The sequence below is a fragment of the Pseudoclavibacter sp. VKM Ac-2867 genome (assembly GCF_015351275.1).
Classification (GTDB): domain Bacteria; phylum Actinomycetota; class Actinomycetes; order Actinomycetales; family Microbacteriaceae; genus Pseudoclavibacter.
Window position 1 is genome coordinate 1 of record NZ_JADKSL010000023.1, and the last position, 51,888, is coordinate 51,888.

54 protein-coding genes and 3 pseudogenes are annotated in these 51,888 nt (G+C 64.5%); 40 read left to right on the forward strand and 17 right to left on the reverse strand.

Annotated elements, in window-relative coordinates:
• Window positions 1-101 precede the first annotated feature (101 nt).
• Together ITJ67_RS17170 and ITJ67_RS17175 are read left to right on the forward strand one after the other, a co-directional pair.
• A complete protein-coding gene (locus ITJ67_RS17170; protein WP_160071846.1) occupies window positions 102-602 on the forward strand; it encodes a DUF456 domain-containing protein in 501 nt (166 codons plus the stop codon).
• A gap of 112 nt (window positions 603-714) precedes the next feature.
• The gene (locus tag ITJ67_RS17175; protein ID WP_160071845.1) at window positions 715-1,593 is read left to right on the forward strand and encodes a hypothetical protein; all 879 of its coding nucleotides are present in this window, start codon (window positions 715-717) and stop codon (window positions 1,591-1,593) included.
• Between the two features lie 143 nt (window positions 1,594-1,736).
• Here the strand turns inward: ITJ67_RS17175 and ITJ67_RS17180 are convergent, their stop codons facing one another.
• The gene (locus ITJ67_RS17180; RefSeq protein ID WP_194678451.1) at window positions 1,737-2,720 is read right to left on the reverse strand and encodes a Ku protein; all 984 of its coding nucleotides are present in this window, start codon (window positions 2,718-2,720) and stop codon (window positions 1,737-1,739) included.
• A 93-nt stretch (window positions 2,721-2,813) separates the two neighbouring features.
• Between ITJ67_RS17180 and ITJ67_RS17185 the strand changes: the two genes are divergently transcribed.
• Entirely contained in the window at window positions 2,814-5,216 is a 2,403-nt protein-coding gene (locus ITJ67_RS17185; protein ID WP_194678452.1) for an ATP-dependent DNA ligase, read from the forward strand.
• A gap of 87 nt (window positions 5,217-5,303) precedes the next feature.
• Here ITJ67_RS17185 and ITJ67_RS17190 read toward each other — a convergent pair whose 3' ends face one another.
• On the reverse strand, window positions 5,304-5,507 hold the full coding sequence (locus tag ITJ67_RS17190; protein ID WP_160071842.1) for a hypothetical protein: 204 nt from the start codon (window positions 5,505-5,507) through the stop codon (window positions 5,304-5,306).
• 143 nt (window positions 5,508-5,650) lie between these two features.
• On the opposite strand from ITJ67_RS17190, the gene ITJ67_RS17195 reads away from it, so the two are divergent.
• Window positions 5,651-6,214, forward strand: coding sequence for a hypothetical protein (locus ITJ67_RS17195; protein WP_160071841.1), 564 nt, complete (start codon window positions 5,651-5,653; stop codon window positions 6,212-6,214).
• 87 nt (window positions 6,215-6,301) lie between these two features.
• Window positions 6,302-6,520, forward strand: coding sequence for a DUF3263 domain-containing protein (locus ITJ67_RS17200; protein WP_160071840.1), 219 nt, complete (start codon window positions 6,302-6,304; stop codon window positions 6,518-6,520).
• Between the two features lie 43 nt (window positions 6,521-6,563).
• Here ITJ67_RS17200 and ITJ67_RS17205 read toward each other — a convergent pair whose 3' ends face one another.
• On the reverse strand, window positions 6,564-7,454 hold the full coding sequence (locus tag ITJ67_RS17205; RefSeq protein WP_194678453.1) for a DUF5996 family protein: 891 nt from the start codon (window positions 7,452-7,454) through the stop codon (window positions 6,564-6,566).
• 165 nt (window positions 7,455-7,619) lie between these two features.
• Between ITJ67_RS17205 and ITJ67_RS17210 the strand changes: the two genes are divergently transcribed.
• Both ITJ67_RS17210 and ITJ67_RS17215 read left to right on the forward strand, forming a co-directional pair.
• Window positions 7,620-7,862 (forward strand): hypothetical protein, encoded by a 243-nt coding sequence (locus tag ITJ67_RS17210; protein ID WP_160071838.1) that lies wholly within the window; start codon window positions 7,620-7,622, stop codon window positions 7,860-7,862.
• 68 nt (window positions 7,863-7,930) lie between these two features.
• A complete protein-coding gene (locus ITJ67_RS17215; protein ID WP_160071837.1) occupies window positions 7,931-8,257 on the forward strand; it encodes a hypothetical protein in 327 nt (108 codons plus the stop codon).
• 19 nt (window positions 8,258-8,276) lie between these two features.
• Here ITJ67_RS17215 and ITJ67_RS17220 read toward each other — a convergent pair whose 3' ends face one another.
• Window positions 8,277-8,483 (reverse strand): hypothetical protein, encoded by a 207-nt coding sequence (locus ITJ67_RS17220; protein ID WP_160071836.1) that lies wholly within the window; start codon window positions 8,481-8,483, stop codon window positions 8,277-8,279.
• An 87-nt stretch (window positions 8,484-8,570) separates the two neighbouring features.
• On the opposite strand from ITJ67_RS17220, the gene ITJ67_RS17225 reads away from it, so the two are divergent.
• The 6 genes from ITJ67_RS17225 (at window position 8,571) to ITJ67_RS17245 (ending at window position 15,907) form a co-directional block, all read left to right on the forward strand.
• Window positions 8,571-8,984, forward strand: coding sequence for a hypothetical protein (locus ITJ67_RS17225; protein ID WP_194678454.1), 414 nt, complete (start codon window positions 8,571-8,573; stop codon window positions 8,982-8,984).
• A 145-nt stretch (window positions 8,985-9,129) separates the two neighbouring features.
• Window positions 9,130-9,261 (forward strand): hypothetical protein, encoded by a 132-nt coding sequence (locus ITJ67_RS20050; protein ID WP_267238570.1) that lies wholly within the window; start codon window positions 9,130-9,132, stop codon window positions 9,259-9,261.
• A 1,282-nt stretch (window positions 9,262-10,543) separates the two neighbouring features.
• The gene (locus ITJ67_RS17230) at window positions 10,544-11,083 is read left to right on the forward strand and encodes a hypothetical protein (RefSeq protein WP_194678455.1); all 540 of its coding nucleotides are present in this window, start codon (window positions 10,544-10,546) and stop codon (window positions 11,081-11,083) included.
• Window positions 11,084-12,442: 1,359 nt separating this feature from the next.
• Window positions 12,443-13,549: a hypothetical protein gene (locus tag ITJ67_RS17235; RefSeq protein ID WP_194678456.1), complete on the forward strand. Its 1,107-nt coding sequence runs from the start codon at window positions 12,443-12,445 to the stop codon at window positions 13,547-13,549.
• Between the two features lie 95 nt (window positions 13,550-13,644).
• Window positions 13,645-14,706: a hypothetical protein gene (locus ITJ67_RS17240; RefSeq protein ID WP_194678457.1), complete on the forward strand. Its 1,062-nt coding sequence runs from the start codon at window positions 13,645-13,647 to the stop codon at window positions 14,704-14,706.
• A gap of 361 nt (window positions 14,707-15,067) precedes the next feature.
• A complete protein-coding gene (locus ITJ67_RS17245) occupies window positions 15,068-15,907 on the forward strand; it encodes a hypothetical protein (RefSeq protein ID WP_194678458.1) in 840 nt (279 codons plus the stop codon).
• Window positions 15,908-16,413: 506 nt separating this feature from the next.
• Here ITJ67_RS17245 and ITJ67_RS17250 read toward each other — a convergent pair.
• Window positions 16,414-17,463, reverse strand: a complete 1,050-nt coding sequence (locus ITJ67_RS17250; RefSeq protein ID WP_194678459.1) for an HNH endonuclease family protein — start codon at window positions 17,461-17,463, stop codon at window positions 16,414-16,416.
• Here ITJ67_RS17250 and ITJ67_RS17255 point away from each other — a divergent pair.
• A complete protein-coding gene (locus tag ITJ67_RS17255) occupies window positions 17,462-17,641 on the forward strand; it encodes a hypothetical protein (protein ID WP_194678460.1) in 180 nt (59 codons plus the stop codon). The two genes, ITJ67_RS17250 and ITJ67_RS17255, sit on opposite strands and share 2 nt — an antisense overlap.
• Here the strand turns inward: ITJ67_RS17255 and ITJ67_RS17260 are convergent.
• Complete coding sequence (locus ITJ67_RS17260) at window positions 17,632-18,753, reverse strand: MFS transporter (protein WP_194678461.1); 1,122 nt, start codon at window positions 18,751-18,753, stop codon at window positions 17,632-17,634. The genes ITJ67_RS17255 and ITJ67_RS17260 overlap by 10 nt on opposite strands.
• A 244-nt stretch (window positions 18,754-18,997) precedes the next feature.
• Window positions 18,998-19,912, reverse strand: coding sequence for a hypothetical protein (locus tag ITJ67_RS17265; RefSeq protein ID WP_194678462.1), 915 nt, complete (start codon window positions 19,910-19,912; stop codon window positions 18,998-19,000).
• Here ITJ67_RS17265 and ITJ67_RS17270 point away from each other — a divergent pair.
• The 7 genes from ITJ67_RS17270 to ITJ67_RS17300 all read left to right on the forward strand — a co-directional run bounded on the left by ITJ67_RS17270 (window position 19,895) and on the right by ITJ67_RS17300 (window position 26,687).
• Complete coding sequence (locus tag ITJ67_RS17270) at window positions 19,895-21,430, forward strand: hypothetical protein (RefSeq protein ID WP_194678463.1); 1,536 nt, start codon at window positions 19,895-19,897, stop codon at window positions 21,428-21,430. The genes ITJ67_RS17265 and ITJ67_RS17270 overlap by 18 nt on opposite strands.
• A complete protein-coding gene (locus ITJ67_RS17275) occupies window positions 21,427-23,226 on the forward strand; it encodes an HSP90 family protein (protein ID WP_194678464.1) in 1,800 nt (599 codons plus the stop codon). The genes ITJ67_RS17270 and ITJ67_RS17275 overlap by 4 nt, the downstream gene beginning before the upstream one ends.
• Window positions 23,227-23,387: 161 nt before the next feature.
• Complete coding sequence (locus ITJ67_RS17280; protein WP_194678465.1) at window positions 23,388-23,822, forward strand: hypothetical protein; 435 nt, start codon at window positions 23,388-23,390, stop codon at window positions 23,820-23,822.
• Window positions 23,819-24,136 (forward strand): transcriptional regulator, encoded by a 318-nt coding sequence (locus ITJ67_RS17285; RefSeq protein ID WP_194678466.1) that lies wholly within the window; start codon window positions 23,819-23,821, stop codon window positions 24,134-24,136. The genes ITJ67_RS17280 and ITJ67_RS17285 overlap by 4 nt, the downstream gene beginning before the upstream one ends.
• A gap of 461 nt (window positions 24,137-24,597) precedes the next feature.
• On the forward strand, window positions 24,598-24,804 hold the full coding sequence (locus ITJ67_RS17290) for a ferredoxin (protein WP_416362333.1): 207 nt from the start codon (window positions 24,598-24,600) through the stop codon (window positions 24,802-24,804).
• Window positions 24,801-26,159, forward strand: coding sequence for an FAD-dependent oxidoreductase (locus tag ITJ67_RS17295; RefSeq protein ID WP_194678467.1), 1,359 nt, complete (start codon window positions 24,801-24,803; stop codon window positions 26,157-26,159). The genes ITJ67_RS17290 and ITJ67_RS17295 overlap by 4 nt, the downstream gene beginning before the upstream one ends.
• A gap of 333 nt (window positions 26,160-26,492) precedes the next feature.
• On the forward strand, window positions 26,493-26,687 hold the full coding sequence (locus ITJ67_RS17300; RefSeq protein WP_194678468.1) for a hypothetical protein: 195 nt from the start codon (window positions 26,493-26,495) through the stop codon (window positions 26,685-26,687).
• Here ITJ67_RS17300 and ITJ67_RS17305 read toward each other — a convergent pair.
• Entirely contained in the window at window positions 26,684-26,917 is a 234-nt protein-coding gene (locus ITJ67_RS17305) for a hypothetical protein (protein WP_160071819.1), read from the reverse strand. The genes ITJ67_RS17300 and ITJ67_RS17305 overlap by 4 nt on opposite strands.
• Window positions 26,918-26,920: 3 nt before the next feature.
• Window positions 26,921-27,067: pseudogene (locus ITJ67_RS20470) on the reverse strand (HIRAN domain-containing protein); the annotation flags it as partial.
• Between the two features lie 296 nt (window positions 27,068-27,363).
• Here ITJ67_RS20470 and ITJ67_RS17315 point away from each other — a divergent pair.
• A complete protein-coding gene (locus ITJ67_RS17315) occupies window positions 27,364-27,840 on the forward strand; it encodes a hypothetical protein (RefSeq protein WP_194678469.1) in 477 nt (158 codons plus the stop codon).
• 425 nt (window positions 27,841-28,265) lie between these two features.
• On the opposite strand, the gene ITJ67_RS17320 is transcribed toward ITJ67_RS17315, so the two are convergent.
• Window positions 28,266-29,090 carry a hypothetical protein gene (locus tag ITJ67_RS17320; protein WP_194678470.1) on the reverse strand — a complete coding sequence of 275 codons (825 nt, stop codon included), beginning with the start codon at window positions 29,088-29,090 and terminating at the stop codon, window positions 28,266-28,268.
• Between the two features lie 230 nt (window positions 29,091-29,320).
• The gene (locus ITJ67_RS17325; RefSeq protein WP_194678471.1) at window positions 29,321-29,716 is read right to left on the reverse strand and encodes a hypothetical protein; all 396 of its coding nucleotides are present in this window, start codon (window positions 29,714-29,716) and stop codon (window positions 29,321-29,323) included.
• Between the two features lie 42 nt (window positions 29,717-29,758).
• On the opposite strand from ITJ67_RS17325, the gene ITJ67_RS17330 reads away from it, so the two are divergent.
• Window positions 29,759-29,932 carry a hypothetical protein gene (locus ITJ67_RS17330; protein ID WP_194678472.1) on the forward strand — a complete coding sequence of 58 codons (174 nt, stop codon included), beginning with the start codon at window positions 29,759-29,761 and terminating at the stop codon, window positions 29,930-29,932.
• A 289-nt stretch (window positions 29,933-30,221) separates the two neighbouring features.
• Complete coding sequence (locus ITJ67_RS17335; protein ID WP_194678473.1) at window positions 30,222-30,695, forward strand: hypothetical protein; 474 nt, start codon at window positions 30,222-30,224, stop codon at window positions 30,693-30,695.
• 74 nt (window positions 30,696-30,769) lie between these two features.
• Here the strand turns inward: ITJ67_RS17335 and ITJ67_RS17340 are convergent, their stop codons facing one another.
• Window positions 30,770-31,135: a hypothetical protein gene (locus ITJ67_RS17340; RefSeq protein ID WP_194678474.1), complete on the reverse strand. Its 366-nt coding sequence runs from the start codon at window positions 31,133-31,135 to the stop codon at window positions 30,770-30,772.
• Between the two features lie 194 nt (window positions 31,136-31,329).
• Here ITJ67_RS17340 and ITJ67_RS17345 point away from each other — a divergent pair, with 194 nt between their 5' ends.
• Window positions 31,330-31,689 carry a hypothetical protein gene (locus tag ITJ67_RS17345; protein WP_194678475.1) on the forward strand — a complete coding sequence of 120 codons (360 nt, stop codon included), beginning with the start codon at window positions 31,330-31,332 and terminating at the stop codon, window positions 31,687-31,689.
• 81 nt (window positions 31,690-31,770) lie between these two features.
• Entirely contained in the window at window positions 31,771-32,028 is a 258-nt protein-coding gene (locus ITJ67_RS17350; protein WP_194678476.1) for a hypothetical protein, read from the forward strand.
• 1,028 nt (window positions 32,029-33,056) lie between these two features.
• Here the strand turns inward: ITJ67_RS17350 and ITJ67_RS17355 are convergent.
• A complete protein-coding gene (locus ITJ67_RS17355; protein WP_194678477.1) occupies window positions 33,057-33,584 on the reverse strand; it encodes a hypothetical protein in 528 nt (175 codons plus the stop codon).
• A gap of 332 nt (window positions 33,585-33,916) precedes the next feature.
• Between ITJ67_RS17355 and ITJ67_RS17360 the strand changes: the two genes are divergently transcribed.
• Entirely contained in the window at window positions 33,917-34,093 is a 177-nt protein-coding gene (locus ITJ67_RS17360; protein ID WP_194678478.1) for a hypothetical protein, read from the forward strand.
• 2,438 nt (window positions 34,094-36,531) lie between these two features.
• On the opposite strand, the gene ITJ67_RS20360 is transcribed toward ITJ67_RS17360, so the two are convergent.
• Entirely contained in the window at window positions 36,532-37,200 is a 669-nt protein-coding gene (locus tag ITJ67_RS20360; RefSeq protein ID WP_194678479.1) for a helix-turn-helix domain-containing protein, read from the reverse strand.
• Between the two features lie 943 nt (window positions 37,201-38,143).
• Here ITJ67_RS20360 and ITJ67_RS17370 point away from each other — a divergent pair.
• The 4 genes from ITJ67_RS17370 to ITJ67_RS17385 all read left to right on the forward strand — a co-directional run bounded on the left by ITJ67_RS17370 (window position 38,144) and on the right by ITJ67_RS17385 (window position 43,902).
• Window positions 38,144-38,434 (forward strand): hypothetical protein, encoded by a 291-nt coding sequence (locus tag ITJ67_RS17370; protein ID WP_194678480.1) that lies wholly within the window; start codon window positions 38,144-38,146, stop codon window positions 38,432-38,434.
• Between the two features lie 2,158 nt (window positions 38,435-40,592).
• On the forward strand, window positions 40,593-40,949 hold the full coding sequence (locus ITJ67_RS17375) for a hypothetical protein (protein WP_194678481.1): 357 nt from the start codon (window positions 40,593-40,595) through the stop codon (window positions 40,947-40,949).
• A 1,073-nt stretch (window positions 40,950-42,022) separates the two neighbouring features.
• The gene (locus ITJ67_RS17380; protein ID WP_194678482.1) at window positions 42,023-43,252 is read left to right on the forward strand and encodes a sensor histidine kinase; all 1,230 of its coding nucleotides are present in this window, start codon (window positions 42,023-42,025) and stop codon (window positions 43,250-43,252) included.
• Entirely contained in the window at window positions 43,243-43,902 is a 660-nt protein-coding gene (locus ITJ67_RS17385) for a response regulator (protein WP_194678483.1), read from the forward strand. Before ITJ67_RS17380 ends, ITJ67_RS17385 begins: the two co-directional genes overlap by 10 nt.
• A gap of 14 nt (window positions 43,903-43,916) precedes the next feature.
• On the opposite strand, the pseudogene ITJ67_RS20365 reads toward ITJ67_RS17385, so the two are convergent.
• Together ITJ67_RS20365 and ITJ67_RS17390 are read right to left on the reverse strand one after the other, a co-directional pair.
• Window positions 43,917-44,054 (reverse strand): annotated as a pseudogene (locus ITJ67_RS20365) (DNA polymerase V subunit UmuC); the annotation flags it as partial.
• 200 nt (window positions 44,055-44,254) lie between these two features.
• Complete coding sequence (locus ITJ67_RS17390; RefSeq protein WP_194678484.1) at window positions 44,255-44,452, reverse strand: hypothetical protein; 198 nt, start codon at window positions 44,450-44,452, stop codon at window positions 44,255-44,257.
• Between the two features lie 925 nt (window positions 44,453-45,377).
• On the opposite strand from ITJ67_RS17390, the gene ITJ67_RS17395 reads away from it, so the two are divergent.
• From ITJ67_RS17395 to ITJ67_RS17415, 5 genes and pseudogenes are all read left to right on the forward strand, one after another.
• Window positions 45,378-46,070 (forward strand): hypothetical protein, encoded by a 693-nt coding sequence (locus tag ITJ67_RS17395; protein ID WP_228503237.1) that lies wholly within the window; start codon window positions 45,378-45,380, stop codon window positions 46,068-46,070.
• A gap of 98 nt (window positions 46,071-46,168) precedes the next feature.
• Window positions 46,169-47,166 (forward strand): annotated as a pseudogene (locus ITJ67_RS17400) (IS481 family transposase).
• A gap of 25 nt (window positions 47,167-47,191) precedes the next feature.
• A complete protein-coding gene (locus tag ITJ67_RS17405) occupies window positions 47,192-47,329 on the forward strand; it encodes a hypothetical protein (RefSeq protein WP_194678486.1) in 138 nt (45 codons plus the stop codon).
• A gap of 28 nt (window positions 47,330-47,357) precedes the next feature.
• Window positions 47,358-47,909 (forward strand): helicase-related protein, encoded by a 552-nt coding sequence (locus tag ITJ67_RS17410; RefSeq protein WP_194678487.1) that lies wholly within the window; start codon window positions 47,358-47,360, stop codon window positions 47,907-47,909.
• 212 nt (window positions 47,910-48,121) lie between these two features.
• A complete protein-coding gene (locus tag ITJ67_RS17415; protein ID WP_194678488.1) occupies window positions 48,122-48,364 on the forward strand; it encodes a hypothetical protein in 243 nt (80 codons plus the stop codon).
• A 523-nt stretch (window positions 48,365-48,887) separates the two neighbouring features.
• Here ITJ67_RS17415 and ITJ67_RS17420 read toward each other — a convergent pair.
• The gene (locus tag ITJ67_RS17420; protein ID WP_194678489.1) at window positions 48,888-49,178 is read right to left on the reverse strand and encodes a hypothetical protein; all 291 of its coding nucleotides are present in this window, start codon (window positions 49,176-49,178) and stop codon (window positions 48,888-48,890) included.
• A gap of 86 nt (window positions 49,179-49,264) precedes the next feature.
• Here ITJ67_RS17420 and ITJ67_RS17425 point away from each other — a divergent pair, with 86 nt between their 5' ends.
• The 4 genes from ITJ67_RS17425 to ITJ67_RS17440 all read left to right on the forward strand — a co-directional run bounded on the left by ITJ67_RS17425 (window position 49,265) and on the right by ITJ67_RS17440 (window position 51,704).
• Window positions 49,265-49,627, forward strand: coding sequence for a hypothetical protein (locus tag ITJ67_RS17425; protein WP_194678490.1), 363 nt, complete (start codon window positions 49,265-49,267; stop codon window positions 49,625-49,627).
• 2 nt (window positions 49,628-49,629) lie between these two features.
• Window positions 49,630-50,376: a hypothetical protein gene (locus tag ITJ67_RS17430; RefSeq protein ID WP_194678491.1), complete on the forward strand. Its 747-nt coding sequence runs from the start codon at window positions 49,630-49,632 to the stop codon at window positions 50,374-50,376.
• Complete coding sequence (locus ITJ67_RS17435) at window positions 50,373-50,597, forward strand: hypothetical protein (protein ID WP_194678492.1); 225 nt, start codon at window positions 50,373-50,375, stop codon at window positions 50,595-50,597. Before ITJ67_RS17430 ends, ITJ67_RS17435 begins: the two co-directional genes overlap by 4 nt.
• 102 nt (window positions 50,598-50,699) lie before the next feature.
• The gene (locus tag ITJ67_RS17440) at window positions 50,700-51,704 is read left to right on the forward strand and encodes an IS481 family transposase (protein WP_416362334.1); all 1,005 of its coding nucleotides are present in this window, start codon (window positions 50,700-50,702) and stop codon (window positions 51,702-51,704) included.
• The last annotated feature ends 184 nt before the right edge of the window (window positions 51,705-51,888 follow it).

Sequence of the window (51,888 nt, forward strand, 5' to 3'; positions counted from 1 at the left end):
CGTGCATCCACAGCTGTGGATGCACGGCCCCCGTTCTCGTTTCTCGCCCGGGGCTTTACTCTCCCAAGGGAGGGGCTCGGCGACCCGATACGGTTGAGAGCATGAGCGCACCTGTGATCGCAGCAATCGTCGCCGTGATCCTCGCCATCATCGGCATCATCGGCATCATCGTTCCCGTGCTGCCAGGCAGCATCACGATCGTCATCGGCTTCCTCGTCTGGGCGATCTTCGCCGGCTCCTGGCCGGTCTGGGCTGCGTTCGCGGTCGGCGCCGCACTGCTCATAACGGGCATGATCATCGGCTGGGTGCTCACAGGGCGCGGCCTGCGCAAGAAGCAGGTCCCGAATCGCTCCGTGCTCATCGGGCTCGGCGTCGGCATCATCGGGCTGTTCGTGCTGCCGGCGTTCGGGCTTCCGATCGGGTTCGCCGTCGGTCTCGTGGCGTCGGAGTACTGGAGGGTGCGGGAGTTCCGCGCAGCCCTCGACTCGAGTTGGACCGCAGTGAAGGCGCTGGGCCTCGGCATGGTCATCGAGCTCATGTGCGCGCTCGTCGCCACTACGATTCTCGCGATCTCGATCTTCGTCCACTTCGTCTGGCTCTGAGTTTCCTGAACTCGCGGGCAGGTCTGACTTCGCCTTTTGCGCAGATCCCCATACCCTGGGTGAAGCTGTCCGCGTTCTGAGCGCGAGAGCAGATCGTGTTCGGAGGAGCCGTATGTCGAACGGGGAGACCTCGAACGCCGTACTGGCGTTCGTGAAGAAGCGCCCTGGTGAGCTCGCCGCGGCGACCATGAGCGTCATCGCCGTGGGGGCAGTGGTCGCTGCGCTGACGGTCTCGAGCGGTCAGGGTGCCAACGTCGCCGAGCCGATCGACACCGTCGCTGTCCCTGATACGACGAGTATGGCTGCATCGACGGCGAACTCGAGCGATGTCGTGAACCTGCACATGCTCGCGCAGCCGCTTGCCAGCCTGCCCGCTGAGCGCGTGGGATCTGCGCAGAAGACTGCTCTGGAGGACGCCCTCAAGCAGGTCAAGGACGCGCTCAGTGCGACCACTTCGGAAGCAGATTCGCTGCAGACGGCATACACGGCGCTCCAGAACGCAGTGGGCGGGATGGCCACGAGCACGCTCGCGCTGGGTCGTGAGCATCGCCTGCAGGTGACGCTCGCATCGGCGGACATCCTCACGGCCTACGACGCAGCGCTCATCGAACTGGGTGACGCCGCCGACGACCGTGCCCGCACGAGCGGCATCTCAGCGGTCGTGCGCCAGGGCACCGCAGCTCAGAGCTCCCACAGCGCAGCTGTCGACTCCCAGCAGGGGGAGGACACCAACGCACCGGAGCCTCCGCTGGACGATTCTGGAGAAGACGAGCCCACCCAGGCCCCAGCACCGTCCGAGCCAGTACCACCGGCGTTGACGGCCCAGCCCGTCCCGGACGGTCCTGGTGGCAGCACGCCCCCGACGGAGCCCGAAGAGACGCCGGCGCCGACGGATCCTCCCGTTCCGGAGCCGACCGAGGGTCCCAGCGAGCCGCAACCGACGGGGGAGCCGACGCCCACCTCCGAATCGGGGAGCACACCGAGCACCTGACGTTCGGGCGCACGCCCGGATGCCGGAGAGCCAGCGGCACTGCGGTGATGCACTGCCGCCGGCCCTCCGTGCCGAGCACGGCCGAGTTGGTGCGCGTCTGCCAAATCAGGCACGTGCGCCGCTCCGGTTGACGAGGAACCCGCCTACCCGGTCTTCGAGCTCTTCGCGGTGACAGAGCTCTTGGGCTTCGACCTGGTGGTTTTCGACTTCCTGGGAGCAGCCTTCTTGGGAGTCGTCTTGCTGGCACCGCCCTTTCTCGCGGCTGCTTTCTTCGTGCCGCTCTTTCCCACCGAGGCCGCGTTCGACCTCGCCTTCCCCGTGGTGCCCTTCTTCGCAGGTGTCGTCTTGCCCTTGTCGATGCTCCTGCGAAGCGCCTCCATGAGGTCGATCACCTCGCCGCCTGGTTCCGAATCCTCGGACTCGCCGAAGGTCGCCGCCGTGTCGAGGGCGTCCCCCTCCGCGAGCTTCGCGTCGATGAGCTGCTGCAGCTGCTCCTGGTAGTCGTCGGTGAAGCGATCCGGCGCGAAGTCGGCAGCGAACGACTCGACGAGCGACGCCGACATCTTCAGCTCCTTCGCCGAGATCCTCACACGCTCGTCGAGGGCCGGGAACTTCGCCTCGCGCACCTCGTCGTCCCAGAGCAGGGACTGCAGCATGAGCACGTCGCCTCGGGTCCGAAGCGCGCCCAGTCGTGATTTCTGCCGGAGCGAGAAGTGCACGATGGCGGTCCTGTCGGTCTTCTCCAGTGTCTTGCGCAGCAGAACGTACGCTTTCGCCGACTTCGAATCGGGTTCGAGGAAGTAGCTGCGGTCGAACATGATCGGGTCGAGTTGCTCGCTCGGCACGAACTCGACGACGTCGATCTCACGACTGCGCTCTTCCGGCAGTGAGCTCAGGTCCTCCTCCGTGAGCACGACGGTCCTGTCCTCCTCGGCGTAGGCCTTGTCGATGTGCTCGAAGTCCACGACCGTCCCGCAGACCTCGCAACGTCGCTGGTAGCGGATGCGCCCGCCGTCCTTGTCATGGACCTGGTGCAGGTGGACGTCGTGGTCCTCGGTGGCGCTGTACAGCTTCACGGGCACGTTGACGAGGCCGAAGGCGATCGAGCCTTTCCAGATGGATCTCATGCGCCCAGTACAGCCGACGAGTCACGCCGGAAACCGGGTCGAGGCTGTGTATTCGTCGGTCCGCGATTCAGGAGTCGGGTGCATCCTGGGCCGATGGCGACGTCCCAGCAGACGGTGGTGGTCGAGGGGCACCGGGTGACCCTGACGAACCTCGACAAGGTGCTGTACCCCGATTCCGGCACGACAAAAGCCGAGGTGCTCGCGTACTACGCGGAGATCGCGCCCTATATGCTTCCGCACATCCGGCAGAGACCGGTGACTCGGAAGCGGTGGGTGGACGGCGTCGGCACGGCAGAGCATCCCGGGAAGGTCTTCTTCCAGAAGGACCTCGAGGCGAGCGCGCCGGCTTGGGTGCCGCGAGAGGCTATCGATCACCGGGACCACAGGAACGAGTATCCGATCGTCCGTGATGTCGCGACGCTGACCTGGCTCGCCCAGGTCGCGGCGCTCGAGATCCACGTGCCGCAGTGGCGTTTCTCGGCTCACGGCGCAGCTCTGAATCCGGACCGAATGGTGCTCGACCTCGATCCGGGGGAGGGCGCCGGACTCCTGGAGTGCGCCGAGGTCGCGCGTCTCTCGCGCCGCATCCTGAGGGACATGGGGCTCGACCCGGTCCCGGTGACAAGCGGCAGCAAGGGGATCCACCTCTACACGGCCCTTGACGGAACCCACACTTCCGAACAGGTATCGCAGGTCGCGCACGAGCTCGCGAGAGCGCTGGAGGCTGACCACCCCGAGCTTGTCGTGAGCGAGATGAGAACCGCTCTGAGGGCGGGCAAGGTGCTTGTGGACTGGAGCCAGAACAGTGCAGCGAAGACCACGATCGCTCCTTACTCGCTTCGCGGGCGCGCACGCCCCACGGTTGCCGCTCCGCGCACGTGGCGAGAGCTCGCCTCCGGCAGGCTTCGGCAGCTGGAGTTCGCCGAGGTGCTGGAGCGGATGCGCACGAGCCCGGATCCCCTCGCCCCAGTTGCCGAGGCGGGCCAGGAGGACCGGCTGCTGCGCTACCGATCGATGCGCGATGCCGCGAAGACGACCGAGCCTATGCCCAAGGCAGCCCCACCGTCCTCGGACGGGCGGAGCTTCGTCATCCAGGAGCACCACGCGCGGCGGCTCCATTACGACGTCCGCCTCGAGCGCGACGGCGTGCTGGTGTCCTGGGCAGTCCCGAAAGGCATTCCCCCCGAGACCAGGCGGAACCACCTCGCGGTCCAGACCGAGGACCACCCGCTCGAATACGCAACGTTCGAAGGTACGATCCCGAGAGGCGAGTACGGGGCAGGCGAGGTGCATCTCTGGGACTCCGGCACCTACGATCTCGAGAAGTGGCGGGACGGCGAGGAGGTCATCGTCACACTCCACGGCGCGGCCGCGGGCGGGCTCGGCCAGCCGACACGGGTGGCCCTCATCCGCACACGGGGGAGCAACGACGAGAAGGACACCTGGCTGCTGCACCGGATGGAGCGTGAAAGCCCTTCGACGAAGACTCCGAAGACGAAGCGCCACGGCCCCGGTAAGGAAGGTGGCGCCGGGAGCTCGATAGCGCCAATGCTCGCAACGCCTCGCGAGAAGGGCACTTTCGAGGACGAGGAGGAGTGGGCCTTCGAGATGAAGTGGGACGGCATCCGCATCGTCGCCACCGTGCAGCCGGATGGCATCCGTCTGCACACGAGGAACGGCAACGACGTGACGACGGTCTATCCGGAAGTCGTCGATGCGCTGAGGGCGAGCACGGTGGGCCGGTCGGTGGTTGTGGATGGCGAGGTCGTGGCGCTCGACCGTAGGGCACGACCGGACTTCGGTCGACTGCAGGCGAGGATGGGCCTGCGAACGCCGAGGGACATCGAACAGGGTGCGAAAGACGTGCCCGTCGAGTACTTCGCGTTCGACCTGCTCGAAGTCGACTCTCAGAGCCTGCTTCGTCGGCCATACGTCGAGCGCCGTGCACTGCTCGAGGAGGCCGTGCGGGAAGTGCACGGCCTTCGGGTGCCACCGGCGATCACGGGCGACGCCCGACTCGCCCTGTCCAGCAGTGCAGAGCTCGGGCTGGAGGGCATCATGGCGAAGCGTCTCGAGAGCGTCTACCGGCCAGGGCGGCGCTCAGATAGCTGGATCAAGGTCAAGCACCACAGGTCCCAGGAGGTGATCGTCGGCGGGTGGCGACCGGGGCGCGGCCGCCGGTCGGGTGCAATCGGCTCACTGCTCCTGGGCGTTCCCGGGGCCCACGGGCTTCGCTACGTCGGACGGGTCGGCACCGGCTTCAGCGACCAAGACCTGGAGCGAGCGCTCGGCAAGCTCGACCCGGAGGTGAGAGATACGCCGCCGTTCGAGGGAATTCCGGCATCGGACGCGAGGGGTGCCGTCTGGGTAGCTCCGGTGTTCGTCGGCGAGGTCGAGTTCGCTGAGTGGACCACTGGCGGACGGCTCCGGCAGCCGAGCTGGCGAGGATGGCGACCCGACAAATCACCCGCCGACGTGGAGCCTGCGGGGGACTGAGCTCCGCTTGTGAAACGGCACGGTGACAACTGGGCTGAGGACGACGAAGGCCGGGCCCGCCAACGCGGACCCGGCCTTCGTGACCGTTCAGCCGTTGACGCCGGCGGGCGGAATCGTGTCGTCGCGGTGCTGTGCGGCGTCGTCGCGGACCTGCGTCGGCGGCTGGTCGGGTCGTTCCTGGTTCGGTTCGCCGGTGCCGAGGCCCTGGATCGACTCGGCTTCGAGCCGCTCGTTGGTCTCTTCGAGGGCGGCGTCGTTCTCGGACTCTGGGTTCGCGTGCTGATCTGACATGACATCGACCGTACGCATACCAGCCGAGACGAAGATGAGTGCGCGACGGGCCCCTCCAGCGCTGGTCGCGCATCCGTTCACACGGAGACCATAAGGTGCTGGTGGAGAATCGGCATCGCCCGACCTTGAGGAGACCGCTGTCTATGACGAGCACCCGGCCCGCGCCGCCTGCCCACGCACGAGCGGCGTCGCAGCGACGCCGGCGACGCTCACTCGGCAATATCGTGCTCGGCGTGCTCGGCACGGCCCTCATCTTCGCTGGGGCGGCTGTGCTCGCGGCGTCGCTCTTCGCACCGACCACGGTCGAACGCGGATACGGTCAGGTCAAAGCTGCAGTGAACGACGTCGCGGCTGAGGTGCAGCTCCCGGCGGTGCGACTCGGCGTCGAGGGCGGACAAGCCGAACTCGACGTGTGCGACGGCTCCTTCATCGAGATGACCTCGTACCGGAACACCGTCGGAGTCCCAGCCGTCTACGCGGCGCACAACAACTGCGGGGGCGACGTCGTCTTGAACTGGGAGGTCGGCACGCAGTTCGAGGTCGAAGGGCAACCCGGAACGTTCGAGGTCGTCGACGTGCGGCACACGGCAAAGCACTGGGAGACGACTGAGGCCCTCATCGGGCTGCAAGGCGACTTCGCGTTGCAGTCCTGCTTCTACGGCGAAGACCGGATGCAGTTCGTCGGCGTTCGTCCCGTCGCGGGTTAGGACTGCTTGCCGGTTCCCCGCATGCACGAAACGCTGGCGGAAATCAAGAACTGGAGCCTTGATTATGTGGTGACCTATCCTGCGGAGATGATCACCGCACGAGCAAGGGCGCTCCTCGATTTCGAGACCGCGAATCCTGAGCGCAACGTCTCGAAGCTGGAGAAGATCCGAGCGCTCGGCCTGACCCCTGACGGCTACGAGGCCCGACTCGAACAGCTCGTCGCCGACGTCGACGTCATGGCCGAGTATCCCGAGCTCGTCTACCGCTATTGGAACCAGCGGCGCGGGCAGGCATCCCGCCGCTGAGATCCACAGCTGGGCCCGTGCTCCGACGCACTGGTGCCCGAGGCTATGCGTTCTGAGTGATGCTCTCCCACTCGGCGAGCGCAGCCGCAGCGTTGTAGGTAGCGGTCAGGAAGGCGTGCACAAGCGCATCCGGATCAGCGGATGCCCGCACCGCTTCGTAGGGCAGGAGGAACTCGCCGAGCGTGTCGTCCCAGTACGCGCCGTCCGGAACCTGCGCCTCGGCGAAGCCTGCTGGTGAGGGGTACGCGTACGAGTAGTAGGCGCCCTCGCGCCCGCCACCGGGCCAGAAACCCGCGCTCGAGATCTCGTGCGAGTAGCCCTCGATCATGACCTCGTGGGGGCAGTTCGGAGCGCCGCCCGGATGCTCGGGGGCTTCTCGTCCGGAGAAACGCTTGACGGCGAGGTCCATTGCACCCCAGAAGAAGTGCACTGGGCTCACCTTCCCGGTGAACTCGGCCCTGAATCGCGAGAGCGCGCGGTCGGCGTCGACGAGCTGCCGCCAGAACGCGTGCGCCGCGTCTGGGGCGTAGCTGCAGTGCTTCGTATCCTCGGCGAACGGAATCGCGAGCTCGACCTCGTTCGGGGCCCCGTGGATGCGAGGGTGCAGGTTCAGCTCGGCGAGCAGCTCGAAGAGCCCAGCCGAGAACTCAGCCACCGTCATCGGCACGAGCGGCAGCCTGCGTTCGGCGCCGTCGCTGTGACGGATGACGAGCAGGTGCGCAGTGAAGTCGAACTCGATGTCGAAGATCGCGTCACCGTGCACCTGCGAGCCCGTGCCCAGCCCGCGCGGGGTGACGTGCAGTGTCACGTTCCACCAGTGGTTGACATGTGGCGTGCTCACCATTCGGATCTTTCCGACGATCTGCAGCCAACGATGGAGGGTGTCTCGGGTGTCGGTCCAGCTGTCGACGGTGAGCAGAGGTCTGTCGGTCACGCCATGACGATAGCCGAGGCGACCGCGCCGCGGCCAGACGCATGCGACTGACCTCCCTCTCGGGGTGAGCAGAGTCTCATGCAGAGGGGTGAGTGATCTCCCCCTCACAGGCGATGGTGGGCCGGCTGGGAGCGCATAGCTTGGAGAGCAACGAAGGGAGACGACATGGACGACGCAGAACGCGGAAGTGCCAGAAGTGGTGTGAACGGATCGACGCAGATGAGCGTCGGCATATCCCTCGGCCTCCTGATCGGCGTGACTCTCGCACTCATCCTGGACAGCTGGTCCATCGGTCTCGGCATCGGAGCTCTGGCCGGCATCCTCATCGGAATCGTCTGGTCTCTTGCGGTCCGCGGCAAGGCCGGCGCGGACGATGACGGAGATGCTGGTACTGACACCGGCGCATGAGCGAATGCGCGCACGTCTTTTCCTGCGCGCCGTTGCACGCCGGGCATGGACATCTGCATACTGAGGCCATGCCCCGGGCCCAGCGCGTCATCCTCTCGTTCGGCCTGCTTCTCATCGCTGCGCTTTCGCTGGTCGTCGTCGCGAGCCAGATCGGCGTGACGTGGTACTCGGCGCCCGGTGCCACTGGGGTCGCCACGAAGCAGCTCGCGGTGTTCGAGCCGGCGATTGTCGGGACCGTGGTTGCTGCCTTCGCCGCCCTAGCGCTTCTCGCGCAGCTCCTGCTTGTCGCGCGACGCACCGTGCCGCGGTGGACCTGGGCTGCGTCTGGCGCAGTCTCAGTTCTTGCCGTGGTCGCAGCCGTTGTCGTCTCCACGGCTGACCGACCGGTGTTCTGACTCTCTCCGCCCCGAGTCGCTAACCCTGATCGGGCAGCCAATCCGAGCTGAAGACGACGTCGAAGAGCATTGCCGTGACCTCGAGGCCGGCGAGTGCTCCCGCACTCAACAGGACGATCGCGACCGTCACGACAGCTCGGCGCTTTCGTCCGAGCGGCGTGAGGAGCAGAACACCACTCAGAAGCACCACGGCGCCGAGGATGAGGCCGAATAACGGGAAGGTCATCCACGTATCTTTGCTCGGCAGCAAACCTCGTGGCTGTGAGCACTACGGGGACGCTGTCCCGCCGCGTCATCCGCCTAGGATCGCGCCATGGCAAAAGTTGCGAACGCACGAACGGGGAACGGGTACTGGAGCACCCAGATCGCCGTGAGCGCGTTGCTTGGCGCCGGGAGTGTTGGCACCAGCTATGTCCTTCTTGTCGTCAAGCCGGATGAGCCGGGAGGGGCGGTGCTCCTCGCACTCATCGGCATCGCGCTCCTCACGACATTCGGGTGGACCCTCGACACGGCGACACGGTCGACCCCTCTCGAGCGAGCTCTCTTCGCCTGGGCGATCATGCAGCATGAGGCAGCAGGACGCGGGAACGACGCTCTTGCGATGAGCGATGCTGCACGGGCACGTGACGGCACCCTCGACGCCGATCGAGTTCGCGCCCTGCAAGCCCTTCGACCCGGAAACCCCCTACCCTGCTCATCTGCAGCCCTTGAATGCGCCGAGGGGTGAACTCGCGACGGCCAGCCGAGGACTCGGTCCGGACAGAACCCGCCTCGCGCTGGCCGCACTCTTCCTGGCGTTGACCGGCCTCTATTTCAGCTGCATTCCGCCGGTATTCGTCCTCGGTTGGCCGTTCCAATTCGCCGCATCGATCATGGCCGTATTCACGATCGTGCCGCGCGGTCGTGGGCGCCGCCTTGGTATCGCCGCAGCGAGCGTGTCCGTGCTCGGGACTATCGTGACGCTTGTCCTTCTGCTCTTGAGGATCCTCCAGGAGCTCACCTGAAGTTCGTCGTCGACCGAGCCGCTGGCCGGCGTCGCCCGCAGAGTTTCCAGCTGCGTCCCCGTGAACCGCACCGACCGCGACCAGCCAGTCAGCTTCACCGCACTGCGAGCTCCCTCCTTCATCGCCGTCTCGGCAAACGTTGCGCCGACCAGCTGCAGCCTGCTGCGGGTCGAAGCCCAGTCGGCGTCCCGCACGTCCTTCGTGTTCTCGAACAGTGCAACCCGCACTGTGAGTGCGGGCCGAGCACCGCGTCGCTCTCCCGGGACGACATCGCAGCGGTTGCACCCGGGTATCCACGATCGAGCCCGTGGCAGAAGCAGAGCGGGACGACGTCGTCCTCGTGCCCATCGACCTGCCATTCGATACGGCCGGTCCCCAAGACCTGGCGTCCCAGGGCGCACGTTCGTCTTACGCCGCCGATCCGGAGCTGAAGCCGGGACCGTGGCCAAGCGCCTCACGGAGTCGCAACGCAGACTGCAACTGCGCTTCAGCGCTGAAAGTGACACGATCGTGGCCGACATCAGGCGCAGCCGATATCGATTGCGCATGCCCTGCAAGCCCAGAACCCATCCCTGCCGTCAACTGCAGTGACGGCAGGATCGAGGTTCTCCTCCGTGTGTCATGCGACGAGCGTTGGCCGAGTCTGCCGAAGTCGGCGTCGTTTCCGATGTCTGGCCGGTGATCGACGGGGACGGCGGGTGATCTGACGAGGCACCGAGTTTCGAGTCCTGTCGTCCGGTGGCAAGGGCGAACACCGCCGCAGTGTGTGGTTGTGCGTGCGAGGATGCCCAGCTCGATGCGAGGTCCGGGCCGAACCAGGACACGGAACCCGTTGTCACGCCCGGGCTATCAACTGGCGCGAAGTCTGGTCGACCGATTTACGAACGATTGGTGCACTCAAGCGCAGACGTGCCAGTTTCTTGCTCGGATACCTAGCCAAACACCTATCGTCTGGACGACACCTCTTGCTGAGTGCCACTTTTTGACCTGGGCGTGTGCCCTGCCCAGTCGTCCCCCTCTTCGCAACCAGAAGGAACCCATGTCCGAATCATCTTCAAACCAGATCCCCCGCCGCACCGTGGTCGGGAGCGTGGCATGGTCTCTGCCGGTCATTGCGGCCGCAGTCGCAGTGCCTCATGCCTCGGCGAGTCAGCTGTGCAACGCCAGCGTTGACTTCACCACGGTTGCCACGAATGGCACCAGCTCTTCGACTGGCTTCCCGTCGGCGGTCAATAGCGTGACGCTCGCAACCGGAACCCCGGCCTATCGTGTGCGGGTCACGATGGCACAGTCCGAGAACGCCCAGTTCGGAACTGCATCCAGCTTCTACAACTTCTCGCAGAGCGCCCGTACTTGGATCGGCAATGACCAGCTATCCACGGTTCCCGGCCCGGCCGGTCCGCTCATCTTGAACCAGCGACGCCCAGCAGGCAGCACTGCACTTCCGGTGTTCCAACGGATCAGCTTCGAGATCATCAACGCTGCCGGAGTGGCTGTTGACGTCACGAACTTCCGCATCACGCTCGACGACATCAATAAGTCCAATGATCACGATGACGTGATCGCGTTCCTGGATGCGCCCGCAACCGTGGTTGCAAGCTACGGCAACGCGTCGGGCACCGGAACGATCGGGGATCCGTTCCGTCGGGTGAACACGAATGGCGTTCCAGCTGGCAGCCCCACGACGTTCTACCGTGACACCTTCGACCTGGGCGCGGTCCCGGCAACGGGAACGCGCCTGGACTACGTGGGTGGCGACCCGTTCGGATGGCAGTACGTGACGATCAGCGCGCTCTCCTTCACCGCTCCGGGAGCCTGCTAGAGACAGGTCACCTGGCGTGCTCGGCGCGCTGAGCAACGTCCCTTGCGGTACTCCCGGGGGTTGTGGCCCGAGCGAACAGTGAGCGTCTCTCAATCCCGGGAAGCGAGGGCTACATTCGAACCCAAGCGAATGAGGCGTTCTCGAAATACCGGAATCTGCCGCGGTGAACGATGTCTCGGTCAGAGCCGGTTCTGCCGAAGCTGTCTCGGCTCTGCGGAAGTTGATCGCTGCGTTCCCCTGGGCACACCTGGTCTACCGACGTCGTCGTCGACTCGCAGCAGCCGTTCGCAGCGTGCCTGGTGACATCTGATGCAATGGGGCCGCCGCTGGAGTATCCGTTGTCCGCGAGACGGACACGCTCATTCCGCGGACAGCGGACCGGTGCTTCGCGCTTTCCCACAGGGCGCCTGTGCCGTCGAGTTCGACAAGGATTTCTGCCTCTCACCACAGGCCCCAGCAGATCGCGTTCTGCGTTCCTCGCTGGGTCCGTCGGCGCACTCAATGGGGGAGGCGGAAAGCGCGTCTCCGGTCGCGTTGGCGCAGCTCAGCCGTGGGCACCTCTGGGCAGCGCGCCGTGGGCCTTGCACGATGACGTGCTTCGGCCTGAGAGCTCGTGCCCCCATACAGGGTCGAGGCGCTTGAGGGGAGAGACGATGCGTTCATCGAGCGCGCGTTGTCCGTCCAGGTGAATTCCACTGACTCGCGTTCGGACCTCGCTGAGGGTGCTGCGTGTGATCTCTTCCTCGCGGGTGCCGCAGGGCTGGAAGAACTGAGAAAGTCTGCTGCGCGCGTGGAGGGGGGCGCGGTCTCCAGGGGGCGACTCCCATCGAGTGCCGACGCTTCGAAGTCGTCGTGTGGTCGTCGTTCAGGTTGCTGCAGATGGTCGATTGCGGGCAGGTGCACGAGCCAAGACTGCTCTTCCGTGAGCAGTAAGGATTGAACCCGCCGCTTGGCGATCCCGGAGCGAGGCCACTGACCGAGTTCACTCTCTCTGGGCGCGCACCCTCGAGGGCGTCTCTTTCGCGGAAGTCGTCCGCGTGTGTCCGCGCCTGGCATCCCAGGACCACCACCGCGCAGTTGCGACCCACGCAGCTGGCCACTGCGCTGGGCCGCTGACGGGGCCCGCTCGGGCCTGCAACGGCCGTCGAAGAGAACGGAAAACGCACAGTCTGGGCGATAGGACGCAGAAGCGGGCTCGATGTGCGTTCGGATGATGCGCGAGATTCCGCGGCCCCTAGCGTGGGCCCACAGGCGGGGAAAATCCTCGCCGATATCGCCACGACGGACCCGGCTCAACGAGCGGCAACCGGATGCTCTTTCCCGGTCTGTCCACACAGAGCATGAAAGCAAGGAATCCTCATGAATCAACATCAGGGCAGAACACGCAACATCGACCGTCGCACGATGGTGCAGAGCGCAGCGTGGAGCGTGCCGGTCTTTGCCGCCGCAGTCGCAGCCCCGCTTGCTTCTGCGTCGGGCTGCACACCGGGTGCTCTGGACTGGAGCGTACCTGGCACCTACACGCTCAACGTGTCACCGGGAACCGGGTACCTCGACTTCGAGGTGCGCGGTGCGGGCGGCGGCGGACCGAATCCCGGCGCTCGATCGGTGGGCCGAATCAACCTCAGCGGTCTCACCTCGACCCTCTCACTGCGCATCGTGGTCGGGCAGGGTGGGGCCATTACCACCGACGGCACGACTGCGGCCGGCGGAACGGGATACGGGAACGGTGGGAACTCAACACCTGGTCCCCGGAGCATTGAAGTAGATAAGGGCCCCGGTGGAGGTGGCGGTGGCTCGGCGATCCTGTTCTCCACGAACTCCCCGATCGTAGTCGCAGGCGGCGGTGGCGGTGGCGGCGTCAGCCAATTCACGGTGGGGACTACTGACATGAAGCGAGCACTTGGAGCCCCCGAGTTCGGGTTCGCCTACGGACAAGCCAACGGCGTCAACCGCAACGGGCGGGCCATTGGCCTTGGAGGCACCGCCTCAGCGGGGGTCGGTTTCGCCGTCAGTCCAGCTCTGGGCGGGTCGGGCGCGACGGGCGGTGCCGGCGGCGGGGCATCCAATTACGCGGCGAACAGCAACTGGACCGGCGTCGTGCGCAACGCAGGCAGCGCCGGCGGCAACAACGGCACGGGCGCGCAAGGCGGCGGCAACGGCGGCAATGGCTCTGCTCGGTTGAGCAACGGGGACGAGTTCCGTGCAGCGGGCGGCGGAGGTGGCGGTGGGTTCGCAGGCGGCGGCGGAGGCGGCCTCGCTGGTGCGAACTTCCAGGGTTCAACCCTCCTTCAGATTGGCTCTGGCAGCGGCGCAGCAGGCTCCTCCTTCGCGCGCCCCGGCAGCGACCCGACTGGGAATGGCGGAACGCTGAGTGTCACGCAGGCCAGCTTGATCTCCGCCGGACTGGCGCCCGGGACCGGCCGCGGGCACCCCGGGTATGTCCGCGTTGTTTGGTGCGTCTAGTGCACGATGCGGGTCACGGTAGGCGTGAAACGACCGGTCGCGGGCCCCTGCGGACGCACCAGCCGAGCACTCTTACCAGGCGAACGATGGGCGGCGTGGCGATCTGGTCCGTGCCGATCATCGCATCGGCGACCGCTGTCCCTGCGGCGTCGGCGTCGCAGCCCTCTGCAGGGTGGACTCTCCTCGGAGTCCACCCGCAGGCAGCTGCTCAGCCGACGTCGCTCGGACGACGGATCATCGAGCTGGAGATTTTCGAGAATGCCCTCTACGCCGGATTCGGCGACTACAACGCGAATACCGGGCCGATCTCAATCAATCCGTTTGACCTCGACTCGCGAATGTTCCTCGGTGTCCGCCACAACGCCTACACGCACCAGATCGCCGTCTACCGGCCAGCCCCTTGGGGGCTGGTCGCTCCGAACATCGACCCGCTCCAGGACGTTCCGCTGGACCCGTTGGACCCCAACGGAGGGTTCTCTTGGACGGACAATGGCGGGCTCACCTGGAACCAGTCACCGATTGGGCCGTCGTACCACGTCTATGACGTTGCCATGCAATCGTCGTCTGGTCAGTGGGCTGTCGGAGCGGCAGCGGGGGGCGGGAATGGGGCCCCGACCGTCTGGCGTCGCGTTGGCGCGGGCCCTTGGCAGGTCTCATTCCAGGGAGACAACGATCCTGCCCTCGGCAATGATCGCTACTACTGGATCGCCGTGGTGGGCGGTGTGCCCCACATCCAGGCGCGGGGGTCATCCACGGTCAAACCCCTCCGCTTCTTCGACTCCACGTCAGGCGCTTGGCGTTCACTACCCGGGGGCGTGAGCGAGCTGCACGCGTCGGGAAATCCGCAGCACCTGCAGGTGCTCGGGACACAGATTGTCAGCGCGAGCGGTTCGGGGTTGCGAATTCTCGACACCGAGAACGGGGCATTTCGCGCAGTGCAGATGCCAGACGGGTTACCGGTACTGGACCTTGACGTGCGAGGCTCCGAGCTGTTCACGCTCACGCGGGGGGCGGTGTTCCGATCTGAGGACGGCGCAGTGACCTTCCAGCGAGTCGTCACGGTCGACGCGCCAGCACCAACGTCGCTTGCAGTGTCCGCGGACACGATCTACGTCGGAACGGCCGCATCGCAGCTGCTGGCTCACCTGCTGCCGTAGGACACTCTGTGAAGGGTGTCCCTATGATTCTTGCCAAGCGGCAATGACAAGGAATGGTTTGTCGATGCTGCTGTCTCGGAGCATTGCGGAGAGGACGTCGCAGCCTCGTCTCGTGAGCGATGCTTACCATTCCTGAGCCTGGTGATCGTGCCTCGCCCTCGTTGGCTCCGGATAACAACGTCCTGAGCCAGGCCCGAAACTTCGATTCGAAGAACCGGATCTACCTGCCCATCTCGAGTGGGTTCTTGGGCCCCTGTGTCAGGGTCTGCTCGCAATCGACGACATCGGCCTTGTTCCCCGGGAACGGGAGACCCCTCCAGAAATTCTCGGCTATAACATCGACATCGTCCGCGGCAGCGTTGTGGTCACAATCAATGAAACCGCAGATACGAAAGCAGTGACAGCTCGGGCACAGGAGGTCGTCACCGCTGGCACCCGCGAGGCCGGTTACGCAACGCCGCCGGTGGACGCTGTCATCACTGGGCTGATCGGTGAACTCCACTACGACAGGGGCCACGACACTACGCCGTTCAAAGCAGGAGGGGGATTGACAGATTCCGCCGGGCTTCCTTACAGCTTGGGCTCCAAGGTCCACGGAGTCGGAGGCCTGAGCGCTGGACATTGCGCGATGAACGGGAACTACCAGGGCATGAACGGTTTTAGGTTCACGAATTCCGTAATCGCTGCGAAAATCGGCGACACCAGCTCAAATCTGCTGAGCTCTGCTGCTGCCATCGACCTCATGGTTCTGAAGCCGGTCAACATATTCGGCGACTTCGCCACGAAGATGTACCGCGGCCCCCAGGCAGTCGGCAGCAACGTGACGAATACGCGCGGAACCACGGGAGTTTCCACCGGAGCAGATATCGGATTCAGCGGCAACTGGACCGGATCATGGACCGCATACGGTAACAGTCAGGTACCTGGATCCTCGACGATGTGTGTCGGCTGTTTCGTGTTCCAGCCAAAGAAGACGGTTGCGAAGTGGATCACCATCGGCAGTCTGTGGCAGGCCGGCAACAATGGAAACGGCAAGGTCACAGACCAAGGTGACAGCGGAGGACCCGCCTATAGCTGGATCGCCGGTTCACAGGACGTCAAGGCTGTCGGGAGCATCACTGGCGGCAACTACGTCTACGGGGTCAGCTTTTTCACGCCCACCGCGACGGCTCAGTACGTCTACGGTAAGTCAGTCGGGTAACGCCACACGAAGAACGACCGAGGTGTCGGGGATGCCTGATGCCTCGGTCGTTGCCGTTGAAGCGACATCACATCATTCCAGTGTGTACTCGAACTCGAACCCGAACCCCGAGTCCGGAAACTCCAGGTTTACGAATAGCGGGTTCGTGAGAGCCTTCTTCGACTGCTTGCTGGCGTGGAAGCGACCGGGCAAACGCAGATCACGGCGGAGTCCGCAACCGTCAGCGCGTCGCCGTTCAACTTCGATCACCATCGTCCAAAACGCGATAGCCACAACTAGCCCGAACGCCAGCCCCCCGTCCGAATGAGATGGACTCTGCGAACTCGTGATCAACAGTAGGTTCGAACTCGATTGGTATATTGAGAGCTGGGATTCTGCGTGTCGCGGTGGTCATCGGAGGCTCCGAGGGTCTGGTTGGTCGTTGTGGACTACCTATGCGGGGACGACGACGAACCCCGCCAGGCGCATGAAGCGACGGGACGAGACGAACGCATTGTCCAGGATTTTTACGCCCTGCGGCGGTGCTGGAGCACGAGCGCGGTCAGCGCGACGAGCGCTGCGCCGGCCAGCCCCAGCGTCCAGGGCAGTGCCGCATCGCCGGTGGTCGCAAGGACGGGGGACTCAGCCTCGACCTCGGGCGCGGCCTCGGTGGGCGCGACGGCGGCGGGTGTCTCAGCCCCGACCGGAACTGTAGTGCTGGTCGCTTCAGGGGCGGCGGTAACCTGGATCGTCTCGACGGTCGTGGCCGACGGCGCGGTCACGACCGCGCCCGCTGGCAGGGCGCACGAGCTCACCCCGGCGAACGAGACGCCGTTGATGGTGCCGCCGTTGATGATGGCGTCCTGGTCAATGGGGGTGATCCCGAGGTCGTACGCCTTGAGCACGTTCGTCATCTGGGCCAGGTACGTGCAGTGGAAGGCGGTGTTGGTCGGCATCCACTCGGACGCGAGCCGCATGCCCTTGGCTGAGTTGGCCCGGCCCTCGGCGGCCTGCAGGTTCATCGGGTCGTTCGCGAAGGCCTCACGTTGAGTCGCGTCCCACTCGTTCGCACCACCGGTCCAGGCCGCTGCGAGCGGGATGATGTGGTCAATCTGGACGGCACCGGACGTGGCGACGCCGCGGGTGAAGGGGATCGCCTCGCCCGTGTACCGGTCGTTGAGGGTTCCTCGCTCGACGATGCAGTCGCTGCCGTCGCGGAGGACGACGTTCGTGAGGTCGCGCTGGAGCATGTCGTTGCGGGCGTCGCAGCCGTTGCCGTCCGGGTCGGACCAGTGCTTGAACAGGTCGCGGTCGTAGCCCGTCTGTGACGAGTTGACCGTCCGCAGCCCCTCGGCGGCAGCCGCGACCGCAGCACCGTCGACGTACCAGGCGTCGTCCACCTGAGACGCGAATCCCGCGTCGATGAGCGGCGCGACGTTGCTCTTCGCCACGTCGAGCGCGACCGGAACGTGCACGGTGTCCGGTGCGGCCAGAGCGGGGGAGGCGGCGGCGGTGGTGGCGGTTATGGCGAGCAACGCGCTAGCGGCGCCCGAGCGGAGGAGGGAGGAGAAAGGCATGCTTGTCAGCAAGAATATGGGCGGCTCACTGCTCTTCGCGGCGGACGCGCGCGGAGTGGGACAGGAGGCGCCGGGGCAGCTCGCAAGTCTCGCTGCGTGGACCTGCCTGCTCCGCGAGGCGTGCTCGTTCCGTGTGAGGTCCCCGTGGCGTGCGAGCAAGACCTGGGCCTACACGTAGACCCGTCGAGCGAAGAGGGGGAGTGCTGCCGAGACGGCCAGCACCAAAGCAAGAATGAGGAGCACTGCAGGGGCCGTGAGTGCTGCGCTGGTGCCGCCAGCGAACGCGCTTCCTGCGGCTGAAGCCGCGAGCGAGACACTGATCCGAAGACCGGAGGCTCTTCCGATGGAGCCCGCGTCGGCGGCGTTCTCCGTCGCTGACGCCAGGAGCACGGCGATGGGGCCGGCAGCCGCGCCGATGCATAAGAGGAGCAGCCCGAACAGCCACAGGTTCTCGAGCGTCAATGCGGACAACGTGAGCATCACTCCGGTGAACGCAAGAGCCGACATCAGCTGCACGCTCGGAGGTACGGACCATCGGACGGCGCCGTACGCGACCGCACCGACCACCTCACCAATGGCCAACGCGGCGAACAAGAATCCTGATGCGTCGATGGAGCCGTTTGCCTCGGCAACCCGGGGGATGGCAAGAATCAACACTCCTCCGACGACTCCCGTAGCCACAGCGACGGTGAGGATCGACAGCATCGGGCCGTGCTGCCACTTCAGAGGTCCGCGTGATCTATCGCTTGCCGTGATCACGCTGTCACGACGAGCGATGCGCAGGAAGTACCCGGCGCCGAGCACGCCGATACTGCCGATCATCAAGATGATGACGTCCGGGCTGGCGACGAGGACGAACATGCTCACGAGGAGCGGCCCGAAGACCAGGCCCGTCTGGAAGCAGGCCCCCAGCAGCGAGTAGCTCGCGACGCGTTCTCTTGGACCGAGCGAGGATCTTGCGAGCCAGACTCGGACCGCCGTCGTGACCTCCGGGAGTGAGACCCCTGCGACAAGGGCTGCGATGAGCAACGCCGCCGTCGAGGAAGAAGCGGAGCGGCCAGAGAGGACGAGCGCGAGGACCGCGATGAGGAACGTCGCAGCTGCGGCGGTGATGGTCTTGCGTGGTCCGACCCGATCGATGAGGTATCCCTGGCCGACCAGGCCGACTGCGGTACCGCACGTGAACGCGGCGCTCGTCCAACCCGCGATGGCGAAGGACCCGGTCCAGGCGTGAACGGTGATGACCACGGCGACCGGGAACATTCCCAGGGGCACTGTTGAGAACAACACCGAGGCGAGCTGACCGACCACTCGCCGGTCTCGCATCAATCTCCGATAGACCTGCCGATGCTCCGCGTCAGAGAAGTCACTCATCGTCTTGGGGGAGTCGTTCGTGCGCGGGGCAGCCTGCTGCTCAACATGGTTCCGAGAATCGCAGATCGACGTTGGCAATCGCCCGCGAGCAGTCGATCCTTGCGCTCCGCCTGCAGCGTCATCCCAGCGCCCCGCGGTTCTCGCACCACCGCCCTTGCCCTCATGACTCGAGGTCGACATGGCGCCTCGGGGGCCGTCCGTGGTCGGGGCCCCGAAGGTCGCGTGACCACTCGACGATTCGTGAGGAGTGGCCGACTGGTTTCGGATGATGAGTGGCCTCGTCGACAGCGGCTAGGTTGATCCGAGGCATCTCATTCGGCTCAAGGAACGCGTCGAAACGTACTCGTACTCGGAGGACCACATGATCGGTTACGCAGACCTGCAGGATCTTCAGGGGGAGCAGCGCGAGCGCGTTCAGGCGCTTTACGATCGCAGTCATCGCCTCTGGGCGCTCCCGAACGATATGGGCAAGGTTGACGCCCTTGAGGAGTTCATCGGTGACTGTGAACGTGCGCAGTTGCCGCCCCTCATCGCCAGCGCGCTCTTCGACCTGCACGTCACCTACGGTGACGGCGGTCTCACACGCGAAGCGCTGACAGCTTTCGCTCGACTCATGCGTCACCTCGACCGCTACGGCGACCTGGTTCATCCAAGCAACGTCACCCGCATGCTCAACGCAGTGGCCACGAGTACCCTCACCATGCTGAACGATCCGACACTGCCACTCGAGCAGCTCACGCGAGTCATCGATCTGGTCGAGGCTCAAGTTCGCAGGCGAGGCACCGACCCGGTTGGCGTCCTGGTCGCCAGAGCAGCGATTGCCTCGGCCCGCGGCGATGGCCGCGAAACAGCCGACTGGATCGAGCGGTGGCGTTCCGAGGCGAGTGAGGAATGGCGAGCGGACGATCTCGGTGTCATCCAAATCGAGTTGCCGCTTATTGCGAGTTTCGACCTGAAGCGCGCCACCGAGACACTCGAGCAGCGACTTCGGATGGTGGGCATCGACCGTGATCGACTCGACATTCAGCAGCGCATCGAAGCGATTCCTGTGCTCGCCATGCTCGCGTTCTTCCATCTCCGCTCCGGCAACGTCGCTGAGGCCCGCGCCATCGCCGATCAACTGCTCGATGGCGTCGGCATCGAGGTCCTCGTCCGCGAGGCAGTGGCCTGCCAGCTCATCCCCATCCTGGAGCATCGTCCCGACGCAGCCCTCTTCGTTGTCGACGACGTCTTGCGCAATCTGTCGTTGGACGAGAGCGACGCGGAGACCTTGGCCGCGGTGGCGCGAAATCGACTCCTCGCCGACCCTGATGGGGACGAGGGCGGCTTGATCCGACTTCTCGCGCAGCAGGCTGCAGCTGCCCTCGACCGGCGCGGTGCGACCGACATGCACATCCGTGAGCTCGCAGACTTCTGGTGGGCGGGCCTTGAGTCCCGGCCCACGCCGAGTGCGGTCCAGGACGACGAGACCTGGGGAGACCCAAGTGAGCGTGCGCTGCTGATCCTCTCCGCTGGGTGGCTCACAAGGGAAGGCTCGGTGCGCGAAGACCGCATCCCCTTGTCCCTATGGGAGAGATACACGGCTCTGTTCGACAGATTCCGTGAGCTCATGGCAACAGCGAGTATGGAAGAGACGAATGCGCTGGCTGCCGAGCTCGAGGCTGAGGGAGAACGCCTTCACTGCGCAACCACACGCTTCTGTGTCCCGCTGTTTCACTCACTGCAGTCGTCGATGCTCGGCGCCAACGGCCAGGTCGTCGACCTCTACCATCGTGCGCAGCGTTCCCTGGCGACCGACCCGACGGCGGTGAACGCCACGTACCGCGGGTTCGCGCCCTCGGCCTTCCTCCTCGCGCTCCTCGACGGTGTCTCCACGCCCAGCGTGCCATGGGCGCAGGTCGACGCGGTCATCGAAGTCGAGGATCAGCTCCGGACGTGGACAGGCGGCTCCGAGGCTCGAGTCCATTTCGCTCGAGCGGAGATCGCCGCCCACAACGGCGACCTAGTGGAGCTGCGCGAACGCACCGACCGCATGTTCGCCAGCCTCGCTGCCGATGAGGAGCCCTTCGATCGGAACATCCTCGACCTCGTCGCAGTCCGGCAGACGGCACTGACCCTCCCCGACATCGCCCGGAAGGCGGCTATCCGCGTCGCGGAAGCAGGCAACGAGCTGCAGCGCCGCGGTGCGGCAGGCTGGTTGTGCTGGATGCGGGTGCGCGACGGTGACCCTTCCGGCGCGACCGAACTGGCTGCGCTGCTCGAGTCGGTCGGTGGTGCCACCGAGGAGATCGAGCAGTTGCCCGGCTGGGCGATGCTCGAGGCGTTGACAGACGCAGATGTCGATCTCGTCTCGGTCGTGGACGCGCTCCTCACCGAGGCAGTTGAGGGTGACTGCACGGAAATCGAACTCTTCGCGGCCGCGAGCCGAGTGCTCCGAGACCGAGCCCCGAACGACCCGCGGGGAGCGAAACTGAGGAATGACGTCGAGAGAATCGCACGCCGTCTCGACGAGCGCAACGGCCACAACGGGTGGAGCACGCATCTTCACGACCGTTGGCTGAACGAGGACCGGGTCTTCGGGGCGCGAGCATGAGCGACGAGCGCTTCCTCGTCGACCTCCGCGGACTGGTCGACATCCTGTCCCACCACTTGTACTCAAGCCCGAGGGTCTACCTGCGTGAGCTCATACAGAACGCTCGGGATGCGGTGGTTGCACGGCACGAGATTGATCCGGACTCACCAGAGCAGATCAGCATCACCGTCGACGAAGCTTCCGGGGCGGTGATCGTCCGAGACCAGGGCATTGGCCTCACCGAACAGGAAATGCGCGACGTACTCGCGACCATCGGCGCGTCGAGCAAGCGCGAGGACTTCGCTCGGACCCGGCGCAAGTACCTCGGACAGTTCGGCATCGGGCTGCTGTCCTGCTTCCTGATCGCGGACCGCATCGAGGTGCGTTCTCGCAGCGCCCGGACTGCGGATGCGGCCACGATCAGCTGGGTAGGAAGCGCGGACGGCACGTTCACCATCAGCCCCGCCACCGAACCCCTAGCTGAGCCAGGCACGGAGGTGCGCGTAGAGGCCCGACCCGACGAGTGGGAATGGACCCAACCGCATCGAGTGCGACTGCTGGCAGAGCGCTTCGCGGGACTGCTCGAGCTGCCCGTCGCGCTCCATCGCGGCCCCATCTTGCCCGCTGAGATCGTCAGCCAGCGGACGCAGCCCTGGCGGGGCAGCGCACAGGAGATGGAGGACTGGGCGCACCAGGAGCTGGGATTCCGGCCACTCGCAATCCTCCCGGTCGCTGTGCCCGGCGCGGGGGTGCGTGGGCTCGCGTTCATCGCTGATAGCCCCGGTCAGGTTGGCACGCGTCGAGGTGACACTGTCTACTCGAAGGGCATGTTCGTCACCGACAGCAGCGTGCAACTGGTTCCATCCTGGGCGTACTTTGTGCGCCTCGTCGTGGAAGCCGGTGATCTGCCGCTCACGGCATCCCGCGAGGCCCTTCAAGATTCGGTCACCATCGACGCCGTCAAAGAGCAGGTGGGCATACAGATCCGGGAAGGCATCGAGCGTTTCGCCGAGAACGATCCTGCCGGGTTCTCTAGGTTCTTGGATGTTCACGCCAAAGGCTTGATGGCGATGGCGGTCAGCGACGACGACATGCTCGATCTCGTGTCGCAGAGCGTGAAGTGGGAGACCAACGAGGGCTTCCAGACCCTGGCGCAGATGCGGCGCCGCACGGAGGTGGTGCTTTATACGACCTCGATGACCGATTTCACGGCTTTCGCTCCGATTCTCGCCGCGCGCGGGACACCACTCGTGAACGCCTCCTATGTCTACGGACGTGAAATCCTGCGACGTCTGGTCGAGCGTCCGCTTCGAGGGGCACGGCTGCGAGCCTTCGATGCGGGGCGCTTCATCGATGAGCTTCAGCGTCCGCTTGCCGGGGACACTGCGGCCCAGCTACTTGAGGAGCAGGCGCGCCCGGTGCTGCAACAACTCGGGGTCGCACTCGACCTCCGAGAGTTCTCGCCCGTCACGGTGCCGGTGCTGTTCGTCGGCGCCTCCGGGGACGCTGAGTTCGGCGCAGCCGGCGAAGACGAAGCCGACGGCGATGACGCCTGGGGCGACCTCCTCAGCGATCTCGTCACGCCAGCTGAGTCGTCTGCGCCGCACGGCCCACGCCTGGTCGTTAACGTCGGAAGCACTTCTGTGCGCGCGTTCGGGACGATCAAGGATCGCTACGTTCGAGAGGAGGCGATCGCCGGCCTCTACGTCATCGGCAGGCTCACCGCGGGGGAGCGCCTCCAGCCACAAGATGCGGTGCTCCTCAACCGGGCCCTGCAGGCGCTGATGACCGCGGCGGGAGATACCGAGACCGAGTGAACAAACCGTCGCTGCCGCGTGGGACACCCCAGAGTTGGTCGAAGTCGTCATCCTCTTACATCCGTCGTGCGCTGGGAGCTCACGTCACCTCGCACAGGTGGTTGCCCATCGGGAAACTAAATGTTAGTTTCCAGTAAGGAAACAAAACGATGGAGGGAACCATGGATAGCAATGAAGCTGCAGCCCGCCTCGCTGAGGTACATCGAGTCAATCGTCTGTCATCCAAGAAGGGCGCATGGGTCACGTCCCTCCTTGTGTCTGTCGCCGCGTTGCTCATCGGGGCAGTGCTCGATCTTGACATGATCTATCTATCGGGACTCGTTGTGCTGGCCGCGGTGGGATTGTTGTCGATCCGGTCGATTCGGCCGCGGCTGACGTGGACCGACAGGCGCGGTGCGTGGCTGGTCTGGGGCGGCGCCGCCCTGGCTCTCGCGGCATACATCGCCGTGCAGTTTCCGGTACGTGCGGCGGGATGGATTGCCCCGAACACGATCGGTGCTCTCGCTGCCGTGATCGTGATCCTTGTCTTCTGCCGAGCTGGCCTGCAGCGCCTCGCGAGCGCCTCCACGGTGGTGGAATCCAGGAAGAGGCGATGAGCGACGTGCCAGCGGGAGATGCTGCAGCTCTCCGTCTTGACCCGCTGCTGCATGAGCCGGTGCGGTTGGCGATCCTTGCTGCCCTTGCCCCAGCGGATTACATCGATTTTTCCGTGCTCCTCGGCCTCGTCGGGGTAAGCAAATCGGCGTTGTCGAAGCATGTGTCCGCTCTGACTGAAGCCGGGGTCGTCGCCGTCACGAACAGCCCTGCCGATAGGCGAGCCCGGCGCATTGCACTCACCGGTACCGGACGGGAGTCCTTCGACGCCTACCTACGGCGCCTTGAAGAAATCGTCCGATCAGCTCGAGGGTGAAGGACCTTTCTCTGCTTGAGGCTGGACGTCGGCGGCGCCGCGGATGCAGATGCCTACTGCCCTGATCGGCCGAGCGGGGCTGAGCTGAGCTGAGCGCCGATTCGTAGTTGAGCCGCCATGCCAGTCGGCGACCCGATAATCAGTGATGGGCGTGGGTGGCAGGCATGCACCGGGTATAGCGACACTAATTGCCTGACGTGCGGGTAGAGGCGATAAAGCCGCGGGTCCCGGAAAGTGCTGGGCGGATGCGGCAACTCACGCGCTTCGGGGTATCTCGCCGGTCGCCACCGACTCCTCTGGTCTATGACGGTTCATCGGCTGCCTGCCCGTCTCCTGGATTTGACCTCAAGTCCAGTTGAGGTTTTACGGTCGTGGAGTGGCCCCGGCGTGGCCCGTCGAGACGAGCGAGGACATCGTGACCCGAATTATGACCCTGCGATGACGTACGTGATCGCGTCGACGTGAAGGACACGGCGATCATCGATGAATATCCCGTCTGGGGCATCTCCTCCGACAACGTCCTGCCCGATGAATTGCAGGACGGCTACAAGGCCAACGTCGAGTCGTTCGACGAATTCGGTTCAGGAATATGTGCCGCCAAGGCCGAGATGGTCGCTCTAGACCAGCCGGTCATCGCGGCACTCGCACCTCAGGAGGAAGACTCATGACCGCTATCGAACCGCGGATCGCCATCGTCGGGGCTGGGCCGGCTGGTATCTACGCTGCCGACATCCTCCTCCGACTTGCACCGTCAGCCTCGATCGACCTGTTCGAAAAGCTGCCTACGCCTTACGGCCTGGTCCGGTACGGCGTCGCTCCCGATCATCCGCGCATCCGCAAGATCGTCGATGCCCTCCATGATGTGCTCGTGAACCCGCGCATCCGCCTCCGCTGCAACGTCGAGATCGGAGTCGACATGGAGATCGACGAACTCCGTGCGGCGTACAACGGCGTGATCGTGGCAACCGGCGCCGACCTCGATGTCAGCCTCGACATTCCCGGCATCAACCTGCCCGGATCGTTCGGCGCCGCCGACTTCGTGGCCTGGTACGACGGGCATCCCGACGTGTCACGCACCTGGCCGCTCGAAGCGGAGTCGGTTGCCGTGCTCGGCGCGGGTAACGTCGCGCTCGACGTTGCCCGGATTCTCGCCAAGCACGCCTCGGCGCTCACAGACACCGACACACCCGATTCCGTCCTCGAGCCGCTCGCCGCCAGCCCGCTGCGCGACGTGCACCTGTTCGCTCGGCGCGGTCCTGCAGATGTTCGCTTCTCCGCGATGGAACTGCGCGAACTCGCCGAGCAGGACGACGTCGACGTGATCGTGGACCCTGAGGAACTCGCCCTGGACGATCACGCCGAACGGATGATTGCCCAGTTCTCGCAGCGCCGCATTATCGTGCGCACGCTCACTGAGTGGGGTGCGCGCGATCCTTCGGAGCGCACCGCCTCTCGCCGCATCCACCTGCACCTGCGGCAGCGGCCCGTGCGGGTACTCGGCACCGAACGAGTGACCGGCATCGAGATGGAGCGCACCGCATCCGATGAACTTGGCCGCATGGTCGGCACCGGCGAGCTACTGCGGTACGACGTTGGTGCGGTCTATCGTGCGGTGGGATACCGTGCAACTCCCGTGCCAGGCGTGCCGTTCGATACCACCCAGGGCGTGGTCCCGCACGTCGAGGGCCGCGTCGTGGATTCCGAAGGTGTCCCGATCCCGCGGCTGTATGCGACGGGCTGGATCAAGCGCGGACCAGTCGGACTCATCGGCGCGACGAAGTCCGACGCGGGGCAGACCGTCCGCCACCTCATCGACGATCTCGCCATTGTCGAGCATGCCCCGCGCGAAGACGATCCGACCGCGCATCTTGCTCACGCGGTCGACCTCGACGGCTGGCTGCGCATCAATGCTGCCGAGCGTGCGGCCGGTGCTGAACGCGGGCGCGAGCGGACGAAAATCGTCAACCGCGCGGAGATGCTCACGCATGCGCAGCGGGACCAGACGATGGAAGGCCTCCGGTGACCGCATACCCGTGCCGACTGCAGTTCGCGATGGACCCAAGGGGGCGTTCCGCACGCACCCCGCCGGTGTCGGGATCACTACGGCACCATCTCGGACGCCGCGTGGGGCACACAGCGTCGAACGGAGCCTCGGTTGAGGGCGTGCGGGCCGCCGCCATACCAAGCTGCGATCGCCTTCTGCTCCACTCCGAGCAGAATCGACTGGGTCGACTCGTCTGGCTGGTGGGATACGCCCGAAGCATCAGACGGTCGCCGTCGACTGTGTCCGGCGCCGGGACGAGTTCGACGTCGACGTCCCGCAGCGGGGGAGAGCCACCCCCAGAGAAACCAGGTCATGCCGTCGACGGGCCTCGTCGCCACCGGACGCCAGCAGACGATGCGTTTCGTCCACTGCGAGTCGACCCGCTCCCGGACCGTCTCTCAGCGCAACGCCAGCGACTCGAGGGCGACTTCGGCAGTGACCTTGATGGCTGGCTCGTTCATGCCGTGGATGCTCGCACAGGCCACCGACAGACTGACGCCGTTCTAGCCTAAGAACGCGCGCTTGACGCGGGACCAGAAATCTCCCTCAGGTTCCGGCACGTGCTTTTGAGTAGCCATCGAGGTTGTCAGTTGCGCTCGTGGGGGAGTACTTTGCAGCAACTCGAGAGTTTCGCGCTTCGCGGCAATCACGCGTACGCGACCGGCTTCCACTGCTGAACGCGCGCCAGCAATGAAAATCGCATGCAAGACGATGCCCACGTCGAGTTGCTTGGCCACTCGTCACGCCATCATCTTGGGCAGATACCCAACTTTCACGGCGTCAGCGAAGACAGCTACCGCGAAGGAGTCGTGCTCATTGTCTGGCTCGCGCACGAGAGTCGCGATTCGGCCCGGCCGTGTGTCAGCGCGACGCTCTTGGTAGTACTTGAGGCCCCGAAGTTGTGCAGTTCAAAGCTCCAAAGCGAGCAAGTTCCGGCACCCCATGTTGACGAGCTTCCTCGTAGTGACCTCGTAGAGCCACCGCTCGCCTCCGTGCGGCCCGACTCGGAGTGCATCCACGGACTTGAGGAGCTCATCCCAACGTGAAGAGTGCAGGTAGATCGAGTCGCGGTCCGTTCGGTGGACACCTGCCTGATGCGTCGTGGGCTGATCATGCCAGTGCTGGCCTTCTCTGGCACCACACCGGGGCACCATATGTCCGTGGTCGACCGTAAGATTCGCGCATGCGCAGGAGGATCTTCCCCATCGTCGCCGCGGCTGCACTTGCCCTGGCCCTCACCGGCTGCGCCGCCGATACCAGCGACGCGACTGCTCCCTCGGCGTCAGCCCAGCCGACACCGACGCCGACACCGACGGTTGAACCGCTCACGGATGTTGAGATCTACGAGCTGATGATCCCTGCTTCCGGCGAAGTCGCTCTCGAGAGTGACGCCATGGTCGAGTCCATCACCGATGACCCCAGCGGGGGAGGGATCGATCCCCTCAAGCTCGCAGTTTTGGACGAGAAGTTGCTCCGCTTCGAGGGGTGGGCGTCTCCCGAACTCAGGACAGCACTCGTCGCGTATCACGAGCCAATCCACGCGCTGCAGCAGATCTACGACACAGGCGTGAACACGACGATCACGACGTCGGTGGGCCCGGATGCCACTGCACTCCTCGGCGCCTGTGTCGACGTTTACGAAGCGGCCGACGTGTCTTAGTTCAGGCCTCGCGAGCCGGCACCGAAACAGGTTTGCGCCAACTCTGCGCCAACTTCCCGAGCAAGACGAAAGCCCCGATCCGACGTTTACGCGTCAGATCGGGGCTTTCTCTAGTGGGTGATGCGGGACTCGAACCCACGACCTCTTCCGTGTGAAGGACTGAGTTCACCGTGAACGTCCGCAACCAACCGGTCCTGTTCCCAGTCATTTACTGGGGAGACGCGGGCTCGAGGTCCATCCTGTGTTTGCGGATATCCACGGTGTTTCATGGTCTCCAGCATAGGTCCACCGGCATTTCACCGGCACGGTTCGCCTGGTTCCGAGCGGTCCTTTGCGGTCCTTCGGGAATCAGATTCGGGGTGCTGGTGGGGCACAGCAAGACGCCCGCCACGGGTGACCGTGGCGGGCGTCTTGCGAACGTGAACCTAGAGCGCCATCGGCTCCCGTTCCTCCTCGCGGCCATCAGACTCGAACGTCCGCAGGAGCGAGTTAGCGTCAACCATCCGTCGGTCGACGTCGCCCTCCAATTCCGCCGACTTGTCGTCCCAGATCTCGGCGCCGGAGGAGTCCTCGACGCTACGGACGAACCCGTCCTCGTAGAAGTGGATTCGAGCGGCCGTCGGCAGGGCATCCTTGACGAGCCGGCCCGCCATGGCCCGGGTCTCAGCGTCCTCGGCCTCCCGGACTCGCGCAGCTCGCCCCCGGTTCGCGGCAAAGCGCCGGACCTGCTCCCGCGTCGGCAACGTCCTCCGGTCGTCGTATTCGCTGGGCGGCCACGACAGGTCGTACGTGCCCTCGAGCGGGATGCCCTGGTAGCTGGTGGCGTCGGCGATCTTGGCGTTGAACTCGATGCTGTCCTCGACGATGTCGTACTCGGGGCCTTGCGCGCTGATGTCGCCGTTGGCGTCCATGATCCGGTCGAATTGGGAGTAGCTGCCTCCGTCATTGTCGTAGGTGAGCGCGACCCGGTCCGCGGTCGGGTAGTGCACGGCGGCCGCCGCGGCAATCGCCTCGCGCGTTAGCTCAGCATTCCGCGCGGGATCCGCGATCTCGCCGAGGTTGTCGAGCGCGCGCAGCTGATCCATCGCAGCCTCGTACCGATGTTCTGCGGCTCGCGTGGATGCCGGGGGAGCAACGGCGAGCTGTCCCGGGTTGGGGGCTGTGTGCTGCTGGTTTCCGAACTGGCCGCCGGTGGTGCCGTTGCCTCGGGAGGCTTCGCGGCGGGCGGCTGCGTCGTTGCTGATCGTCATGGGTCATCGTCCTTCGGTGGTGGGTGGGGTGCGGAGGTAGCCGTTGGAAGGCCTCCCGGGTGCTTGTGCCGGGACTGTGTGCGGCGTTACCCGGCGACGAGCATCCGCACGGTCGCGCGGGTGTCCCGGCGGGGAGCGTCGGCCAGGGGGCCGCGCCACTCGGCGAGCAGCTCCAGCGCTTCTTCGTCGATGGGGCGGTTGTTGGTGCTGCGGCTGCCGCGTGCGCGAACTCAGAGTGTGTTGAGGGTCTGCCCGGCGCGGCGCTCGGGGTCCTGGTCCACGCCAAAGGTGCGGGGGAGCTTCCCGAACTCTGCCGCGAAGTCGATGACGCACTGGGCCCGTGCGAAGCGTTGCGGACTACCGGTGCCCGCACTGGGCATGCGCCGGTTGGCGGCCAAGTCGGCGACGGCGGTCAGCAGCTCGTCGGAGAGCGAGTCGGGGTCGCTGGTGCGGATGAGATCGAGGACGCCTCGCCACCACTGGCCGACATGGAACTCGTGCGGGCCGACACCGGGCGCGCGACGCTGAACCGGTGGCTTGCCGTGCTCGTCCTGGAACTCACGGAACGCGAGGGCATGCCAGGCGAAATCCTGAGGGCAGTTGATGATGCTGCAGGGAGTGTTCATGCCGGGCTATGCGGGTGTCGGTCGCCGACCGGGAAGCAACTCGTGCACCGGGGAAGACTCCTGACAGGTGAGTTTCGCCAGCTGCACAGCCTCGGCACGGGCAGCTGCGCGGGCGTCTTCGTGCACGTGCAAGTCCTCGAATCAGAGCTACCCGCCGACCTTCGCAAGGTCGCCGAGCACGTCGTCGACGGGGACTACCTGGTCGGCCGCAACTAGGGAGTAGCAGGGAAGTGTCCATGCACTCCACCGCGGGCTCCGCTGGAACTGCGGTTTCGACGACGAGAGGGGCCTAGATGATCTCCGCCTGAGCTCGCTCGACCGCCTCAAGCCGTTGGAGGTGGCTGGATCGTGCGGTGAACTCCGTGGACTGCCTCGATTGCCCGTCGGCAACGATTCCGTCACGCCCGGAGTCGGAATCACGACCTCGTCACGGTTTCGCCGAGTCGAGGCACGAACTGCGCCCGGTGGTGCAGATTGGCATCTTCAGGATTGCGGAGAGGTGCCGATGACTCAGAGCGAAGCCAACCAGCTTGAGAATTGTCGGGCGACACCCCTCTGGCTGCAGTTGCTCGTCACGTGCGGCCTGCTCTTCGGCGTGGCTGTGGCGCTCGCCCTCGTGGTCGGTTGGATCGCTCCGCGAGGGCTGGACTCGGTCGGCATGAGAGGGCAAGTCCTGCTGCTCGCCGCGATGATTCCTGATGCCCAGGAGTTTCGCGTCAGTGGGGAACCACTCGCGGTAATCGTGGACGTCCGACTCGGTGCCCCTGCCTCGCCTGAGCAGATTGAGCGCCTGGAGGAGATCGGGGCGTCGGAGCCGGCCGCGATTGGAGGCTCATCTCTCTGGGTGGTATGCGTCTTCGATGACGAGGACAACCCGGTGGCTGTCTGGGGTGCAGGTCGACACTGCAGCTCCGACGATCGGTTCACGAAGAACCCGTGGATACCGGCCGAAGAGTTCTACGCTGCGCACTCCGACTGACGACCAGCCCAGGGGAAAGCGGACGCCGCATACCGACGTTGAGCCAGACTGTGACCCTCGGCTTCAGCACTAATTCAGGACTGTGCTTGGAAGCCCTCGCGGTTCCAGTAGGCCGCCTGAACTGACGATTGCCGACTGAACGCATCGGGCGCGGCTCCCGCAGGCCACAGTGTCAGCTCGTGGCTGTCCGGAGACGCGGTGCCGAACCCGATGTTGGGGCCCGCAGCCAGGTCGTCCATCGCCTGGCAGTTCCATCGCACGCCATAGCTCGGCGTAGGTAGCTCGAATTCAACGACGGGGTTCTCGCCCCACGGCCAGAGGCCGGCGACACCGTGCGGGGTGAAGGACACCTCCACGATCTCTTCCCAGTTCCCGAAGTCAGGTGCTTCGTCCCAGACGCTGATGCGAACACGGATCGAACCCGTGTGCGTTCCGGTCACGAGGAAGAGCTGGCCAGCGTCCCCGGCCCCACAGAGCCCGTTCGTTTGCCCCCCCCCGGAACGCAAGATCGAGGTCGATCGACTGCGGATTCGTCCGGACGTAGAGCTGGGCATATTGGGTGGACACGAGGTCGTCGAAGAGGAGGCGCACGATCCCCGTATCGATGGCGTGGCGCCGGCCCGCATAGCCAGGCATGAGCGAACTTGACCTCAGCACCACGTCCAACCCCGCCGCCATTCGAGCGGACGAGCGCATGCCGAAACACCTCGGCGGCACCATCCAGTCCCTCCACGAAGGACGCCTGCTGACGGGCCAGTTCCGACAGCTCTACAGCCTCGGAGACCAGGGGCGGAGCGGCATCGTCGTGCACGTCCTCCTGGACGAGTCCGAGCTGCACCGGGACCTCTATGGCCTCTGCGAGCACCTCGCGGACGGGATGCACCTGGCGGAGATCCAGCTGACGCCAGATGTGGAAGTCTCGCTGTCCTTCGCCGACGGATCCGCAGGCGCCGCCCTTGCGCAAACTCCTCGGACGAAGATGCTGACGCTCTGACGGACTGGACCGGGATCGGTGCCCGCATAGGTTCCAGAAGCTCCGCACGACACCCGCGGGCCCGACACCTGGAGGACCACCATGATGGCACCGACCCCGTACGCACTGATGGATAACGAGACGCTCGAGCGCACCGAAGCCGAACTCGTCCAGGAGCTGGAGCTGCGCGAGTCGAAGTCGTCGGAGCTCTCGCCGGTCCCGGCGTTCGCGACGATGCCAAGCGAGCAGCTCGAGGACATGGTCGGCGATGTCCGAGCGAACCTCGCCGCCCGCCGCGGCCCGGAGGTGCAGGCATCAGCTACGAAGCCGGTCGGAAAATGGCCCTCGAAGCGGAGATAGCTAATGACCGCGCCGGTGGCGATGCGGGCTTCGAGGCTCACCTCACGGCAAAACTCGCCGAGGTCCGCATTCCAGCGAAACCGACCTGATCGAGAACTGGGCCAACACTGACGAAGGGCTGGACTTCAAGAGCCAAGCGAGCCGTCGTTGCGAGGACGCACACGAGGGAATCCGGCGCGTCAAGTCAGCAGCCACCGGCGGGTACCTCGCCGTGGCTGGCATCACTACCGCCCTGTAGGCATCCATGGTGCTACTCCAGAGTCCTAGGCGTGGATCACCGCCGATGTGGTGTGCGAGCATGAGGTCGTCCAACGACCTCCGAAGAGCTCGACGCCGTCCGAGTGGCGTCGGAAGGGCACTGGTACTAGCAGGTGCAGGACACCTGCCCGCGCGTCTGCGGGCCGAGCGGCCACCGAGGACCGGGTCGCATCATCCCGTGGCGGCCCGGACGGCACAAACCCGAACGCCACTTCTGTGAAGTCTGCCCACAGCCCTCGAGGAGGTTCATGATCGTCGCCTCGAAGACCTGTCGTGGCGGCAACCGATCGGGCCGATGTGATTGTGCTCGGCACTCTCGTAGGCCCGCGACGCCGCGGCCAGCTGTGTGCTCATCCCGCGCGACCTCCGAGGCGACGCTCAGACAAGTTAGCGACTCAGGACCGGGGTGTTGTGTCGCTGGCCGAAGAACACGACCAGCGACACAAGGGGGCAACCAGAGCTAGTTAGTCCTTAGCGGTTGGCCGTCCTGGGTTAAAATCTTCTGCTCCATTGTGTGAAGCCCGTTTCTCGTGGTTGCGCGCGTCTAGGGGTGTTTGGCCGTTGAAGTTCGCTCTCAATCGTGCGATCAACACGCAGCCGATCGTGAAGTACGGAACTGCGAAGACGAGGAGCCACTGTCCTTCGACTCCAAGCAGGAGGAGAAGGATGGTCAAGAACACTCCGCCTGCGAGATACGCGGCTACGGCGCGTTTTGTAGTGAATGCACCTGACTCCTGTGACGACATGGATCTCCCTTGTAGGTCATAGATTTAGCAGGCAGCGGCGGTTCCCGCAGCGTTTCCGGCGATGCCGCCGGCAATGGCCCCGCCGATAGTCCCAAGGCCAGGAACCACTGAACCCGCGGCTGCGCCAGCCAGAGCGCCGCCAGCGCCGGCACCGACGATTCCGAGCCAGCACTTCGCGTCACTGCCAATCCCTGACCTCAAACTCACTGTTGAATGCCTAATTGTGTCAGTCAAGACGCTGGTGACCAGCACGGAACCGTCCTCCTGGACTTTGTACGCGAGCGATACCGAATTGCCATCGCGGTCTGTTGCGAGCGACGGGAGCTCTTCAATTGCTCTAGAGGGAATTTCAACAGCGGTCATCTCTCCGTTGGAGTTGGCCGCGAACCGGTGGGTGTCAGACGTGAAGCGGACGGTGTCACTGCTTACGGCCTCTGTTTCGACGACTGCGTCCGCAGCGCTGGCAGGGGTGGTCGTCGAGGAATCGGCGAACGCAGGTCCGGCGGTCGCCACTGATCCGATGACGAGGGTCCCTCCAACCAGAACAGACATGCATGTCCTGCGAAAATTCATTCTTCTCCCCCCTTGGTTTTGAATCCGTCCCTCGACGCAAACTAACGGGACAAGGATGCCTTGTGGTTCGCGTCCAGGAAAAGTACACGAACAACCCATATGAAGTGCGCCTCCTCAAAAGCCACGCGTAGCCGAGGCCACGCCGACAGAAATGCAGCAGCAGTGTCAACGCCGTTCCTTGCACTCTGAGAGGTCCTGTAGTCGGGCGTGGTCGTCGCAGTCGCTGCGCTTGGCGGACTCTCGCCAGACCGCGTCATCACAACCTCCGCACGGGGACTGAGGTACGCGGAGTCGCTACGGAGCATGCCACAGTGCAAGGACTCGCTCTGGTCGGCGTCGTCGCGTGCCTCTCCTCGGCGAACGTCGAAGCGGCCGGCCAAGGCATCCCGCCTGTGGTGTACACCGGGCCCAACGACTTCACGCTCCCCGACTGGGCGCTTCGCCGCCACGGGAGGCAGCAAGGACTATGGACGGCGCGAGGGTCATAGCCCTCTCGTCGCTGACAAGCACGTCGACAAGATCCGCCGCAGGAATCGCACGCTCGCGGCCATGGCCCACCACTGCGACTTCGGCCTCTACGACACGCACACCGCGCGGATGGACCTGCAGGTGCGCGTACTCCGAGGAGACGCTGAGCCAGGATGAGTCCAGGCGCAGCCCGGCCCCAGCCTTCGAGACTGTGAAGGACGAGCGGACAGGCCGCTGCCTCGTCGCTGTCATGACAATTAGGTCAGAAAAACCACCATTTCAGGCACCGAAGGCCGACAGGAATACTCCCGTCCCTACAGTGATGACTGGTCGTGTTCTGCAAGGACGGTCATCGGGGGATGCCCGCGGCTTGGTGGGAATGTCGAGCCGACACGATTGCCGAGGGCCGTGCGGATCGGGGAATACCTCTTCGCGCGGCCCTCATCCAACCTGATCGTAGTTGCAGACGTTCCGATCTGTGTCTGGTCAGGTCCGTCATGCCGCTGTCCGAAGGTGCGTTGTCATTGACCTCAGCAATTTGGGATGCGGCCCGCATCGGGGGAGTGATGGGCGGCGGCCGCAGGGCGAACGCGGCCAGGACGTGCCGAAGTGCACGTCAACAGCTCCCTGGTGGACGATCACGAACGTCAGAGACTCCCTGTTGGATGAACTCATCGCCTGGGGTAGCTGGCGACCGACTGCAGGATGACCCTTCATGGCGGGCGGTGTATTCGGTGGCGACAAGATGGCGCGAAAAACCACCAATGCGGCCCGAGAACTGCCCCGATCAACAGGCAGGAAGCACGTTCAAGGACACGCGCGACCGTGTTTTCGGAAGACGCGGACGGTGCGCGCTCAACGGACATCGTGTCATCGAGATAGGGCGGTAGACGAGATTTCCACGCTACCGACCCAGGGAAGCGAATTCATGACCGACAACCATGTACATCGAACCAACGAACCCAGCAAACGCCGTGCACTCTTGGTCGGTGCGGCCTGGGGCGTGCCGGTCATCGCCTACGCCGCAACAGCACCGTTCGCGTCAGCTAGCTGCCTGAGCAGCGGGTCTCGAACGTTCATCCCAGTGGGGACAGGGTCGGTAAACAACGCGGCACTCGAAACGTCCTTCGTCGTCCCCCAAGGAGTACGCACACTGTCCTTCATCGTTGAAGGCGGTGGTGGAGGAGGTTTCCGGGGCCCAAACGTAGTCGTCGGGGCAACCGAGGGTGGCTCATCCACCAGCATGCGGGGAACGCTTCGCGTCTCACCTGGTCAAACGCTCAACCTCATCGTGGGACAGGGCGGTATCGGACCCAGCAACGTGAGCACGGCGACGTACACAGGGGGCCGGGGATACGGAAACGGCGGATCCTCAGCGGCCACCCCCGGCGCAAGTATCGCGCTTCCCGCGGGATCCGGAGGCGGCGGCAGCGCCATCCTCTCCGGCGCTACAGCGCTCGTCGTCTCTGGCGGCGGGGGTGGGGGCGCCTCGACACACACCCACCTCGTCCCCAGCTCGGCTCCCAATCCCACCTCGAGTGGTGGTACGGGTGGAAACGGTGCCAGCAAGGGCGCCACACAGCGAATAACGTTCAGTTCCGGAGATTCGGACAGCGCTGACGGTGGATTCGGGGGATCGACCGTCGGCGGCAGCGGGGGTGCGGCAACACTCAGCGCTAGCGCTACTCCGACTCCGACGTTCCGTCAAGCACTTCCCGGCCTCACCGGTACGGGCCGAGACGGCTCCAACGGTGTTTCGCTCCTCCTTCCCGCAGCAGGCACATTCCCTGCCGTGTCGATAGCAAGCGCAGCCGGAGGCGGCGGCTACTTCGGGGGCGGGAGTGGTGGCGTCACGGGTACGCGGTGGAACGAGCGCTCCGGGCTGACTATCGGAGGGGCGGGCGGAGGTGCATCAAATTACGCGGCCGCAACTGTCACAGTATCCAGCTCGAACTTGGCCAATAACGGCGGCAACTTGTCAGATGTGCGCAGGCCCGGCCGTATCGTCCTGACCTGGACCTGCTAACTCGAGAACGTGAAGCGCTGGAGGTCGATGCGCTTGCTCGCAGGTCGAGTCCCCATTCCTCCGGCCAGCGCTGCGTGACAGTCGAGCTCACAATTCCCGGAGCGCGAAGACAAGGCTCGGCAGATTAGGTGCACATCACTGGGATAGACGCCGTACACGTCAATTGCCTCGACTGTTCTCAACCGGCGTGCGCTCTTCGTCGTCTCCACCCCACCGTCTGTTGACGGATGGAAGACCCCATGTGGAGTAGGGACGGCGGGCGACGAGCGATCCGTTGCGACACCGACTCGTGCTGCAGCGCTCACCCCTGGCAGGGATTCGCTTTCGAAAGCCCTGGGTGCACCTGGTGGGCCCGCCGTGACGCACACGCCTCGACCTCCAGTGGGCCCGGGCGCTTCAGCAGTCCTCGCTCCCGGCGTGGTGAGCAGCAGATCAACCTTCCTGGGGCTCAACCCTCGAAGCAGCCTCTATGGCTCGTCGAAGCTGCAAGGTTCCGGTGAAACCCGAGGCCTCGGCGATACGACGTAAGTCTCGGACGGTCAGGTCCTTCTGCTCACTCATCAAGGCATTAGCTCTTGCAAGCCGAGCGCGCCTCAAAGCGACACTCGGCGTGTCGCCCGCCGCTCGAAAGGCAGCTTGCAGGTGCTTTTTCGAGACGCCGAGTTTCCTGGCGATCGCACTCACATCCAAGCTGGCGTCATAGAAGTGCAGCGCGATGTAGCGTGACGCCGCGTCATGGAGTTGTCGGATACGGGAAGTGGTATCCAGGATCGCCCACCCCGTCTCGGCGATTACACAGGATTCAACTACCGAGTCCACTGCCCTGAAGAGCGGCGGCATGGCCTTGTCCTGCGGACCGACGCCGCTGGAGAGCGTCGAGTTCAGAAGGCCGCTGAACACTCGGGCAAAGCCTTGATCTACCCCGAATGGTCTTCCGACGATGCCGCTGGTTGGTCCAAGGCCCAGAAAGCGGTTCCAGGTACTTCCGAAGTATAGGCCGGCAACCGATTCGGTGGATTCCATCGTCATTGACATCGAAGTGTCACTCATGATCATGGACCCAGGTTCGAACGGCAACGGCGGCCCGTCGTTGACGCTCACGGTTCCGCGGCCTTCCAAAAAGTAGCTCACGCGAACCCGCCCGTCTGGCACCCGACTCCAAGTGTTCGACAGTACGCCTGTAGTGAAAAACACCCGTGCTATGTAATGGTCCTCCGCAACCAGCCAGTCTCCAGCTATGCGCGGACGACCGGCCCGCCGATGAACGTGCCACCCGAGACGAGCCCCGATCTCGATCGCATCGTTCCCGTCCACGTCGATGCCACGCTCGGTCCCCAAGGGGAAAGGAGGGAGTGCCGGGCTGCGATGGCTGGTCACTTGCGAATCACGTTGGCTCCAACTCTCGTTTCTATAGACGAGTAGTCCTATCACGCCAATATGTTATTGGGTCAACGCATAGCGAAAAGGCGGCTCATTGAGTTCATTTTGGCGGAAACGGACACGCTGAAGCTCATTTCGAGTGAGACTCGCCATTGGCCGGATGGATGCACGAGGCCATGCGAGCGATGGTGATGTGGAGGTCGAAGTATGAGCGAACAACCAGGGCGTCGGGATGATCCGTCGACTGGCTGGGATGTGGAACGAGAGGACCTTGGGCCAGCTCTCTTCCCCTCGGAAGGGGATGCGCTCGCGCGGCGGGTTTCAGGTGAAAGATCCGCATGGAACACGCCGACTATTGCCGCGACGATCAGGACACCAGGTGCAGCAGGCTTCGAAGCTCCAGTAACTGAGAAGTCCGCCGATCACCGTGCTGACTGCGCCTGCGCCCCGTCTCGCACACTCCAGCATTCTGCCCAGTAATCGTCCGACTGACTGCCTTCGCTAGTGCCGAACATCACCAGCGCAAATCTGGTCGTGGATCAGATCCAGCCATGGGTTGGAACGAAATCGTTCTGCCCCTGCCCCCGAGGCCCTGTGCCGTCACCGGTCTGTATCGCATCGGGATTCCGACGGAGTCAAAACTCATTACGACCAAGGAGACGACATGAACGAACAGCACGCCGAGCACACTGTGCAGGAGCATACCCATGGCGACGAGTGCGGCCACCAGCAGGTTCAGCACGGGGACCACGTGGACTTCCTTCATGGACAGCACAGACACGCTCTCCACGAGGACCACTACGACGAGCACGAGAGCATCGCCGAACACGGCCCGGCCGACCATGCGCACGGTGAAGAGTGCGGTCACGCGGCACAGGTTCACGGGGACCACGTCGACTACCTCCACGACGGGCACCGGCATGCACTGCATGCGGGGCACTACGACGAGCACTGACCTCGACCCTCAACAGCGCCGATGACAAACCACGATCAAGAACCTTGAGGAAGTAACACGTGCACGTTCCAGAAGAACCCCAACCAAGCCCGAACCTCTCTCGACGTACCCTCGCCGCAGGAGCCGCTTGGAGTATTCCGGTCATCGCAATGACAGCTACAGCACCGATGGCTTCCGCCTCTTGTGCAAGCGCGGGCGACCAGGTGTACGCACCAGGCAACCACACGCTCACGCTCCCCGACTGCGCATCACAGGTGACCTTCGAGGTCATCGGTGGTGGTGCATTTCAGGGCAGGGGCGCTGCGATTACAGGGACCTTCACTCTTCCTGCCAGGGGAGTCACACTTCGCCTGATCGTAGGGGCGGGCGGAACCACCTCGGATGCCGGAGGCGTTGGGGGAGCAGGTTTCGGTAACGGTGGTTCTAGCCCAGCCAGCGCTCGACGCGGAGCTGGCGGGGGCGGCGGGAGCGCAATTCTCATCGGATCGACCCCGTACGTCGTCGCGGGTGGGGCCGGCGCGGGTGGCACGTCCAACTCCACGCGACCGACCGGTTCACTGCCCGGATGGCTGACCGACTCCCTCACGATCGCCACGGCTCCTCAGAATGGGGTTCGCTATGGAACCGGAGACGCAGGCCCTGCCCCCTCCAACGGCAACGGCCGGGTCGCCAACTTCGGCGGCGCCAATCTCACGACCTTTGTGAACGTTGCGGGCGGGCAACCTGGAGTCCGTGGCCAGAGCAGGCTCTTCGGAAACGGAGGGGTGGGGATCGGATACAACTCCTTCCCGGCATCGTTCACTGCTTCGGGTGAAGTTCGGGGCGGAAACGGTGGCGACTTCGGCACCGGCGCGAACGGTGGTGGCGACGGAGGGCGCGGAGTGAAAATCGGTCCCATCAGTTCGCTCGAGGGTATTACCGGTGGCGGCGGTGGCGGATACGCCGGTGGCGGTGGTGGCGGAGGTGGCTACGTCTCCTACAATCCGAACCCGGCACTCGGTCACGTCTTCTCCGCTGGCGGCGGCTCGGGTTCCTCCTTCACCGGAGGTGCCGGAGTGAGTGTGTCCAGCATGACGGTTGGACCAGTATCCAGCGCCACGACTTCGCAGCCGAGCGCCCAGGGTCGCATCCGCATCTCGTGGATTTAGGCGAGACCTGATGCGGCGGCCCAGTCGGCTATAGGGAACGGTTCTGTTCCCTGCTGCGGCGTCCGGAACGCTCGAGGAACCGCGCGGCGGCGCGCTCAGGCCAAAGAGGGCAGCGGAGATCTCCGTGAAGATGCAGTCTCAGGACAGCACATCACGGGGGTCTTTCGCTGTTTTCGGCTCCCGCTTCCACAGGAATCGGGCGTCCTGGCCGACGGAAGTCACGTTGAAGGCTACGTGTCGCGCTTAGTGAGCGAAACCCTCGCGACGGTGATATCTATTCATGAGATTCGCGATGCCTGGCCCACTGAAGCGGACCGCCGAGTCCCCCCCCCCAGACTTCGCTCTTGGTGCGGTTCTGGAGATGCTCAGGGTTCAGCACGGCTGCCGTCGCACCACGGGCCTGGCACCAGGTCTGGCGGGCGGTTCACGCGCGGAGCGTTTGCCACCTGTTGCTTCAGAGAGAGCAGTCGAGCGCCCGCGCTGACGAGAGACACCTCGGGACAATGATCGCGGACCTCAGCGACTCCGTCGGGGTCGGCGAAGGCCAACGCCGAGGGCATTATCGTCTCTTGGAAAAGGCCGTCTAGAAGCAGAACTCGATGCCTGAGAGTGAGATCCACTGCTGGCTGTTAGCCCCAGCGGGGGGATTGGGTACTGCGTTTGAGTATTCCAACGTGAAGGAAGTCACGACGGAAGATGAGCTGCTCAAGGTGACCTCGACAGTGCTCGACTCTTCCGTAGTCCATACCGCGCTGCGAGTCCAAGGGGAGGCTACAGATCCTGCCCCGATGACGGGGGGAGAGGTGGTGTTCAGCCGAGTCACGGTCATTGCTTCGAATCCAGTGGTTCCGAGCGCGTCCGAGTAGGTTGGCGTCCGCGAAAAATCGTAGACCAGGAATTTGACCTGTTTCAACGGTCGCGTCGATGCGAACGAGAGACGCTGGCGGGCTTGCGCACCAGCGACCGTGGACTGCTGCCAGAGGCGAAGTGCCCCAACGGGGCCCGCACCGGTGTTTGACACATTCAGCGGGGCGAAATTTCCGTTGATCGCGACGGGATTTTGCGGCGCTCCGCTGATCGTCGAACGCGACACAGTGATCGTCGCTGAGCTGGCGCTCGACGTCGCTGCTGAGCCAGTCCTGATGTCACCGGACCTCGTCGTGCTTGTCCACGGCATCGTGGTGCATCGTCCCGGTGAGGCGGCCGCGAAGGGAGCGTTAACGGCCATCAAAATCACCGGACTCGACCAGGCTGAAGCCTTCAGTACCTGGCGTCGTGTCGATTGTGGGTGGTTGTCGGGCATCCTGGTCTCACATTCACGGCGCTCGTCGCGGGCCGACGGTTACCTTCCTCGTTACGCTAGCTAGCGGAGAACTTGTCCAGTTCAGTGAGGCCAGATTGTCGACTTTCACGCGCCGTTGTGTCGCAGAGTTGGTCGATGGGTGCCTCGCCGCGCGCCGGGCCAACAAGAAACGGGCGTCAGGCGGGCAGCGTGACGAGTCGAAGCCAGAGACGCCGAGTGCAGGTTTGTCAGAGCTCCGCGCTGTGCTCACGATTGCGATGGGCAAACGGAGCTCAGCGAGCGATGGCGGCCGTAGGAATTCCGATCGTCACCAACTCAGCTTTTCTGCTCGCCGCAGACTCGAAAACGGTGGCGACACGGCCTTCTATGGGGCACGCTCCACGTCGTCCGGGTGGGGCAGTGTCTCCTCGATCGCGCTGAGTGAGGGAGGACGATTCCCATACGAGGGCGAACGCCTGGGTGAGGGAATCCCACGTTCGCTGGAGTCCAGTTCAAGGCACCTCCTGGCTGCATGGAGGTTGGTCGGTGACATTTTGGGCGAAAAGTCGACAAAATGCGCTCCAGAAGACTCAATGCCGGCGGTGCGCTCTAGGGTTGGACCTGTTCGTGCAGGATTGGGTCGAGTCATGGGGATAGCTCGCCCAAGTTCAGTAGGCAGCTACTGCGCATGAGTGGCGAAGGCCGCGCAAACGTTAATCCATGAGTTTGCGCGGCCTTCGTGTACCCAATCCGCGTGTCCGGTGGCGCCTGCACAAGCTCGAACGGTCAGCCACCGGTCGTTCCGTTGCCGCGGTTCGACTCGCGGCACGATCGACCGGCGCGTGCCGGTTGCGGGCGGGTACGGACTCGTCCGTCAGCCAGTCAATGTGCCGGATCCAGCATGGAAATCTTGCCTGCGTCCTCGCCCCGCGAATCCAGTGACACTCCCATTCGGTGCCCTGAATGAAATATCCCGGAGAACGCGGCCGCAGGGAGTCACTTTCGAGGCGTTCCACGCGGTGATCGCGCGTCCTGAATAATGGCGACAGGCCGTGGCTCGACGCATCGTATTTCGGGCCATTTTGGGTCATCCTTTCGGTCCGATACGCTGGCCATAAGGGTCATGGAGAGATAGCTGCACGTCAGTACGATTGAAGCATGAACGATTCTTCACATTCCTTACGTGCTTCGTCCTCGAGTCCGCTCCGTGCGATGTGGCTGTACGCTGTTGTGATCCCGACCGGAGCGCTGCTCTGGCTCTTCGTGTGGGGTTTGCACATTCAAGCGATGCCTGACAGCGCAAGTGAGGACACGATCGGCCTCACCGGCGTGTTGATGATCCTCGATGTCGTTCTTGGTGTCATGGCCGTCGCATCGCTGCCTTTTCGACACCGTGCCCCGCTCGCCGTCGCGCTCGTCGTATCGTCAACGCTAGTAGTGTCGGCCTCGGCGATTGGAGCCGCAGTCGTCGCAGTCGTGTACCTCGCGATCGTCGGAACCAGGGCGGCGATCGCTCTCTCCGGTGCGGTGTGGCTACTCGCAATCCTCGCGAATGGCTCCCTCGTTCTCCCGGCAATCGGAGCGAAGACGAGTCCGACGGAAATGCTCACCATGATGCTCCTGGGAGCCTTTCTCTTCGCGGTTCTCTGGGCGATTGGTCGATACCGGCGGGCACGGGCCGAGACCATAACGATCCTGCGCGAACGGGCGGAGAGCGTCGAACGCGAACGCGAACGCGATGTCCAGGCCGCTCGAGAAGCAGAACGGCTGCGTATCGCCCGTGAGATGCATGACGTGCTCGCGCACCGCATCTCGATCGTCTCCATGCACGCTGGAGCCCTCACGTACCGCGACGATCTCCCCAACGCAAGGATCACGGAGGCCGCAGAGATTATTCAAGAAAGCACCGCACTCGCGCTTTCCGAACTTCGAGAGCTTCTTGGTGTGCTTCGCGATACGAACGAGGACGACCCGCATGGCCCTCAACCGACCTTGCAACACCTGCCGATCCTTCTCACTGAAGCTCGGGCAGCGGGTGTTACTGTCACGGTCGACTACTCAGGTCTCGAGTTCGCGTACGGGCAGCCCCGCACTGCTGGGTTGAGCGACTCGACTTCTCGTACTGGATACCGAATCGTGCAAGAAGCGCTGACCAATGCTCGCAAGCACGCCGCTGGTGAGCCCGTCCACTTGCAGCTGGAACACACTGGCGACGCTCTCATCATCACGTGCCGCAATAGACGTCACCGTGAGAGCCTGCCGAGTAGCGGCACGTCAGGGCTTGGCCTCGTCGGCCTCACCGAACGCGCACACCTCGCGGGCGGCACCCTGGCCATCCGACAGGAATCTGGCGAGTTTGTTGTAGAGGTGACGCTGCCGTGGAGCTGATCGCGCGAGTCGTCATCGTGGACGACGACCCGTTCGTTCGGTCAGGGTTGAGGACCATCATCGAATCCGACCAGATCATGGTCGTCGGGGAAGCTTCAGATGGCGACGACGCGCTCATGCTAGTGGACAGTGAGCACCCCGACCTCGTCCTCCTCGACATTCGCATGCCCCGTGTCGACGGAATTTCCGTCACCCGCACCCTCCGCGAACGTGGCGACACCACGCGCGTCCTCATCATGACGACCTTCGACTCTGATGAGTTCGTCATGGAAGCGCTCCGTGCAGGAGCCAACGGATTTCTGCTCAAAGACACTCGGCCTGCTGACATCATCACGGCGATCCACAAGACCATCGCGGGAGACCCCGTCCTCTCGCCCGCGGCCACCGCACGACTCATTAGCAGAGTCACCGCGGAGCCACACGCAAGAGTCTCGCGCGCTTACCGCCTCGTCGCCACGCTCACCGATCGGGAACGCGATGTCGCTCTCGGCATCGCGGAGGGGCGGACAAACCAACAGATCGCTCAAGCCCTCCACGTCAGCGTGAACACCGTCAAAACACACATCAGCGCACTCTTCGCCAAGCTCGGGGCGAAAAATCGCGTCGACATTGCCCGCACCATCTTCGAAGCCCGAACCGATGGTCCCTAGCGGCGCAACTCGGCCAATGCGTTCGCCTCCGACGAGCCCGCGACTACGCAGCCATCGTTGTTGGAGAGCACCACGTCCGGGCGCCTGTGCAGTCTCATGTCGAAGGTGTGCTCGCACGAGGCGTAGCAAGAGTCCACGTCGACCAGCGCGATCCGTTGCTCAGCGACCCGGGCTCGGACGTGAGACGTTGTGGAGACACTCGGTCACCACGCCCCAGATCGTCAGGCCCCCAAGCTCCGGCACCGTGATGTCCGGAAACACCAGATTCTCGGCCTGCAGACAAGACCGTCGTCAACTACACCGCCAACTGGACCACCGGATCCAGAAACGACGCCACCCGCTTCGATGACAACTACTGGACCGTCTGCGTCCCCGTCGATTTCAGCACCGGAGCGATGGTCCTCAGCGAGAAGGCCACCTCCGTCGAGAACCCAACATCGATTTCACGCGGCAGAGCCGAGGACGAGGCGAATCGCTCGAGCGTGTCGCGTTCATAATCAGTGGATGTCACCGCATGTTCGACGGGAGCTTTCGCGGTGAGCTGCGGCACGTGGGTTGGTCCTAATCTGTGTGCACGGGACTCCGAACCGGTGCCAGTGCACGTGTCGATGCCTGACCTGCGCAGGCGTCGATTCGGGAGCGTGAACTTGCATGAGGGGCCCGCTCATTCAGCTGCGCTTCGCTCAAGGCAAAGCTCAGTTGCGTTCAGCAGACTTACACGACCGTCGGCTGCGGGTGTTCTGTCTCGGTTCCCCACCGACCCACTTGAAACTCGACCCGGACTGACCAGGATCTGGACCAATGAGTCTCCTGGGGCGGTCCTACACTCCGCCTGCGGACCAGCAGAGCGCTCGCGCCGTCGTCCTGGTGGGCCTTTGAAACGGGATCAGAAGTCTCGTCATCGCGTTTGTCTGATCGCGCGCGAAAACACCGCCGGGGAATTGCGCTCGGTCCAACGCAGCGCAGCCGGAACGTCGGGTAGGGAACGAGCCGACGCACTCATGCAGCTCGTCCTGGCGCGGAGATATCCGCGCAATATTGTCCGGCCTTGTTTTCCAGATTTCTCAAAACCACGTGTCCCCGCGGCAGCGACTAGGTGAGGACATGGCAAGAAGGTTGTCATGAGGTGACTGATACGGCGGCAGCGCTAGCGCGCGGTATGGCCACGCATCAAGCTCAAGTTTGTTGACCAGCCGGACTGGCCAACGATGAGGCGGATGAGGCGTCAGGAGGGAAACGTGGGTGCGGTCGACCAGGTGAAAAGCACAGATCAACCTGCCTCGAGCGGAGCGCGAACAGCATCGGTGCGGCCCGGCCGGAAACCCTGCCTGGTCACAAATGAAATGAGCTCAACCCGAGTCGGACCGCGTCGCATTGGGACCAACTCGCCGCGCCGAAGTCCCGAAGCGCGTCATCAAACCCGCGCGAGAGAACTTCCGCCTGTCGGGTTGAGACGCTCGCAACGAGGCTCCTCCTTGGCTCGAAAAACCACCCGCTCTACCAGCGTCATCTATCCCGAAGGAATCATGAGCAACTCCAATACGTCACCCGACGCAGCCACGCAAGGACCGAAGCGCCGCACCATCGTCGCAGGAGCCGCGTGGTCCATTCCCACGATGGTGTACGCGGTAACGGCACCCGCCGCTGCCGCTTCAGCGGACTGCCTGCCGCAGGACGCAGCAATCATCGAATCCAACTGGGCATTCACTGAGGACTTCAGGGGCTGGACCACGGATAAACTCCCCGCGAATGGCCCGAACGTGTGGTTCGCAGCTTCCTTTGAAGGCCTCACTACGGTTGCGCTGGTCGCCGAAGATCCGGCTCCGGGCAGACTGACCACGACGACGCTCACAAGTAGCGTCGCGTGTCTCGCTGCCGGGACGTATTCCTTCACATTCGATGCGCGCCTGTACAACATCAACACACGCCAGGTCACACTCACAGCAAGCGTCACGGACATAGATTCCCCCGCAGAGCCGCTTGCTACCACCGCATTCACCACCCTCACGGACGGTCCCACCACCAGCCAGGACGGGAATGTCCTCACGGTCACCGTGTCCGAACGCACATCAGTGCAGTTTTCGTACTCTTGGCATTTTCCAACCGCACGTACCGGTTCTGGCGACGACCTCGCTGTGAATGCCCCGCGCGTGGCCAAGATCGCCTAGGTGTATTGCCTCGGAGCGTTGTGACCGGCTGACGTAAACGAAAACCTCCGTGCAGGATGTGGGTTACCACACTCACCATCCCAAGCACGGAGGTTTTCGTGACCCACGCTAACGCACCCCTCACCCCGGAAGGGCGACGCCGGATCGCGTCGCTCGTCGTTGATGGCGGGGGGAGCTACCGCAGAGCTGCGGAACGATTCCAGTGCTCACCAGCGACCGCGAAGAAATGGGCGGACCGGTTCCGCAACGGGGAAGCGCTCACGGATCGATCCTCCCGACCACACACCTCCCCGCGTCGATGCCCGAGACGTGTTGAGCGTCGCATCGTCAACCTCCGCGTCACGCGCCGGTGGGGTCCCCACCGCATCGCCTACCACCTCGGCATCGAGCCATCTTTGGCCTGGCGGGTCCTTCGACGTTTCCGCATGCCTCGCCTCGCGCACCTCGACCAAGCCACCGGGCTCCCTATCCGAAAGCCGCGGCCGGTCAGATACGAGCGAGCACACCCCGGCGATCTCGTCCACGTCGATATCAAGAAACTCGGCCGCATCCCCGACGGCGGTGGGCACCGCAAGCTCGGCCGCACGATCGGAACCACAACAACAAGAAGCGCGGCCGCGGCTACGCATTCCTGCACCACGCGGTCGATGACCACTCCAGGATCGCGTACTCCGAGATCCTCGAGAACGAACGCAAAGACACCGCCGCCGGGTTCTGGCACCGCGCGAACACCTACTTCGCGAGCATCGGCATCACCGTCAAGGAAGTCCTCACCGACAATGGCTCCTGCTACCGATCACACACCTTCCGAGACGCACTCGCTGCCACGAACATCACGCACCGCCGAACGCGCGCCTACCGCCCCCAAACCAACGGCAAGGTCGAACGCTTCAACCGAACCCTCGCCCAGGAATGGGCCTACGCGACCACCTACGACAGCGACGAAGCCAGGGCCGCGACCTACGACACCTGGCTTCATCACTACAAGCACCACCGACCACACACCGGTATCAGAGGCGCAACCCCATCAGAACGCGTCCACAACCCCACGGGGCAATACACGCCAGGCACTCACAGTGGATGTGGCCCTCGGTGAGTAGAGGCGCGTCCACGGGGAGATCGTGACCAAGATCGAAGCCTGGGTCGATCAGGTGCGCACGGAGAACGGCGGACGTGAGCCGAGCGCCGACGACATCGAGCGGTTCAGTCACGATTTCCTGCCGCCGGTATCCAAGCTCCGCGGTGCAGCGGGGCTCTGAAGTCCCGGTCGCGATCCACTGGATCCTCATGCACGACTTCGACCCTGACGAGAACGGAAGCTACACGCGCCCGCTCATCGTGTGTGTGCACCACAAGGACGTCGTGTCCGCCCTCGCCGCAGCCATCTTCGGGGACGAAGGCCGAACGGCTGTACTCAACGCGTCGTCGACCAACGATCAGCGGGACGAGATCGTGGGATCAGTCCAGGCCGGCCGGATCGCGGTCCTCGTGGCCAGCATCACCGCCGCTGGCGTCGGAATCACGCTCACCAGACGCCAGGACGCGCTCGACGCGGAGTCCGACGGGACCGTGGGGAAGATCGACCAGAGCGAGGACCGGCTCCACCGAATCGGCCAAACCAACAACGTCCTCATCACCACCCTCATCGCGCCAGGGACCCTCGACGAGCACATCCAACGGTTCCCCGTGGCAAAGGGCCTCACCCTCGGCACGGTTCTCGGCGGAGACAATGAAGTTGCGGTGCTGACCAATGTCGACGATGAACTCAAATCCGCCACAGACATCGTCCGCGACATGGTTGAAGAGGTCATCACCAAGCAACGGAAGAAGCGTGGCTGATCTCCTAGTCGTCGCCGAGGCGAGCCAGCAGCTCCGCGTTGTCCTCCCGCACTGGGCCGAAGGAGCTGGTCGAATGCGCGCTCGTCGATGTAGCGCACGCCGCCGGCCTCGTACCAGGGCGCGTTGTCGAGCGTGGGCTCAGCCGTGCCCCAACCGTACTCGCGACCGCCGCACACAGTCCCGGTGACCCCCGGACCAGAGGAGCACCACGCATGTCGACTGCAGACGATCGCCGCGAGCAGGCGCGAGGCACCGGCGTCGGCCAGGCCGGCCACCAGCAGCATTTCGCGCCCGCCGCTTTCGACGCCGGCATTGAGACCACGCACCCGGCCCAGGTGCCCACTCCGACGGTGTGGGTTGGCTTCACGCACCACACCGCTCGGGGCAGCGTCTCCGGCTACTCCGAGGACGAGCGAGTGGATCCGGACGTGGTCCGACAGGTCCTCGATTCTTAGCCGATCGCGTCGGTCGAGGAGCTCAACTCTGACGACCCGCAGGAAGCCTCGGAACTCCTCGCGGGAGCGATTGCCGCCGGCGAGAAAGTGGCCTGGAAGCTGAGCGAGCGCACGTGCGCATCCGCAACGCCTGACAGCCACGAGCTGAACCAGTACCTCGCGGTCCGCCGTACCGATGAGGAACGTCGGGGTGCGGGGACAGGAACAGCTCGATCTACACCGATCGCGTCGACGACTATAACCGGCTCGAGGCCTGCCTGCGCGAGATGCCGTGGGAGAGCCCGCTGTGGACCGAGTACATCGACGAAACCGGCGACGACGCAGCCCTGCATAGCGAGCACGACGCCTCCCACCTCCTGGACATCAACGACCTCTCACTGAGCACGCAGACCCGGCCTCTACGAACTGGACAACGCATGACCATTAGCAACGACGCCGTGAAGAAGCCCGCGGCAATGGCACCACCGGCGGGCAGTTCGGACACCAGCAGCACTCAGCACCGGCCCCGCTCCTATGGCGAGAATCAGGGGATGGGCTCCTCGCGGAGGCTCACGAAAATTGAGAGAGCAACGGCAGCCACAACGTGCGATCCCTCGACGATCCGCGTGTGCCGGTGAAGACCTCGAGGAGGCTCAAACGGGCCGACGCCGACACCGACGCCACTCACGCCGTCGCCGGCAAGGAGGACCCCAAACTGGGGCGAATGCGGGTCACACCTGATCAGATGTACAAGCGCGAGCTGCCCATCATCGACGGGTGCACTGACTGGTTCGACGCCGACATCGACGACTGCAGCTACCAGGAAGACGGCCACGCAAACCCGACGCTCACCTCAGTGCCAAGATCCCCACCGACGACGTCCCCGAGGCCCTCCGGGCCGCGTGGAACCCCAGAGCATGCGTGTGCAACACGACAGACCCCGTCAGGCTCCCGAGCGAGCTCATCGGCCCGCAGATCATCCGGCACATCGCGACCGCCGAGAACCGGAACATCCGCACCGGCGTCCACGAATATATGTACAACCACGGCCACGCCGACCGACCCATCGCGAACCGCGGGAAGGCCGCGTATTTTCAAGGCGGCGAGCACCTCTCGAAGTTCGGTCGTGATGCCACAGTCTGGCGCAGCCACATCCCACCCAAGCTCAACAACCCGAACGGGAGGAAGCTCGGCCAAGCTGAAAGCCGACGTCGGCATCCCCACGACCGTCACGAACCAGCCAAGAGAGTTGTCCGCACCGAAGCCACATCCCAAGGAGTATGACCATGACCCAGAACAGCCAAGCCGCCCAGGCCCAGCGAGACGCCGCCCGTGGCACCCTCAAAGACGACGCCGAGCCGAGGCCTGCGGGCACCCTCGTCCCCGTCGACTCATTGTTTGCGGGCGACCGAATCGACATGCTCCAGGTAATCGAAGGCCACATCGAGCGCTCGAGTGAAGAGGCGGATGCCGACGACTACGAGCTCCTGCTCACCGAGTTCGGTGTGCCGCAAATGATCACCGAGGTTAGCGTGGACAACAGCGGCCGCGAGCTCAGCTTTGACAGCGGCACTTCTTGGTATTTCTCGGCGGACCTTCGCCAGCGTGGCCTCCATGTGGCCCCGGACTATGTGCCCGCCAGGCTCGAGGACCCCAGTGACCCGGCTGAGCTTATGCCGGTAGTCCGCAAGCGCGTAGAGATTCAGCGCCATCTCGCGTTCGAGGCTGAGTCGGAGCTGCAGCGAACCATCATCGAGGGGCTCCGCAGTTACGCCGGGGCCGTCGATTCTGGGCTGACTGCGTTCCACTTCCGCGAGTATGGCTTCGGAAATGGGAAGCTCGTCGCGATTGAGTCCGTGACGGTGCGCGACGAAGTCGTGTCCCTCAACGAGTTTGCAAAGATGGAGCCCCTCGATGACCTTGAGGCAGTGCTCTCGACCCGCCACCTTCACGACAGGGGCCTCCGCCGAGCGGAGCGGACCGAGCCAGGCGACTACACCATCGACATCACTCCTAGAGAGGCCCGGGTATGACGAGGCGATGTGGCACACAGCGCGAGGAGGCTCGAGGCAACGGCGTCTCTCACGCCGGGCAGTCCGGCCACCACACACAGCCCGCCGACTTCGATCCAGGAACGACGAGGTCTGGGCTCCACGCGTACCCGCTCTCCACGGAACCGCTCGACGGGGAGGTCACCGTCTCCGACTACGACGGCGAACTTCAAGAGTGCGTGCGCGGCAGCGGCGACGATTAGGTGTACTCGGCCGTGACGTTGGTGACACTTCGGGTCCTGTGACGTGACGAGGCCTCCTGGCTTGATGGAGCTGTCTCGTTCTGCCATCGCCAGGAGGCCTCTATGTCCCACGCTAATGCCCGTCTCACGGTTCACAGTCGGCGGTTGCTGGTCGAGCGGATCGTGTTCGACCGTCGTCCGGCGTCTCATGTCGCGCGTGAGCTCGGGGTTTCGCGGCAATGCGCGCATCGCTGGGTCGCGCGCTTCCGCGCGGAGGGCCTGTCGGGTCTGGTCGATCGATCGAGCCGCCCACACCGGTCGCCCTCGAAGACCCCGGTCGAGGTCGAGACGCGCGTGTTGGAGGCGCGAGAGCGGTTGCGGTTCGGTCCTGCCCGGCTCGCGGTCGAGACTGGTGTTCCGGCCCGGACGATCTCTCGGATCCTGAACCGTCACGGGGTGGCGCCGTTGGCGTGGTTGGACCCGGTGACCGGGGCCTCGATTCGCGCGCATCGATCCACCGCGAAACGCTACGAGCACCCGAAGCCCGGGGACTTGATCCACATCGACGTGAAGAAGCTCGGGCGTATCCCGGACGGCGGGGGCTGGCGCGCGCACGGCGGTTTGCTCTCGAACCACCGCTCACGCCTCGACCGGACTCGGATCGGGTTCGACTACATCCACGCCGCGGTCGATGATCATTCCCGGCTGGCTTACGCAGAGGTCCACCCGGACGAGCAGGGCACCACCGCGGCCGGGTTCCTTACCCGGGCGGCGGCCTATTTCGCGGAGCGGGGCATCACGAGCATCCACCGCGTGATCTCGGACAACGCGTTCGCTTACCGTCGATCGCTCGCGTTCCGCGAAGCGGTCGAGCAGCTCGGAGCGACACAGAAGTTCATCAAGCCCCACTGCCCCTGGCAGAACGGGAAAGTCGAGCGCTTCAACCGGACCCTCGCGAACGAATGGGCGTATCGCCAGCCCTTCGCGAGCAACACGGCCCGACACGACGCTCTTGCGCCCTGGATCGAGCACTACAACACTGAACGGATCCACTCAGGCCGCGCCCGCAGCCCGAGTGTCACCAGCCTCACGACTCAGAATCGCCCCGGGTTTATTGGAGGTTCCTGACTCCCTGGAAAGGGGACGGAACCATGACGGCAAGCAAACGGAGATACCCGCCGGAGCTGAAGGAACGAGCGGTGCGGCTCGTGCTGGAGTCTCGCGAGCAGCCAGGCGGAAGCCGTGGCGCCTGCACGAGGGTCGGACAGCAGCTCGGGATCCCTGCTGACACGTTGCGCGGGTGGTTGCAGCG

Excerpts from the sequence above, each read along its gene's own strand:
- ITJ67_RS17170 (WP_160071846.1), top strand. The coding sequence starts at position 102 with ATGAGCGCACCTGTGATCGCAGCAATCGTCGCCGTGATCCTCGCCATC.
- ITJ67_RS17175 (WP_160071845.1), top strand. The coding sequence starts at position 715 with ATGTCGAACGGGGAGACCTCGAACGCCGTACTGGCGTTCGTGAAGAAG.
- ITJ67_RS17180 (WP_194678451.1), bottom strand. The coding sequence starts at position 2,720 with ATGAGATCCATCTGGAAAGGCTCGATCGCCTTCGGCCTCGTCAACGTG.
- ITJ67_RS17185 (WP_194678452.1), top strand. The coding sequence starts at position 2,814 with ATGGCGACGTCCCAGCAGACGGTGGTGGTCGAGGGGCACCGGGTGACC.
- ITJ67_RS17190 (WP_160071842.1), bottom strand. The coding sequence starts at position 5,507 with ATGTCAGATCAGCACGCGAACCCAGAGTCCGAGAACGACGCCGCCCTC.
- ITJ67_RS17195 (WP_160071841.1), top strand. The coding sequence starts at position 5,651 with ATGACGAGCACCCGGCCCGCGCCGCCTGCCCACGCACGAGCGGCGTCG.
- ITJ67_RS17200 (WP_160071840.1), top strand. The coding sequence starts at position 6,302 with ATGATCACCGCACGAGCAAGGGCGCTCCTCGATTTCGAGACCGCGAAT.
- ITJ67_RS17210 (WP_160071838.1), top strand. The coding sequence starts at position 7,620 with ATGGACGACGCAGAACGCGGAAGTGCCAGAAGTGGTGTGAACGGATCG.
- ITJ67_RS17215 (WP_160071837.1), top strand. The coding sequence starts at position 7,931 with ATGCCCCGGGCCCAGCGCGTCATCCTCTCGTTCGGCCTGCTTCTCATC.
- ITJ67_RS17220 (WP_160071836.1), bottom strand. The coding sequence starts at position 8,483 with ATGACCTTCCCGTTATTCGGCCTCATCCTCGGCGCCGTGGTGCTTCTG.
- ITJ67_RS17225 (WP_194678454.1), top strand. The coding sequence starts at position 8,571 with ATGGCAAAAGTTGCGAACGCACGAACGGGGAACGGGTACTGGAGCACC.
- ITJ67_RS20050 (WP_267238570.1), top strand. The coding sequence starts at position 9,130 with ATGGCCGTATTCACGATCGTGCCGCGCGGTCGTGGGCGCCGCCTTGGT.
- ITJ67_RS17230 (WP_194678455.1), top strand. The coding sequence starts at position 10,544 with ATGGCACAGTCCGAGAACGCCCAGTTCGGAACTGCATCCAGCTTCTAC.
- ITJ67_RS17235 (WP_194678456.1), top strand. The coding sequence starts at position 12,443 with ATGAATCAACATCAGGGCAGAACACGCAACATCGACCGTCGCACGATG.
- ITJ67_RS17255 (WP_194678460.1), top strand. The coding sequence starts at position 17,462 with ATGCTTGTCAGCAAGAATATGGGCGGCTCACTGCTCTTCGCGGCGGAC.
- ITJ67_RS17250 (WP_194678459.1), bottom strand. The coding sequence starts at position 17,463 with ATGCCTTTCTCCTCCCTCCTCCGCTCGGGCGCCGCTAGCGCGTTGCTC.
- ITJ67_RS17270 (WP_194678463.1), top strand. The coding sequence starts at position 19,895 with ATGCTCGCGTTCTTCCATCTCCGCTCCGGCAACGTCGCTGAGGCCCGC.
- ITJ67_RS17265 (WP_194678462.1), bottom strand. The coding sequence starts at position 19,912 with ATGGAAGAACGCGAGCATGGCGAGCACAGGAATCGCTTCGATGCGCTG.
- ITJ67_RS17275 (WP_194678464.1), top strand. The coding sequence starts at position 21,427 with ATGAGCGACGAGCGCTTCCTCGTCGACCTCCGCGGACTGGTCGACATC.
- ITJ67_RS17280 (WP_194678465.1), top strand. The coding sequence starts at position 23,388 with ATGGATAGCAATGAAGCTGCAGCCCGCCTCGCTGAGGTACATCGAGTC.
- ITJ67_RS17285 (WP_194678466.1), top strand. The coding sequence starts at position 23,819 with ATGAGCGACGTGCCAGCGGGAGATGCTGCAGCTCTCCGTCTTGACCCG.
- ITJ67_RS17295 (WP_194678467.1), top strand. The coding sequence starts at position 24,801 with ATGACCGCTATCGAACCGCGGATCGCCATCGTCGGGGCTGGGCCGGCT.
- ITJ67_RS17300 (WP_194678468.1), top strand. The coding sequence starts at position 26,493 with ATGCCGTCGACGGGCCTCGTCGCCACCGGACGCCAGCAGACGATGCGT.
- ITJ67_RS17315 (WP_194678469.1), top strand. The coding sequence starts at position 27,364 with ATGCGCAGGAGGATCTTCCCCATCGTCGCCGCGGCTGCACTTGCCCTG.
- ITJ67_RS17320 (WP_194678470.1), bottom strand. The coding sequence starts at position 29,090 with ATGACGATCAGCAACGACGCAGCCGCCCGCCGCGAAGCCTCCCGAGGC.
- ITJ67_RS17325 (WP_194678471.1), bottom strand. The coding sequence starts at position 29,716 with ATGAACACTCCCTGCAGCATCATCAACTGCCCTCAGGATTTCGCCTGG.
- ITJ67_RS17335 (WP_194678473.1), top strand. The coding sequence starts at position 30,222 with ATGACTCAGAGCGAAGCCAACCAGCTTGAGAATTGTCGGGCGACACCC.
- ITJ67_RS17345 (WP_194678475.1), top strand. The coding sequence starts at position 31,330 with ATGAGCGAACTTGACCTCAGCACCACGTCCAACCCCGCCGCCATTCGA.
- ITJ67_RS17350 (WP_194678476.1), top strand. The coding sequence starts at position 31,771 with ATGATGGCACCGACCCCGTACGCACTGATGGATAACGAGACGCTCGAG.
- ITJ67_RS17355 (WP_194678477.1), bottom strand. The coding sequence starts at position 33,584 with ATGTCTGTTCTGGTTGGAGGGACCCTCGTCATCGGATCAGTGGCGACC.
- ITJ67_RS17370 (WP_194678480.1), top strand. The coding sequence starts at position 38,144 with ATGAACGAACAGCACGCCGAGCACACTGTGCAGGAGCATACCCATGGC.
- ITJ67_RS17380 (WP_194678482.1), top strand. The coding sequence starts at position 42,023 with ATGAACGATTCTTCACATTCCTTACGTGCTTCGTCCTCGAGTCCGCTC.
- ITJ67_RS17410 (WP_194678487.1), top strand. The coding sequence starts at position 47,358 with ATGCACGACTTCGACCCTGACGAGAACGGAAGCTACACGCGCCCGCTC.
- ITJ67_RS17415 (WP_194678488.1), top strand. The coding sequence starts at position 48,122 with ATGTCGACTGCAGACGATCGCCGCGAGCAGGCGCGAGGCACCGGCGTC.
- ITJ67_RS17430 (WP_194678491.1), top strand. The coding sequence starts at position 49,630 with ATGACCCAGAACAGCCAAGCCGCCCAGGCCCAGCGAGACGCCGCCCGT.
- ITJ67_RS17435 (WP_194678492.1), top strand. The coding sequence starts at position 50,373 with ATGACGAGGCGATGTGGCACACAGCGCGAGGAGGCTCGAGGCAACGGC.
- ITJ67_RS17440 (WP_416362334.1), top strand. The coding sequence starts at position 50,700 with ATGTCCCACGCTAATGCCCGTCTCACGGTTCACAGTCGGCGGTTGCTG.